Raw genomic sequence first — 57,671 nt, forward strand, 5'->3', positions numbered from 1 at the left:
CAACCGGTGATTGAGGGCGGAGGGCGCGGCGGCGAGGGTGAGGGGCAATCCGGCGCGGGCGAGGGGCAATCCAACTCGGGCCAGCGGGGGCATGCGAGCCGGGGCGTGCGGAAGGGCGCGGGTGTGTCACGTGGTGGCGGAAGCCAACCGCTCGTTTTTGGTGACGAGGCGGAGATGAACCCGGAGCGGCTTGCTTTCGAGCCGTTGCCTCCCGGGCAGGGGGGCGACGAGGGCGAGGAACTCTGGGGGCTCCGGGCCGCGGACCCTCGGCGGCGCGCGGGCTCGGCCGGGCCTGGCGGCGCGCAGGGCACCCAGGCGCGGGGGGAGGCGACGGCGGGGCCCGGTGCGGCGCCGCTGCTTCCCCGCAACCGGGACATGGTGAGGCGGTACTTTGGTGGCGAGTCGTCTGGAAGGGGGCAATGACGTGGCAGCGGAGCTTCTCAGTCCCGCCGAGGCACAGGGAGCGGCGGAGGTGGCGGCCCGGCTCAAGGACGGGCTGAACACCGTCATGCTGGACCAGGAATCCGTCGTCGAGCAGGTGGTGGTGGCGGTGCTCGCGCGCGGGCACGTCCTGTTGGAGGGCCTGCCTGGCCTGGGCAAGACGGAGCTGTGCAAGGCGCTGGCGCGGCTGCTGTCGCTGCCCTTCCGCCGCATCCAATTCACTCCCGACCTGCTGCCCGGCGACATCACGGGTACCTACGTGCTGGAAGGCGATGGCCGCCGCGACTTCGTCTTCCGCGAGGGCCCGCTCTTCGCCAGCCTGGTGCTGGCGGACGAAATCAACCGCTCCAGCCCGAAGACGCAGTCCGCGCTGCTGGAGGCCATGCAGGAGCGCAGCGTCACCGTGCTGGGGCAGACGCGTCCGTTGCCGGACCCCTTCTTCGTGCTCGCCACGCAGAACCCCATCGAGCTGGAGGGCACCTATCCGTTGCCCGAGGCGCAGCTCGACCGGTTCCTCTTCCGCATCCAAGTGCCCCCCGTGGGAGCGAAGACGCTGCGCGCGCTGCTCACCACGCGCGTGCGTGGCGCGCCGCCGGAGCTGTCGCCGGTGCTGGACGCGGAGGGCCTGGGCCGCCTCTTCGCCGCCGCGGACCGCGTGCACCTGCCGGGCCCCGTGGCGGACTTCATCGGCCGGTTGGTGGAAGCCTCAGACCCACGCCAACCGTCGGCGCCCGACGCCGTGCGCCGCTTCGTCCGTTATGGCGCCAGTCCTCGCGCGGCGCTCGCGCTCGCCGCCGCCGGGCGCGCGCTGGCGTTGCTGCGAGGCAGGCCCAACGTGGGCTTCGATGACGTGGTGGCCGCCGCGCCTTCCGCCCTCAATCACCGGTTGGTGCTCGCCTACGAGGCCTCGCTGGAGAAGGTCAGCGCGGCGGACGTGGTGCGCGCGCTGCTCCAGGCCGTCCCCGAGGTGCCGCGTGCGTAGCGCGGTACTGACCGCGAGTGTCCTGCTCTGCGCCCTGGGCGGCTCACGGGCCTTCGCCACATCGCTCGCGGACGAGGCCGCGCCCACGGGCTACGGGTATCGCGATGCTTCTGGAACCATTGAGACGCGGATCCACGGCGACCTGCGCGTCTCCATCCGGACCAGCGCGCTGAAGCCGGAGCGCGGCTACACCCCCATCGATGTCGTGCTCCAGAACACGGGGCTCGTGCCCCTCCAGGTCCGTCTGACCTTCCAGGGACATTCGAACTCGGGGCCGCGAACCTCCGAGCGCTCCGTGGAGGTGCCGCCGCAACGGCGGCTCGTCACCTGGCTGCCGGTGCCAGCGACAGTTCAGGCGGGGAGCATCCAGGTGGAGTCGCCCGGCCTGTCTCCGCTGACGCTCCCTGCCCACACCCCCGTCTATGTGGAGCGTTCCACGGGAGGGACGGTGTTGGTGCTGGGGACGCTCAAGGACTTCGACGACACGTCGGGGGTGCCTCGGGTGGAGGCGACCGGCAGCCCGCTGTTCTCCGTGCGCACCGTTGACCCGCGCGATGCGCCCAGGGAGCTGTCTTCCTACGTGGGCTACTCCGTGGTGATGGTGCCGGGAGACCTGGCTTCCGTGCCCGCGGACGTCTGGGCCGTGCTGGAGTCCTACGTCCTCTCGGGAGGACGGCTCGTCCTGCCGCAGGTGTCGAGCAGCCTGACGGAGCATCTGCCGCTGTTCACCGCGGAAGGCTCCAGGGATGCCGTGCCGTATGGCTTCGGGCGGGTGCGGCTGTGTGGCGCCGTGCTCGAATGCGGACAGGCCTTGAACGCGATGCTGGGGGAGTTCATCCCAGGGCCCGTGAATCCCGCGGGGGCCGCGCCTCGGTGGGAGCGAAGCAACCTGCTCGCCGGGGGCATCACGCCGCTGCTGGACCATGCCAACACGCCCGTGGGGCGGTTCCTGCTGCTCATCTTCGCCTTCGTGCTGGCGGTGGGGCCGGGCGGGTTGCTGCTGGCGCGGCGCCGAGGGCCGGTGGCGGTGCTCGTGGCGGTGCCCCTGGTGTCGGTCCTCACCTGTGTGGCGCTCGTGACCTGGTCGGTGCTCGTGGATGGTTTCGCCGTGCACTCCGCGCGCTACAGCCTCACGTGGCTGGACGCGGAGCGCTCGCGCGCGGTGACGCTCGGCGTCTCCGCCTGGTACGCCAACGTGTCTTCGGGGCCGGTGCGCTTCCCGGCGACGAGCGCGCTGCTGGCACCGGACAACGCCGACGAGATGCTGGCGGACCTGGACTGGACGAATGGCCTGACGGTGACGAATGGCTTCCTGCCGCCACGGACCTACCGTGAGTGGGGCGAGGTGGCCGTGCTGCCTTCTCGCGCGCGGCTCGTCGTCCGGCGGGACGGGGGCACCGTCCGCGTCCAGAACGCGCTGGGGGCGCGGCTGGTGCAGGGCTACGTCCGAGTGGGGAGCCAGAGCTACGCGTTGCCCGCGCTGGAGGATGGCGCGGAAGGGACGCTGGGCGAACCGCTGCCCGCGGGCGCGACGCCGGTGAACCAGTTGGTGTCCAGCGTGGGGGAACCGTCGCTCGCCGAGGGGCGACTGTCAGGAGGCGAGGTGAACTTCCGCGCTCCGCTTCCGGAGGGTGGCTTCATCGCGCGCCTGGAGGGCTTGGGGCCGGCGCCCTCGTCCGCCGTTGACGTGGAGCTGGAGGCCGGCATCCACCTGGTGCGAGGCCAGTCGGAAGGGGGGCGGCCATGAGCCTGCTGGAGGTGAAGGGACTGCGGCGCGACTACGGGGCGCTGCGCGCGGTGGATGACGTGTCGTTCTCCCTGGAGGCCGGCAGCATCCTGGGCTTCATCGGGCCCAACGGCGCGGGCAAGAGCACCACGCTGCGCATCCTGGCCACGCTGGATGTGCCCACGTCGGGTGAGGTGCTTCTGGACGGACACTCGTTGGTGGATGCGCCGGACCGGGCGCGTCCGCTCATCGGCTACATGCCAGACCGGTACGGCACCTATGACGACGTCACCGTCTTCGAGTTCCTGGACTTCTTCGCGCGCGCCTACGGACTGAAGGGCGCGGCGCGCCGGCAGCGGGTGGAGTCGGTGATGGCGTTCACCGGACTCACGCCCCTGGCGGACCGGCTCACCACCGCGTTGTCCAAGGGCATGCGGCAGCGCGTGGCGCTGGGGCGCACGCTGCTGCACGACCCGTCGCTGCTGCTGCTGGACGAGCCCGCGGACGGGTTGGACCCGCGCGCCCGTATCGAGCTGCGCGAGCTGCTGCGCGCCCTGGCGGACCAGGGCAAGGCGGTCATCATCTCCAGCCACATCCTCACGGAGCTGGCGGAGATCTGCGACACCTGCGCCATCATCGAGCAGGGGCGTCTACTGGCCACCGGGAAGGTGGCGGACCTGCTCCAGCAGCAGGAGGTGGGCGCGGCGGCGACGCCCGAGCTGACGGTGCGGCTGGCCGTGGGCGACGTGGGCAACGCCGTCTGGGAGCGCGCGGAGCGGGTGCTCCTCGAGCAGCCGCGCGTGAAGCGTGTGGCGCGGGAGGGCGAGGCGCTGCGCGTGCGCCTGGAGCTGGATGCGGGCGCGGGCCCCGCGCAGGTGGACGCGGCGGCGGCGGTGCTGCTGGCGGCGCTGGTGGCCGCGGGGCTCCCCGTGTGCGCCTTCAGCGCGCGGGAGCGGAACCTCGAGGATGCCTTCATGACGGTGACGAAGGGGAGGGTGGCGTGAGCGCGCCCATGGATACGGCGATGAGCCCTCCGGCCCCGGAGCCGATGGCTTCGGGTGGTGGCCAGGTCGCGGGCGCGGAGCCCTGGTCGCAGCGGTGGGGGGACCGGCTCAACCCGCTGGTGGTGAAGGAGCTCCGCCAGGGACTGCGCACGCGCGTCTTCTGGGTGTGCTTCGGGTTGATGCTGCTGGCGTGCCTGGCGGTGGCGCTGGTGGCCTACGTGGACACGCGCGAGGGCGCCTACTCGCGGCGCGGCCAGGGTTACTTCTTCTCCTTCTTCGTCTGCCTGGGCGTCGCGCACTTCTTCGTCATCCCGTACAGCGCCTACCGCTCGTTGGCGCGTGAGCGCGAGGACGAGACGTGGGTGTTGCTGGTGCTCACCGGCCTGGGGCCGCGCCGCATCCTCCGGGGCAAGGTGGCGTCGTTCCTCGTGCAGGCGGCCCTGTATGCCTCCGCGGCGGGGCCCTTCCTCCTCTTCAGCTACTTCCTCAATGGCATCACGCTGCCCACGATTCTGGTGGTGCTGGCGCTGGGCGGCGCGTGGCTCGTCTTCCTCACGGTGGCCAGCGTGTGCGCGGCGACGCTGGCCGACGGCCGCATGGGGCGTGCCTTCGTCCACTTCGGCTTGCTGGGCGCACTGGGCCTGGCGCTGGTGCAGGGCCTGGGCGCGGCCTACGCGATATCGGAGATGGGAGACCGGTTCCTGAATGATGTGGAGTTCCTCTATCTGGTGGGCATTGCGCTGATGCTGATGCTCATGGACGGCTGGCTGCTCTTCGAGGCCGCCGCATCCCGGCTGTCCCTGCCCACGGAGGACTACACGCGGGGGCCGCGTCGCGCGGTGGGAGTGCAGGTGCTGGTGGGCATGCTCGCCGGCTTTGCCATCTGGTGGCTGACGGGGCGTAAGCACAGTGTTCCGGAGATGTTCGCGCTCCTGGGCGGCGTCCACCTGCTGGGCGTGGGCATGTTCGTGGTCGCGGACGTGGATGGTCAGGCGCGTCCGCTGCGCGCGACCACCCGGCCCTGGTCCGTGCTGCGGCCCGGCGCGCTGCGGGGCTTTCGCTGGATGGTGTTCCTGCTGGGGGCCTGGAGCGCGCTGTTCTGGGGCTTGCAGGTGGGGTCCTCGGACCTGCCGCTGAAGGGCCTCTCCCTGCGGATGGCCACCCTGGCGTTGCCGGCATATGGCGTGCTCTTCCTGTCGCTGGCGGTGTGGCTGGGGCGGAAGGTGCGCCCGGACCGGCTGGCCACGCCCGTGGCGGTGCGCTTGATGTTCGTGGCTTCCGTGGCGCTGGCCTCGGCGCTGCCTCCGTTGGTGGCGGTGTTGATGGGATTCGATGGGGATGACCCCATCCTCAACCTCTTCAACCCCGTGGTGGGCATCGCGAACTTCGCCACGTATGACTACGGGGCGTCCGGGCCGAAGATGTCCTGGGACTTGCTGGGCGCGGTCGTGGGCCTGGCGCTGGTGGCCGCCTTCGGGACGGACCGGATGCTCGTGGCGCGTGAGCGGCGGGCCCACACGTCGTGAGCGAGCGGATGGACGCAGCCTCCGTCGCGCGGCTTGTTCCGGGGCTGGCCCTGGCGCTGCCCAGGGGGCCCCACCGGGGGCTCGTGGGGGAGGTCCGTGCCACGTCCGCGGGCAGCGCGCTGGAGCTGCATGACTTCCGTGCGTACCAGCCCGGGGATGACCTGCGGCAGGTGGACTGGAACGCGGTGGCGCGCACGGGAGAGCTCGTGCTGCGCATCCGCCAGGACGAGGTGTCGCCGCGCGTGGAGGTGGTGCTGGATGGTTCGCGCTCCATGGCGCTGTCCCCGCGCAAGGCCGCGTGCGCGCGGGAGGTGGCGCTGCTGACGGCGGAGGTGGCGGCGCGGCAGGGACTGTCGCCCACGTTGCTGGTGGCCGGTGCTCGGCCGGAGCGTGCTCAGGGACAGGCGTGCCGTGCGGCCTTGGAAGCGGCGGACTTCGACGCGCGGGACGGGCTGCCGGAGTCGCTGGGGCGCCTGCCGCCGCTGCGGCCGTGCGGGCTGCGCGTGGTGGTGAGTGACTTCCTCTTCGAAGCGGACTTGCCGGCGCTGTGCGCGCGGTTGGCGCGTGGCGCGTCGGGCCTCTTCCTGGCGCAGGTGCTGGACGCGGAGGACCTGGACCCCGCGGGTGGAGATGGTGCCCGGCTGGTGGATTCGGAGAGCGGCGCGGCGCTGGAAGAATTGCTGACGGACGAGGTGCTGGCCGCGTACACGCGCCGCTTCGCGGAGCACCAGCGCGGCTTGAGGGGCGCGGCCTTGCGTGCTCGCGGAGCGCTGCTCACCGCTCGGGCTCAGGACGGGCTGGGCGCGTTGGTCGCGGGGCCGCTGCGGCCTCTGTTCCTCGCGGCGGGTGCGTCGTGAGGGAGCGCGGGGTGGCGGGCATGGAGCGCGTCGCGGGAGGTGACGCGTGAGCTTCGGCTTCCCGTGGGGGCTGCTGGCGCTGGGCGCGCTCGTGCCGCTGGTGGCGGCGTACTTCCTGCGGCGCCGGCAGAAGCCGGTGGTGGTGAGCGCGCTCTTCCTGTGGCGCAGGCCCAGTCCCCGCGCCGAGGCGGGGCCTCGCTGGGAGCGCTTCACGCGGGAGGCGTCGCTGCTGCTGGAGGTGCTGGCGGTGGTGGCCGCCGCGCTCTTCCTGGCGGACGTGCGGTGGGGAGATTCGGCGCGGGTCCGGCACCTGGTGCTGGTGGTGGACGGGAGCCTGTCCATGTCCGCGCGTGGGCCGAACGGTGTGACGGTGTTGGAGCAGGTGCGGCGCGAGGCGGCGGCGCGCGTGGAGTCGGAGGAGGCGACGCAGGTGACGCTGCTGGCCAGTGGCGGCACGCCGCGCATGCTCGCGGGGCCAGAGGCGGAGCCTTCTCGGGCGTTGGCCGCGCTGGAGTCCTTCCAGGCGCAGGGCGCGGACCATGACCCGATGCCCACACTCATCTGGGCGCAGGAATTGGCGGGGGCGGGACGGCGCGTGGCCTTCTTCACGGACGTTCCTCCGGTGAACGCGGCCCTGGTGCCCGCGTCCGTGCGGTGGACGGCGCTGGGGACCGCGCGAGGTAACGTGGCGCTGGTCTCCGCGCAGCGGCGTGATGAGGGGCCCACGGCCACGGTGACGCTGAGGGTGGCGCGTTTCGGGGAGGCGCCGGAGGAGGTGGACGTTCGGGTCCGCGCGTTGCCAGGGGCCGGTGCGAAGGCCGGCACGGAGCGGGTGGAACGCGTGCAGCTTCCGGAGGAGGGCACCGCGACGGTCCGGCTGACGTTCCAGGAAGCGGGCGATGTGGAGGTATCGCTTCCAGATGACGCGTTGCCCGAGGACGGCCAGGTGCGGCTGCCGCCCACGCCCATGCGGCCCATCGCGGTGGAGTTGGCTCAGGGATTGGGCGCTCCCGAGCAGACCGCACTGGAGCGGTTCCTCGCGGTATCGCCGGAGGTGGCGCGCGGAGCGGAGGGCTCGGCGACGGACGTGGTGTTGGTGCTGGGCCCGCCGGGGACGGATGCGCGGGTGACGGTGGGGGCGGGCGGCGCGCCGCGCACGTTCGTGGGGCCGTTCTTCTCCGAGAAGGGGCATCCGCTGCTGGATGACGTGCAGCTGGCGGGCGTGCGGTGGACGGCAGGGGACAATCCGCCTGGAAAGCCACTGGTGAGCGCCGGGGACGCGGTGCTGGTGTCCGAGGAGGCGGACGGCCGGGTTCACGTCAACGTGGACCTGTCGCGTTCGAACGTGCAGCGCGTGTCCGCGTGGCCGGTGCTGCTGAGCAATCTAGTGCGAGAGGCCCGCCGCACGCGGGAGGGTTTTCCTCGGCGGCAGCTGATGCTGGGCGAGCCGCTGCCGGTGGTGACCCTCGCAGGGGCGCGTTACTCGCTCGTGGGGCCGGGGGGCCGCCGGCCGGTGTTTGGCGCGGGCGAGGTGACGCTGTCGCCTCCCACCGGGCCGGGGGCCTATTCGCTGGAGCGTGACGGCGACGTGGTGGACACGGCGCAGGTGTTGGCACTGGACGCCCGGGAGTCGGACCTGCGTGAGCGCGGACGCGCGGAGGTGCCGGCACGTGAGGCCGGCGACGACGACGCGGGAGGCAGCGCGCCGGGCCGGGCTCGATGGCCTCTGGTTCTTCTACTCGCCGCGCTGGTGGCGGACTTCTACCTCACGCGGCGAGAGACGCCGGGCGCTTCAGGAGCGAGTGCGCCAAGTACCGGGGGCGCGTCATGAGCGCGTCGGAATCGCAAAGCACGGGCCGATGTGCCAGCAGGACGGCAGGTGCCGTGAATATCCGGGCGTTCAGTCGCTCCCACTTCAAGGCCTCATGGCTGCTCATCGGTGGTGCCTGGATTGCCGCATGCTCCAGTCCGAACCCGAACGTGAGGGCCCGTCGGTTGCCCTCTGGCGGCATCGCGGTGAAGGGGCCCCTGGCAGGGCCTTTCGAGACCGAGCAGGAGCTTGCGCAGAACGCATGTTCCATCATGACCCGTCAGCCCGGTGCATCCGCGGGGATGTACGGTACGGAGTACTGCGCTCTCGGGTACTACTCAGGCGAGGGAAAGGGATACTTCCTGAGCTACCTGTCCGAGTTGAGGTCACGCTTGGACAGTGGAAGGAAGAGCTGCCTGATTCCGTCGGCGCTCGACGATGAAGCGCATGGTGATGCGGTGGTCTTCTGGGCGCCGCACACGCATCCGCACAATCGCGAGTTCTCGCGAGTCGACCTCAAGACGCATCTGCGCTGGCTGCCGACGCGCGTGGCGGAGAAAGGCACGGGTAGGACCTTTCCCAAGTCCATCCTGCTCCTCTACCGGGAGAAGACAGGCGAGTGCCGGGTGTATCGGTATGAGCTTCCGTCAAAAGGTGTCTTCGCGCTCCGCGACGGAGCGTGGGTACCGATTGGCCGAGTCTACGATGACGAAGGAAACGTCGAGATGCTCGACGGGATGGGGTGGCTGCCATGAGGTGCTGTCACGATGGGGGAGCCTCCCTGCGACGGGCGTTGACCTGGGTCCCACTTCTGGGCCTCTGCGGATGTTCCGCGCTGGGCATCTACCGATTCGACAAGCCGGAGAGAGCTCCTGCGAATGAGTCGGTGACGATTCCGAGCCAGATTGAGGGTGGCGTGGCGCTGACCGGACCCATGATGGCGGCCCTCAAGGTCGCCATGGATGATTTTCGTCCACCCTGGGTTACGGCGGAGAAGCAGGAGCACCTGGAGGAGAAGTGCCTCGCGGATTGGCGATACATCGACGCTCGTGTGGTCCAGGCGAATGACGACCTGTTCTATGTGACGTTCTCCCCCAACTTGAGCGCGTGTGGCCCTGGCCTTGTTCTTCTCGACGGTGGCGTCGTCTACGCTATCGACGGGAAGGGCCGCATCCTCGCGGAAGGAGAGTGACGGTCGCATGACCTTCTCCCTCCCGCAGGCGTGGGTGCTGCTGCTGCCGCTGGGCCTCTTCCTCTGGAAGTACGGCCGCCGGCCGGGCCCGCCCATGTGGCTGCGCGCCGCGCTGCTGGTGCTCGTCGTCGGCGCGCTCTCGGGCCCCGAGCTGCGATGGGCCGATGCCGGCAGTGACGTCGTCGTGGTGGTGGACCGCTCCGCGTCCATGCCTCGCGACGTGGACCGCACGGCCCAGGAACTCATCACCCTCCTGGAGTCGCAGCGCCGTCCCGGGGACCGCGTGGGGGTCATCACCTTCGGCCGGGAAGCGCGCGTCGAGCAGCCCCTCTCCACCGTCGGAGGCTTTGGCGGTTTCACGCGCCCCGTGGACGCGGAGGCTTCCGACCTGTCCGCCGCGTTGGATGCCGCGAGCGCCCTCATCCCCGACGAGCGCACCGGCCGCGTGCTGGTGCTGTCCGATGGCCGCGCCACGGGCGTGGATGCGCGCGGCGCCGCGCGGCGACTGGCGGCCCGGGGCCTCGCCGTGGACTGGCGCCACATCGCTCGCCCCGAACCGCCGCTTGATGTGGCCGTCGTCTCCGTGGACGTCCCGGCCGCCGTCTCCGAGCGCGAGCCCTTTCAGTTCTCCGCCGTGGTGCATGCCTCCGCCGCCGTCACTGGCACCGTCCGGCTGGAGCGCAATGGCCGCGTGCTCCTCCAGGGGCCCTTCGACTTCCAGCCGGGCCCCAACGTGCTGCCGCTGCGCGACCTGGTCGAGGAGCCCGGCCTGGTCCGTTACCGGCTCTCCGTGGCCGCTCCCGGTGACGGCGTCGTGGAGAACGACCAGGGCGTCGCCGTGCTACGCGTGGAGGGTCCGCCCCGGGTGTTGCTGCTCACGAACCAGTCCCGGGGCACGCTCGCGCAGTCGCTCGCCGCTTCGGGGTTGCAACTCGACGTGCGCACGCCGTTCCGCCTCACATTGGATGACCTGGATGGCGTGGGCACCGTGGTGCTGGAGAACGTGGACGCCAATGCGCTCGGCGAGCCGGGGCTCAACGCGCTGGCGGCCTACGTCGAGCAGGCCGGAGGCGGGCTGGTGATGACCGGCGGACGCAACAGCTTCGGCGAGGGCGGCTTCCGTCGCTCGCCCGTGGAGCCGCTGCTCCCGGTGTCCCTGGAGATGCGCGAGGAGCAGCGCCGCGCGTCCCTGGCGCTGAGCGTGTTGATGGATGCCTCCTGCTCCATGGGGATGACCGTCCCGGATGGGCGGACGAAGATGGAGCTGGCCGCCGAGGGCGTCGTGGCCGCGCTGACGCTGCTCAACCCCAAGGACGAGGTCTCCGTGCACATGGTGGACACGGCGGCCCATGAAATCTTCCCGCTCAGCCCGGTGGAGGCCGGGTTGCCCCTGGATGCCGTCGCGCGCGGATTCAGCGGTGGGGGGGGCATCTACGTGGGCGAGGCGCTCCGCGCCGGCCGCACGGAAATCCTCCGCAGCGAGAAGCCCACGCGCCACGTCCTCCTGTTCTCCGACGCAGCGGACTCCGAGGAGCCCGATGACTACCAGCGCACGCTGGCCCACTTGCGCGAGCAGGAAGTGACGGTGTCCGTCATCGGGCTGGGCGTGCCCTCGGACCCGGACGCGGACCTGCTCCGGGAAGTGGCCCACCGGGGCGGTGGGCGCGTCTACTTCGCCGAGGATGCGATGAGCCTGCCGCGCATCTTCAGCCAGGAGACGCTCACGGTGGCGCGCGCCACCTTCGTGGATGAGCCCGCGTCGCTGGAAGGCGCGCCGGACTTGCCGCTGCTCGGCCGGCTGTCCGCGGAGGGGCTGCCCCAGGTGGGCGGTTACAACCTCACCTACCTCAAGCCCCGCGCCAACGTGGCGTTGCGCACCCTGGACACGAATGGCGCGCCCATCCTGGCGATGTGGCCGCGAGGCGCGGGACGCACGGTGGCCTTCACCGCGGAGGTGGACGGGCCGTACACCGGCGAGCTGCGAACGTGGTCCTCCCTGCGCGCGGCCCTGGAGGGGATGGTGCGCTGGACGCTGGCGGGCGCGGCGCCCGTCGGGGACGCGGTGGTGCGGACCGAGCGGAGGGGGCACCTGCTGCGCGTGACGCTGGACCTGCCTCCCGGCGAGGCGCTGCCCGGTGCGGCACCGACGATGGTGCTCCTGCCCGGCGACGGACGCGCCGCGCCGGTGGAGCGTCCGATGCGGTGGGAGGATGAAGACCGGCTCGTCGCCGAGTACCCGCTGGAGGGCAGTGGAACGTGGCACCCGGTAGTACGGCTGGGCGCGAAGGTGCTCCGCGCGCCGCCCGTCACGCTCCCCTACGCGCCGGAGTTCGAGCCCGGCTCCACGAAGGCGGGACTGGAGCTGCTGCGCGCCATCGCGGCGGTAGGAGGCGGCGTGGAGCGCTTGTCCATGACGGGCCTCTTCATGGAGGCCCCGGAGTCGCTGGGCCGCGTGGCCCTGGCGCCGTGGTTGGTGGCCCTGGCGCTGGCCCTGCTGCTGGCGGAGGTGGCCGTGCGCCGCTTCCTCTCCGCGCCACGGCTGCGTGCGCCGCGGACCCGCGAGCGTTCCGTGTCCATCCCCGCGGCACCCACGGCGCCGTCGTCCACTCCGGCAACACGGACAACCCCGACGTCGGCTCCGCCGGCCCGCGAGGGCGACGCGGTGCCGGCGCCAGCGAAGCCGGCCGAGGGCAGCGTGGACTCCGCGCTGGATGCCGCGCGAGCCCGGGCCCGCCGACGGCTGGACCGTTGAGACGAAGGCGTTGGTAGAGGTGCGGGCCGCCCCGGACAGGAAGGGGCTGGCGCGGAGGAGGGCGACTGTCCGCGGTGGGTACGAGTCGCCCCGAACGAGATGGGGGGATCGGAGATGTGGGGCGACCCGCGCCCTGCGAGACTCACAGGGCGAATGAGTGGATACACGAACAGTGTACGCTTTGCAACACGGGTCTAAAATTATCCGTGAGCGGAATGTGGTGCGGTAGCGCACGTCCTGGTCGGCCCGGGGTGTTGGGCACCAGGCAGCCGACGCGCGTGGCTCCCACCATTCAACATCCGTAACCGTTCGCCGGCTCATGCTGCGTGCGCGGGCTGAGGTGTCTCCGCGCGAGGAAGCAGCGAGGGTGGCGGCAGGCCCCGGCGGTGCGTGCGCAGCGTGCCCGTCAGGAAGTCCAGCACGCCCCGCTCTTGCAACTTGAGCGTGGTGACCGCGGTGAAAATGCGCTCGACGAAGCGGCTGCCCTCGGGGCCTTGCGTCCTGAATGACGTCTTGCGGTACATGACGGCGTGGCGGATGCTCTGCTCGCCGAAGCTATTCGTCGGCTCGATGCCAAGCACGTCGACAAATGTCCAGAGGCACTCCTCCAGTTGGAGGAACTCTCGTGCCATGCTCGCCGTCTTCTTCTCCGCGCGCACCTCGGCCTGACGCAGCAGTCGGCCCACTGTGCGTCGCACCTTCTCCATACGCTGCTCGAAATCCTCTTGAGCCATAGTGCCGTCGCGCACCGGGTGCCACCACTTGAAGAAGCGGTGGCGCTCGCGCATCAACGTATCCGCTGCACGAGCCCCGTCTTCGGTAGGCCCTGGCGAACGTTCAAGCTGATGGGGTGAACGGGACGCTTTCAGCGCGGCGACGACTGCTCTTCGGACGAGGCCAGAGCCGGCTCCGGGACGGTGAGTTCGCCCACCTCGGCGTCGAGTTCGGCGGGGAGGTGGCGAGCGCGCGTGGCGGCCCAGTACTTGGGAGCGAGTTTGAGGTAGCGCTCGCGGGGGCAGTGGGCCAGCACGCGCAGGACGTCGCGCAGGTAGGCCTTGGGCTCGAGTGCGTGCAGCCTCGCGGTGGCGATGAGGGTGAAGAGGTGGCCGGCGCGCTCGGCATGGTCATCGCTACCGACGAAGAGCCAGGCCTGCGTCCGACGGCAGGTCCCCGTTCATTCTGCCCATGTCGGCGAGTCCGCCGTGGTGCAGTACCCCTGGCACCCGAGTTTCGGCACTGCGCTGCAGATCGTCTATCGCGAGCAGCGCCGAGGCGAGCAGGTGGCCGTGTGCCGCATGGCAGATGGCACATGCGCCGTCGTTCCCGCGTGGATGCTCGACGCGGGCTCATGCGCGGGCATGAGGCTCGGAGAAGCGCACGTGAGTGTTTCAGCGCTCCTCGAGCTGCGCTCCCTGCTCATCGCGCTTGAGGAGAAGCTGCCCTCCACGCCTCCCACTGAGGCGCAGGAGGAGCACCATGAGGAAGTCGCGGTCGCCGTCACCCCAGCTGTCCCTGAGCCTCGCCCCGCCCCAACTCGCCGGCCTCGACGGCGGCGCGCGCCACGAGGCGGTGCGCGCGCTGGCAAGGCTGCTCCTGGAAGCAAGCAGAATGCCTCCTCCGGGCGTGGGAAGGGAGGCCAGCGATGAGCCGCGCTGAGCTCCCGAGGAGCGTGCTCGAGCGCCGCGCCATCATCTACGTGCGCCAGTCCACGGGCACCCAGGTGCAGGAGAACCTCGAGAGCCAACGGCGGCAGTACGCGCTGGCGGACCTGGCGCGCTCCTACGGCTTCACGGATGTCACCACCATTGATGATGACCTCGGCCGCTCGGCGAGCGGCGCCGTCGCACGGCCCGGCTTCGAGTCGCTCGTCGCGCAGCTATGCCAGGGCAGCATCGGCGCTGTCTTCTGCCTGGAGGCCTCGCGCCTGGCGCGCAACGGGCGCGACTGGCACCACCTGCTGGAGCTGTGCGGCATGGTGCAGGCGCGCGTCGTGGACGAGGAAGGCGTGTACGACCCGAGCCACCCCAATGACCGCCTGCTGCTCGGCCTCAAGGGAACCATGAGCGAATTCGAGCTCACGGTCATCCGCCGCCGCATGGTGGACGCGGCGCTCGCGAAGGCACGGCGTGGCGAGCTGCGCTTGCCCGTTCCGGTGGGCTATGTGTGGCGGCAGGAGACTGGGTTGGAGATGGACCCGGACCGCCGAGTGCAGGAGGCGGTGCGCGCCGTCTTCCGCCTCTTTCAGCGGCTGGGGAGCGCTCGCCAGGTATTGCTCGCCATGCACCGCGACGACATCTCCTTTCCTCGTCCTGCGGACGGCAAGCGGTCCACCCCGTTGCGGTGGGCAGCTCCCGCCTACCGCAACATCATTTCCGTACTGGAGAATCCCTTCTACGCGGGCGCGTACGCGTACGGGAAGTCGCACCACCGCACGCAGCTTGTGGAGGGCCGGCTGCGAAAGACATACGGGCATGGAAGGCCGATGCAGGAGTGGACGGTCCTGCTCAAGGAGCACCATGCGGGCTACGTCACCTGGGAGGAGTATGAGCGCATCCAGGAGAAGCTGCGGCGCAACGCCTATCGCAAGCCCGCCGGCGAGGCGAAGGCCGGCCGCGGCGGACGCGCGCTCCTCTCAGGGCTGCTGCGCTGCCGAAGGTGCGGCCGCATGCTGAGCGTTACGTACTCAGGCCGCGGTGTCGGGGTGGTGCGCTACAGCTGCCGCATGGGCAACAGCATGCACGGGGTCGCTCCCTGCATTACCTTCGGCGCGCTGCGGCCGGACGCTGCCATAGCGCACACCCTGCTCGCCGTCGTACAACCTCTCGCCGTGGAGGCGGCCCTCATGGCGGAGCAACTGGCGGTGGACGGCGAGGACGAGCGCAAGCGCGCGCTCGAGCTGGCGCGCCAGCAGGCTGCCTACGAAGTGCACCTCGCGCAGCGTCGCTACGAGGCGGTGGACCCGGACAACCGTCTGGTGGCGGGCGAGCTGGAGTCCCGGTGGAACGCCGCGCTGTCACGCTTGCACGAGTGCGAAGCGCGGCTTGCGGCCGCGCAGGGCACCGCGCGCACCTCTCCGAGCAAGGAGGAACTGGCCGGCCTGGCGGAGAACCTTGAGGCGGCGTGGAGCGCCCCCACGACGACGATGCGCACCCGGCAGCAGCTCGTCCGCATGCTGGTGCGCGAAGTGGTGGTGGACGTGGACGAAGCGACGCGCGAGGTGGTGCTCGTTATCCACTGGCGCGGCGGATGCCACTCCGAGGTGCGCGTGCGCAAGCCCCAGACGGGCGAGCACACCAAGCGCGCGGCCCCCGAGGCGGACGCCATCATCCGCGACATGGCCACCAGGTGGGACGACGAGCACATCGCCGCGACGCTCAACCGGATGGGCCTGCTCACCGGGCAGGGCCTCACATGGACCCGACGCCGTGTCGAGTCGTACCGGAAGACCGCAGGCATCCGCGCCTACGAGTCCGCGCACAAGGATGGGCGCTGCCTGACGATGTACGAGGCGGCAAAGGCGGAGGGCGTCTCGCACTACGCGATTCGCACCCTCATCCAGCAGGGCATCCTGCCTGCGCGGCAGGTGGTGAAGGATGCGCCTTGGCAGATACTTGCGGTCGACCTGGCGAGCCCCGCGGTGCAGAAGGCCCTCGCTGCGCGTCGTAAGGGCCCGTGTCGAAACCAGCGTGATGACCGCACCCTTGTAATTCCCGGCATTTGAAGAGGTAACGCACAATGATCGCTTCGTCGCAATCCGCCTCAACTCCCTCTCGGAGCGGTTGTTCTCGAGCAGCATCCGTCCGTCTTCGAGGAAGCAGCGCGGCGCCTCGCGCTGGCGCACGGAGTAGCCGAGCGCCCGGCGCAAGAGGCCGCGCTGCTCTCGCACCTTCTCGTACTCCGCCTCGGCCCAGGTGAAGAATGCGTCCACGTGCGCGCGGAGGTGGGCATGCCGCAGCCGGTGAATCTCCTCCGGGGCCTTGTCCCTCTATGTCGCTTCCAGTTGGAAGAGGCGGCTGATGCGCGCAAGTCCCTCTCTGGCGACGACGTCCCTGGCCGTCGCCGCCTTGCTCAGCGACAATTACTCCTCACCACCAGCGACAACTACTTCTCCCCATCTTGAGTGAAGGCGTCGGTACATGCCGCCGGACGAGGAGGAGTTCCGGTGGCGGTGACGAACGCCCAGGTGAGGAAGCTGATGGAGGAGTTGACGAAGCACGTCACCTCCTGACAGACCTCGGCCTCGCCGCCGGCGGACGCCGCCCTCGGCGGGCTCGCGTCTTCCACATCTCCGCATTCGCTATGCGCACCACTTTGCGCGCTCCGGCTCATCCCCTCCAGACGGGGCTCGTGCAGCGGATACGAACTCTTCGCGGAGGGGTTCTCGGTCTGGATGAGGGATGTGGCGGCACGGCGCGCGCTGCCTTCGGGCGGAGGGCAGCAGGTGGCCGAGGACGGCAAGAGTCTACGGGGGGCACGTACGGGGGGAGCGCCGAGCGTGCCGATGCACCTTGTTCACACCTATCTGGTCAGGGGACGCGACAGCCTCCTGGTGGGGCTGGCGCTCGCGCCAGGTGGTGCCTCAAGGGAGGCGCCGGTAGCCGCGGGTCTGCTGAGCCTGCTGGAGTTGACCGACACCGTGGTAACAGGCGACGCGAACCTCCTGACGGCGCGCTGGCCGACGGCATCGTGAAGGCCGGGGGAGGCTATGTCCTGGCCCTCGCGGGCAACCGGGGCCCTCGCACGCCGCGGTGTGCGAGAGGCTGTGCGTCGTGGGCAGCAAAGACGTGCTGGAAGAGGCGCGGCAGAGTCCTTGTGCGATTCGCGCACGGACAGTGGGGAGGAAGCAGGCCATGGCCGAAAAGAGCAACGACGTGGTTGGGCATTTGGCGTGAAGCACTTCCCTGGTGTGCAGCACTACCTGCCGCACGCCAGGAGTGTGCTGGCGCTGGCTCAAGAGCGTTCTGTCGTTACGCCGAACGGCACCGAGACAAGCCGCGAGCTGCATTTCTTCGTCAGCACCCGCAGCCCACCGATGCCGAAGCCATGGCGACCTTCGTGCGTGCGCACTGGGAGGTGGAAAACGGGCTACATCAGCGTGTGGAAGTCGGGCTGCATGAGGACGCCACGCGCATCAACAATGGCCCGGGTGCTCCGAACCTCGCCGTGGTACGCCGTGCTGCCCTTGCCGTCCTGAAGGCTGACACCTCGTTCAAGGCCAGCCTGCCCAGGCGCGTGCGGCAGGCTGGTCACGACGATACCTACCGCACCCACCTCCTCACCCTCGTCATTTCCTAAGCCTATCGTGCGGGCACCCTGGGGCGGGGGGGACAGCATACTGGATTGGAGAGACACCCGATGGGGCGTCATCCGCTGCCTCGCGCGCAGGCGGGGCTACCAGCTCCGAACGGAGCGCCAGCGGGCTGGTGGTAGTAATGCCAGACAGGCAGCGACAGTTGTTCCAGAAAGACGGGTGGACTGGTAAATCTTCAGGTCATCAATGAGCCTCGTCATTACCCAGGGTGTCTGCCTCTCCTACGGGAAGAAAGTCCTCTTCGACAACGAAAGCTTCTCCATCGGCCCCAGGGACCGCATAGGTCTAGTTGGAGCCAACGGCACTGGCAAGAGTACGCTGATGCAAATGCTGGCGGGAGTGCGTCAGCCAGACTCCGGGACATTCACCTACCGGCGGAGGGCGCGGGTGGGCTATCTGCCTCAGGAACTGGCTGGCCTTCCCGAGGGCACGGTGGTTGACGCGGTGCTGAGCACCGTGCCTGGCCGGGACTCGCTGGAGGCGCGCCTGGGGGAGACGGAGGACGCGCTCGGGGACGCCAGGAGCGAGGAAGAGCAACTGGCGCTGGCCCAGGCGCTGGCAGACCTCCATGCTGAGCTGAACCAATTCGAGGAGCACTACGGGCGACACCGCGCCGAGCGCATCCTCAAGGGGCTGGGCTTCCAGGACGCGGACCTGGATAGACCCACGGGGGCGCTGAGTGGCGGCTGGCGAATGCGCGCGGCACTGGCAGGGCTGCTGCTCCAGGACCCGGATTTGCTGTTGATGGACGAGCCGACCAACCACCTGGACGTGTCAACGCTGGCATGGTTCGACGGTTTCCTCAAGCGCTCGACCAAGGCGCTCGTGCTCATCTCCCACGACCGGGACTTCCTCAACCGACAGGTGGACAGGATTCTGGCCCTGGAAGTGGAGGGACTGCGCTCGTATGTGGGCAACTACGACGCGTACAAGCGGCAGCGGGCCGAGGAGGCCGAGCAGCTCATGGCGGAAGCCCAGCGTGTGGAGGCGCGCAAGGCGGAGTTGCAGTCGTTCATTGACCGCTTCAGGGTGACCAAGGCCAGCCAGGCCCGGAGCCGGGCGAAGATGCTGGAGCGGCTCGAGGAGGTGCGGGTACTGGAGGAGCGGGCCCGTATGCGTTTTCGCTTCCCGGAAGTGGCTCGCTCCGGAAAGGAAGTGATGCTGCTGGAGCGCGTCCAGAAGCGCTATGGCGCGACGGTGGTGTACTCAGGGCTGGATGCTCGGGTGGAGCGCGGTCAGCGCATCGCCGTGGTGGGCGACAACGGTGCGGGCAAGACGACCTTGTTGAAGCTCATGGCCGGGGAGCTGGCGCCGGACGCGGGTGTGGTGAAGCCAGGGCTCAACGTGGTGATGGGCTACTACGCACAGCACCACACGGAGAAGTTGAACAAGCGCAACACCATCCTTGAGGAGGTGCGTCCCCTGGCGGCGGACAAGCCGGAGAGCATGGTGCGGAGGGTGCTCGGCTCGTTCCTGTTCTCGGGGGACGACGTCGACAAGCCCATCAGCGTACTGAGTGGTGGAGAGCGGGCGCGAGTGGCGCTGGCCAAGCTGCTGCTGGTGCCCTCCAACCTCCTGCTGATGGACGAGCCCACCAACCACCTGGACCTGGACTCGACGGAGATGTTGATAGAAGCACTGAAGGGGTATGGAGGGACGCTGGTGTTCGTTTCACACAACCGCGGCTTCGTGAATAGGCTGGCGTCACACGTCTGGGACGTGGTGGGGGGCAAGGTGGAGAGGCATCCGGGGGGCCTAGATGATTACCTCTACCACCAGGAGCAGCGCCGGCTCGCGCGGGAGGTCGGTGAGAGTTCCCGCGGCAGTCGCTCGAAGCGAGAGAATCCCAGACGGGCCTGATGCGTGCGGAGGGCACATGCCCGAGGGCCAGGGCTGGAGGCGGGGCGCCTCCAGCTCCGGGCTCCTGCTCAGGCGCCCGGAGGCGAATCCGGCCGGGATGACTTCTCCACCCTTTGAAGGAATGGATTGAGCACGTTGGCGAAGCGTCTGGGCTGCTCCAGGTGCGCCATGTGGGATGCGTTGTCTATCACCACCAGCTCGGCGTTCGCCATGGCCTCGCTGTAGCGCCTGCACAGGCGGGGCGTGGTGAAGTCATGCTGGCCGCAGATGAGCAAGCTGGGCACGGTCAGCGACGGGAGTCGATCGAGGCGCTCGTAGTCCCGCAGACTGCCGGTGATACGGAACTCAGTCTTGCCCCACAGGCTGTCCCTGACACTGGCGTTGGTGTGGCTGGAGACCTCCATCAGCGCGTCGGGCCATGGGCTCATCCGGCACATGTACTGCTCGGAGAAATGCAGGGTTGCCTCGAGATAGTCGATGGAGGCGACGGTGCCGCCGTTCAGCGCCATCATCAGATGGCTGGAGACGTCAGCCGGCAGCCTCTCCAGCAACTGCTGCATCTCCAGCTGATGTTGCCTGGCGCTCAGGACGGGGGAGAGCATGGTCAGGCTCAGCAAGGTCCGCGGGTTCGCCAGCGCATAGTCGCAGGCGAGCATGGTGCCGGCCGAATGCGCCAGCAGATGGAAGGCATCGAGCCGCAGCCGCCGGACCAGGGCTTCCAACTCCGCGACGAAGCGCTCAAGTCGCCAGAGGGATGCATCCTTGGGCTGGTCCGAACGGCCGCAGCCCAGTTGATCATAGACGATGACGGGATGTTCCGGGACCAGGGCCGCCAGCGACCTCAGGTAACCATGCGGCGTTCCGGGTCCACCGTGGACGACCAGGAGGGGCGGGCGCACGGCGGACGCGTTGAGCACCTCGTACCAGATCTCTCCCCCTTCCACCGGGCAGCGGCCTGTGGCCGCGCCCTGGAAGTCGTGCGTGCCCGGGACATTCACGGTAGTGGGAGTGCTGCGCGGGAGCTCGGTGCTCATCAGGTGGACTCCTTTGACGGGGTGACGAGGGGGGAGTGCTGGCGGAGCGCTTCGGCGATATGGGCCACGTTCGGCATGGTGTTCATGCTGAGGTGGTTGCCTGGAATGGAGATCTCCTGACACGGCCCCGTAACGAGCTTTCGCCAGTGGCTGTACTGGCCGGACGGGAATTCGGCGATGGGCTCTTGATGCGAGAAGAACAGGAGCGGTCCCCCGTAGGGAGCCGGCACATAGCGTTGCATGAGCTCGCCATGGCACAACCAGGTTCGGATGAAGCGCGGCAGGAACTCGGCGGACAGCAAGTCCTCGAAGGCCGTGCCACGTGCGCGGCTCGCCAGATACCGAACCTTCTCCTCCAGGCTCGGTAGGGCGCTCAGCGCCTCGTGGGAGAAGCTCAGCCCACGCAGGCCGTATCTGGCCAGGTAATCGAGAATCTCCAGCTCGTTCATGCTCGTGGGGAGGTTGCCGTGAGCGGGGCTGTCAATCAGCGCCAGCCCCGGAGCGAAGCCGTGGCGTCGCTCGACGATGCCGGCCATGTGATAGGCGACGATTCCGCCGAACGAGGAGCCGCCCAGACGGTAGGGTGGGTGGACGCCCTGGCTCTCCAGCAGGGCGACATAGGCCTCGGCCATGGCCTCGATGCTGTCGAACCTGGCGCCCCCGTCGAGCATGGGTGAGCGGATTGCGAGGACGGGCTGCCCCGGGGGCAGGCACTGCGCCAGCTCCCGGTAGAAATACACGTCACCGCCGATGGGATGCACCAGAACGAGTGGTTCGGCCTGAGGGTTGCCCTTCTTGAGCACCACGAGGGAGCTGTCGGAGAACGTGTGGCCGGCCAGGTGCTGTTGCAGGTGCGTCGAGATGGCCCGGAGCGTGTGTTGCTCCAGGCTCATGAACTCCAGCTTCAGGCCGAGTCTTCGTTCGATGGCGGCGACCAGCCGGACCGCCGCCAGCGAATCCCCGCCCTGCTCAAAGAAGTCGTCATCCAGCCGCGCATCGGGAACCCCGAGCAGTCTCCGCCAGATGTCCGCGACGGCCTCGGTCAGTTCGTCGCCCGCGAAGGATGTTGGCTCCTGTCGCGGCGGGCTCGCGGCTGGCGGGGCGTTCTTCTCCGCCCCAATCCAGTGCGACTGACGGGTGAATGGGTATGCCGGTAGGCGTACCCGGTCCTTGGCGCTCAGGCCATGGTAGGCATCACTGTCGATGGCATGGCCCAAGCCCCAGAGCCCGCCCAGCGCCGTCGCGAGGTCGGCGCAGGCGCGCTCGGGCTGCTCGGCCCTGGGTTGCGTGGGGAGCACCTGGGAATCGCCGCGTGCGGGGTGGCGCTGCGCCAGTCGAGTCAGGATGTGGCTCGGCCCGACCTCGATGCAGGTGGCCTGGCGCAGCCGCGTATCCTGGAGCAGGGTGGTCAGCCCATCGTGGAAGCGCACGGTCTGGCGAAGGTGCTGGGCCCAGTAGCGTGGCGTCACGACCTCGGCCGGGTCGGCCCAGGCTCCGGTCGTGTTGGAGAGGAACGGGAGCCGCGGCGGCTGGAGCCGCAGCCGTGCGACGCGGGCCTCGAATTGCGCGAGCACCGGGTCGAGCAGCCGCGAGTGGAAGGCATGGGACACCTTCAACGGCTTGCTTGCGATTCCCTCCTTCGCCAGCGCCGCGGCGAGGTCACCGATGGTCTCGGCGCCGCCAGAGAGGATGCAGTGGTTGTCCTCGTTGATGGCCGCGATGTCGACGCCGTAGCGCTCAGCTCGCTCTCGCAGCGCGTGAGCCGCCTGGGAGACCGCGAGCATCCTGCTCTCGGGAAGGGACGCCAGCAATCGGCCGCGCTCGAGGACCAGCAGGAGCGCGTCCTCCAGGGAGAACACACCCGCCAGGCATGCGGCCGTGTATTCGCCGAGGCTGTGGCCAATCATCGCCGCGGGCCTGATACCAAGGTCGATGAACCAGCGCGCCAGGGCGTACTCGAGGATGAACAGCGCGGGCTGGGTGACCTGCGTGTGATGGACTCGCTCGTTCCAGCCGAGGATGTCCTCCTCGCCCATGTCGCTGGAGAGGTGAGGCTGGAGGATGGCCAGGCACCGCTCGACGTTCCCACGGAAGCGCGGCTCGTGCTCGTAGAGCGAGCGGCCCATGCCGGCGTACTGGGCCCCCTGGCCGGGGAACATGAAGACCACCGGGCCCACGCCCTGTTTGGCCAGGAGGCCCGGTTGGGGCGTGTGGAGGGCCTGGAGCAGGGCTTCCCTATCCGCCCCGACCACCACGCGGTGGTGGGGGAACCTGTGGCGGGCGACCTGCAACGTGTAGGCTACCCTGTTCAGGTCGAGCTGGGGATGGGCCTCCAGGTGTGTCGCCAGCTGGGCGGCTTGTCGCTCCAGCGCTTCGGCGCTGTGGGCCGACAACACCAGCAGGTGCTGGGCACGGGGCCGCGTGGGCGTGGGGGCGGTCGTGCTCGGCGGAGCCTGCTCCAAGACGACGTGCGCGTTGGTTCCGCCGATGCCGAAGGAGCTCACGCCGGCGCGCAGCGGCCCCTCGGCCGTCCATGGCCGGGTCTGGGTGTTGACGTAGAAGGGGCCGTGCTCGAAGTCCATGCGCGGATTGGGCTCCTGGAAGTGCAGCGTGGGCACCAGCGTCCGATGTTCGAGACAGAGGACGGTCTTGATCAGCCCGGCGATGCCGGCAGCCACGTCGAGATGGCCGATGTTGGTCTTCACGGAGCCCAACGCGCAGTAGGGCGCCGGGCCAGGTGTGTCGCCAAAGGCCGCCTTCAGTCCCTCGAACTCAATCGGGTCGCCCAGGACGGTGCCGGTGCCGTGGGCCTCGATGTAGCTGATGCTCCGAGGGGAGATTCCCGCCTTGCGGTGGGCCGCGCGAATCACGTCGGCCTGTCGCTTCTGGCTCGGCGCGGTGTAGCCAATCTTGTCCCGGCCGTCGTTGTTGATAGCGGTGGCCTTGATGACCGCGCGGATTGCGTCTCCGTCCGCGAGCGCCCGCTCCAGTGGCTTCAGCACGACGATGCCGACGCCCTGGCCCTCCAGGGTGCCCTGGGCCGCGCTGTCGAACGCCCGGCACCTGCCATCCGGAGAGAAGACGAGGCCCTCCTGGTGGAGGTAGCCCCGCTTCTCCAACTGGCCAATGGACACGCCGCCAGCCAGCGCGACGTCGCAATCACCCGACTGCAAGGCCAGACAGGCCTGATGGACCGCCACCAGCGAGGAGGAGCACGCGGTCTGCACGGTCACCGCCGGGCCGGTCAGGTTCAGCTTGTAGGCGACCTTGGTGCAGAGGAAGTTCGCCTGGGTGTTGACCATCACCTGGTACTGAGCGGACAGGTCGCCAGCGTCCAGGGTCGGCTGGACGTAGTCGCGGTCGTAGTTGTTCTGACCGGCGCCCGCGTAGACGCCGATGTCCCCCTGATAGGTGAAGGGGTCGCAGCCTGCGTCTTCCAGGGCATGCCACGCGCACTCCAGGAACAGGCGGTGCTGGGGGTCCATGAGCTCGGCCTCCTTGGGGGAGTAGCCGAAGAACGCGGCGTCGAAGCGCTTGAAGTCCCTCAAGCGGCTCTGGGCCCGGACGTAGCCGGGCTGTTCGAGGAGGCTTGCCGGCACGCCGGCCTCGAGCAGCTCCTCGCGACTGTAGTGCTGGGTCGCCTCGTGGCCGGACGCCAGGTTGTCCCAGAACTCCCGCAGGTCATCGGCCATGGGGAAGCGGCCCGCCATGCCGATGATGGCGATGTCCTGGTGCCCTGTCGCCGTGGTGACCCGCTCAGCGCGGGCCGTCGGGGCCTCCTCGCGGGGGGCGCCGCCCTGGAGGTGCTCGCTGAGCATGGCAATGGTCGGATACTTGAACAGCTCGACCATGCTGACGCGCTCTCGCAGGTGCCCGGGCAGCCGGATGTAGAGCTTGGTGAGCAGGATGGAGTTTCCCCCCAGCTCGAAGAACCGCTCGTGGACGCCGACCTGCTCCAGGCCGAGCACCTCCTTCCAGAGCCCCGCGAGCAGCGTCTCGACCTCGCCGCGCGGCGGCGTGATGGACTTGCTCCGGACCCCTCCTGGCAACGGGAGGGCCGTCACGTCCAGCTTTCCGTTGACCGTCAGTGGCAGCTGCCGCAGGTGCAACAGGGCGTTGGGCAGCATGTAGTCCGGCAGCAGCGTCGCCAGATGGGCGGCGAGCGCGCTCTCGTCCAGCGGCGCGTCGGACAGGTAGTAGCCGAGCAGCACCTGGTTCGCCGTGCTTGCCTCGGCGGAGGATGCCCCGAGGTGGGCGATCCGCGCGAGGCCTTGCTTCACCCCCGGGAAACGGACGATGGCGCTCTCGATTTCCCCCAGCTCGATGCGATGGCCACGGATCTTGACCTGATTGTCCACCCGTCCGAGGAACTCGAGCTCGCCATTCTCCCGCCAGCGCGCCAGGTCTCCGGTCTTGTACAGCCGGGCGTTGCGATTCGCGCGGCGCTCGTCCGCGGTCTGGAATGGGTTGGCGATGAACCGCTCGGCGGTCAGCTCGGGACGGTTGAAGTAGCCCCGCGCCACGGCCTCTCCGCCGAGGTGCAACTCTCCGACGGCGCCGACGGGCAGCAGCCGAGCCTGGGCGTCGAGGACGTAGGCCGTCTCATTCGCCAGCGGTCGGCCGATGGTGACCGGCGTGGTGTCATCTGGCGGCGTGTCGAGGTAGGCGCGGGAGGTGGACCAGATGGTCGTCTCGGTGGGGCCGTAGACATTCACCAGGGGCAGCCCGCGGCGTCGGACCTTGTTCAGCAGATGGCGCTCCAGCCTCTCACCGCCCACCAGGAGCCTGGTCGCGTCGTGGGAAATGAGCGCGTCCAGCTTCATCTCCAGCAGGCTCGGGGTCATCTGGATGAAGTCGTACTCCGCGCAGCTCAGGCTGGTGAACGACGTGTCACCCAGGTGCAGGCGCCCGCCGCTGAGCAGGGGCAGGCCGTACTCCAGACCAAAGATGTCGAAGACATAGTTGGTCATGCTGTAGGTGCTCAGCGGGCCCGGGGTGGGAAAGTACTGTTCGCGCAGAGCGCGGAGGGTTCCCATGAAGGCCCGGTGCTCGATCATCACGCCCTTGGGCTGACCCGTGGTGCCGGAGGTATAGAGGATGTAGGCGAGCTGTGTCGGCGCGACGGGCCGCGACAGGTTGCCTTCCGCTTCTTCGCTCCAGGGCGGGGCGGCGCTGTCCAGGGCGAGGGTGGTCAGGTCCGGCTGGAGCCGGGCCAGGCGTTGCTGGTACTTCCCCTGGGTCAGCACCAACCGCGTCTTGCTGTCCGCGAGGATGCGCGCGACGCGATCATCGGGATAGGTGGGCTCCACCGGAATGTAGGCCGCGCCCATCTTGAGGATGGCCAGCAGGCCAACCATCGTGAGCTCACCACGGTCCACCAGCATGAGCACGGGTTCTTCCGCGCGGAGCGGGAGCTGGCGCAGGGCATGGCGCGCGACCTTGTTGGCCAGTGCGTTCAGCTGGCCATAGCTCAGGGGGCGGTCCCTGTGCTCGAGGGCAACGGCCGCGGGGGACGCCGCCACGACCCTCTCGAAGGCCTGGTGGATCGTCAGCTCCTGGCGCTGCTCGCTGTCCGTGGCGTTCTGCCCGCGGAGCACCCACTGCGCTTGTGCTTCTGAAAGGAAGGACAAGGAAGTGGGGCTGCGCTCGAGGTCGCCCTCCAACTGGATGAGGAGTTGCTCGACGCAGGAGAGCAGGCGCTCGATGGCGGCGGGCTCGAACAGCTCCTCGGCGAAGTCCAGGTGCCAGACCAGGCCGCCGTGCTGCTCGCCAATTGAAACCACGAGGGGATAGTCGCGCTTCTCGTAGCGGGCCTTGAACACGGCGTTGATCAGCCGGTCATCGGAGGTATTGGCGCTGTTCGGGTAGTTCTCGTAGATGAACAGGCTGTTGAACAGCCGCTCCCCGTTGCGCTGGAGGCTCGCCAGGTCGATGGTGCTGCGCTGGTTGATGTCGTTGACGTCGCCCTGGAGCCGAAGCAGCTCCTCCCGCAAGGTCGAAGCGGGAGGCGTGTGCCGGACCCGGAGTGGAAGGGTGTTGAGGTGCAGGCCGACCGAAAGCTCGATGTGGTCCACCGGGAGGTCGCGTCCGGCCACCACGGTGCCGACCACGGTCTGGGCGCTGCGTCCGAAGATGCTGAGTGCCTTGTGCCATGCATACTGCAACAGCACGTTCGGAGTGACGCCGGCTTCTCGCGCCGTGCTCCTCAACCGATCCATCCGCGCGGGGCTGAGTGACAGGCCGCGCTGGCCCTGTCGTTGAACCCGCTTGCACTGGGCGATGTCGGTAAGCACACGGCCCTCCCGCAGCAGACCTCCGAGGTCGCAGCCGCCGTCGAGGTCGCTCAGGTAGGCACGCCAGAATGCCTCGTGCTCGCGGTGGTGGCGCTGGAGGTAGCGTTGGCTCGCGGGGTAGCTGTCCACGGGCAGCTCGGGAGGTCTGCCCTTCACGAGGGCGCGATAGAACCCGTGCACGGTGTCCAGCAGGAGCGGGCTGCTCCAGCCATCGAGAATCGCGTGGTGCGTGTTGAAGAGGCAGGTGTAGGACGTCTCGCCGCGCTTGAGCAGGTAGACTCGGAAGAGGCTGCCGGCGCTCAGGTCATAGGGGGTGTTTCTGTCCGTTGCGAGCAATTGCTCAAAGGCCTCGTCCTGCAATGCCGGGCTCTGCCCGACGAGGTCCAGGTAGCGCCAGTTCAGTTGCCCTTTCCGGTCGACGACCTGGAGCATCTCCTCCTGCCAGTCGAAGCGAAGTCGCAAGCTGCTGTAGGCCCGTTGCGTCCAGCGCCAGGCGTCCTCGAGCAGCGCCGGGTCGATGGTGCAGGGGTACTCCCACACCGCCTGCACGCGGTAGGCCTCGTCGACGTGGGCCTGTTGCAGCGCGTGGTAGATGAAGCCCTGCTGCAGGCTGTTGGCGAGGAACACGTCCTCGATGTCGCGCTCCGCCTGAAGCCGCTCCAGCAAGGCTGGGGAGACGCGCAGGTCGAGGTCGCTGACGGTCAGGTAGCGGCGCGAGCACGACGCGGTCCGCTGGATGAGTTCCGCCAGGGACGCCTCGAACGCATGGGCAAGCCGCCGCGCTCGCTCCGGCTCGGTGCGACAGGTGAGGATGAAGCGCAGATGCCCGCCGGCGACCATCCCGGCGAGGTTGATGCTGTAGGGCAACAGGTTGTCGGGGTGCAGGGCGCCGCCGCCGGGCTCGTCGACAATCTGCCAGTCGCCATGCTCGCTGGACGCCTGGCCGACCTGTCCGAGGTAGTTGAAGCAGATGTGGGGCAGCTGCCCGAGGGAATAGCCGAACAGCGCGCCGTACCCCACGCCCTTGTTGGGAATGGCGCGCTGCTGGTCCTTGATGGACTTGAGGCTGTCGAGCAGGTCTTCCCCGGCGGACAGCCGCACCGGGAACATGCTGGTGAACCAGCCGAGCGTGCGGCTGACATCCAGATGCTCGGCGATGTTCTCGCGCCCATGACCTTCCATCAGGATGTGGTGCACCGGGTCGCCCGTGACGGCGCGCAGGGCATGGGCGAACGCGGTGAGCAGCAGGTCGCCGACCTGGGTGTTGTAGGCCCGCGGGCAGTTGCGCAGCAGTTGGCGGGTCTGGAGCTCGCTGAAGGCGATGTGCAGTTCCACCGGCGCACCGCTCGGCGGTCGCTGGGCGGGGGGCTGGTAGTCGGCGAGCACGCCGCGCCAATAGGCGCGCTCGTCGTCGTGTCGCTGGGCGTACTCGGCCATGGCGTGCCCCCACTGACGCACGCTGGTGCCCTTGGCCCCGAGGGCTTCGCCCCGGCAGAGCGTGGCCAGATCCTCGGCCAGGATGCGCCAACTGACGCCGTCGACGATGAGGTGATGCAGGGCGAAGAACACCCGGCTGCTGCCGTCCTGGTAGCCGTCGAGATACCCGAAGCAGTGGGTGGGGCCATGTTCCAGGTCGAAGCCGCCTTGCCACTCGGTCAGCCGGTCCTGCAATGCCTGCTCGAACGCGGCGCTGCCCTGGGGGAAGCCTAGCGTGCGGACATCCAGATGCCGGAGGGACGCGGTCCCTGCGTCCCCGGTGTGGATCTGCGTGGGCTCGCCCGCCGGCGTCATCCGGTAGCGCAGGCTGAAGGCGTCATGACGCGCGACCAGGGTGTTCAGGTGCCCCTGGAGTTCATCAAGAGAAAGGGCGGGGGTCCTCACCAGGAAGGACTGGTTCCAGTGGTGCGCGCGGGGAAACCGATGGGCGAAGAACCAGGATTGGATTGGCGACAGGGGGACCTCGCCGGTGAGGGGGCCCTCCTCACCGTGCGTGTTGGAGTCCTCCCGCGCCACCGCGTCGCGCAGGACCTGGTCATAGAAGCGCTCGATGGTCTTGTGGGCGAAGATGTCGCGGACGCTGAGTTTCACCCCGAAGTGCTGGCGCAGGCGGCCCACCATCTGGATGCTGACGATGCTGTCCATTCCCAGGCGGAGCAGGTCGTCGCGGATGCCCAGCTGCTCCTCCGGCATTCCCAGGACCTTGGCCCAGATTGCGCGCAGCGATGCCTCACGTTCATCTCGCGGCTCCGCGCGCTGGGCACCGCCACCGAGGCCGGGGACTGGCAGGGCATTGCGGTCCAGCTTGCCGTTGGCGGTGAGCGGCAACTCGCGCAGGTGCACCAGCGCGGCAGGCACCATGTACTCCGGCAGGCTGGTGGCCAGCCGCTCGAGTAGGGCCTGCTCGTCCAGCGCCTGCTCCGCTACGTAGTAGCCCACCAGATACTGCGCGCCGTGACCTCCCTGCCCCTGGTTCTTGACCAGCACGACGCTCTGCTTGATGGCCGGATGACGCAGAAGGGCGTTTTCAATCTCCCCAAGCTCGACACGGTGTCCGCGCAACTTGACCTGGAAGTCGTTGCGGCCCAGGAATTCGATATACCCTTGCGCGGACCAGCGCCCGAGGTCGCCGGTCTTGTACAGTCGTCCCAGCGTCGGGTGTTCGATGTAGCGAGCACGAGACAGCGTTTCGTCCCGCCAGTAGCCGAGCGCCACACCCATGCCACCGATGTGGATTTCACCCGTGACACCCACGGGGCAGTGGCACAGGGCCGGGCTGAGCACGTACATCTTCTGGTTGGGCATGGCCACGCCATAAGGGATGCTGGTCCATTCGGCGGGGACGGTCTCGACGGGGTACCAGATGGACCAGATGCTGCCCTCGGTGGCGCCGCCCATGCTCAGGACCTCGGCGTTGGGCGCGAGCGCACGGAGCTGATCGGGCAGCCGCGTGGGAATCCAGTCACCGCTGAGCATGAAGGCCCGCAGCGAGCTGGAGGTCTTGCCGCCGTGCTTCATGGCGTCGACCAGGAGGCCGGCCAACTGGGGCACGGTGTTCCACAGGGTGACTTGCTCACGCTCGATGGCCTCCAGCCACGCAGAGGGGTCCTTCGTGGCGCGTGGAGGCGTGAAGACGATCTGCCCGCCAGCGGCCAGCAGGCCGAAGAGGTCGTAGACGGAGAGGTCGAAGCTCAGCTCGGAGAGCGCCAGCACCTTGTCCGTTGGGCTCACCGCGAGGCGCTGATTCACGGCATGGATGGTGTTGAGCGCGCCGCGGTGGGAGATGGTGACGCCCTTGGGCTTGCCGGTGGAGCCGGAAGTGAAGATGACATAGGCCACGGCATCGGCGTCGACCTGGGGCAGTGGCTGCGCTGGCGCCTCCTCGTCGGCGCGTGCCAGCAGTTCGTCGATCACCAGCAGGCGGTATCTGCCACCCAGTTGTGTCCGCACTTCGGTGTCGTCGTACTGCGCCTGGGAGACCAGTAGCAGTGATGCTCCAGCCTGGCTCAGGACGTCGCCCACCCGGCCTGCGGGCCATTCGCTGTGCATCGGCAGGTAGCCGTAACCGGCCTTCATGATGGCGCAGCAGGCCACCACCTGGTGGTAGCCCTTTTCGAGCAGGACGCCGATCAACTGGGGCCTGCTGCCGTCGGCCTCCAGGGTATCGCCGCCAAGCTGGTACAGCACCCGGGCCAGTCGCTCGGTGTGCGAGAGCAGCGTGGCGTAGGTGTAGCGTTCGTTCCTGCCCAGGTCGACCACGGCGATGGCGGACTCGAGCCCGCGTTCCCGGCAGTTGCGCTCGTAGACGCTGAACAGGGTGTCGTCACTGCGATCGAGGGTCGCCTGATTGGCCGCGTGGATGATGTCGCGGTCGCGGGTGGGCAGGTAGCGTTCGAAGGGGAGCTCCTCGCGCCAGTCGTGCTCCGCCAGGTGTTCGATGAGCGCACAGTAGAGCCGGTTGAGGTGTTCGATGTAGCCGGCGTCGAACAGTTGCTCCACGTACAGCCACTTGCTCATGAAGCGGTCGCCGACCTCGATGGCCTGAAGGTCGATCCATGCTTGGGACGTCTGAGCGCACCAGTAGCGCTGCTCGATGAGCTCGCTGTCCTCCAGGAAGGAGGTCCGCTCGAACTGGCGTGTCTGGTTCCCGACCACGCCGGTGAAGATGATGGGGGAGACCGCTTTGTGGGAGTCCAGGCCGTGCAGCCGGCTCAGCTCGCGCTGCACCTCGAGGCCGGAGTAGAGCGCGTGGGAGATGTCCTCCCACAGGACATCGTGGGTTCGGCGCAGGAGCGACTGCGCGTCTGGCCCTGTCTGGTCGAAATGGAACAGGGTGGTCGAGGTGAAGTCCCCGAGGATGGCCTCGACGTCGTCGCACACCGCGTAGCGATTGAAGAGCGTCAGGGTGATGAGGAACTCCCGGGAGCCCGAGAAGTAGGAGATCAAGCTCCCGAACAGGCCGAGCAGCGCGGAGGAATAGGAGACGTTGTTGCGCTGTGCCTGGGCCTTGAACCGCGCCCATGTCCCTGGCTCGACGTACAAGGTGTGCTCGGCGAAGCGCGGCTGCGTGATGCTCTCGGGGGATTGCTTGAAGGCGAGCGAGGGCCGAAGCGGTAGGGTTGGCAGCCGGGCTTGCCAGTAGGCCTTGTCACTCTGATACCAGCGAGATTCTTTGAGCAGGCTGGCGTGGTCCTGGTAGTCCTTGAACGTCACCCGCGGCAGCCTGGGGCGGATGTCCACGCCTCGGTAGAGGTCGTTGAGCAGACCCAGCAGCATCAGCCGGCTCTGCACGTCGAGGATGAGCAGGTCGATGCTGATATGCAGGACACAGCGGTCCTCGAAGCGGCTCACTTCGAAGGTGAACAGGGGGAACCGCTCCGCATCGTAGACATGATGAGAGAGGCGCGCGCGGACGGGTTCGAGCAGGGCCGGCGTGTAGCGCTGTGCCTCGAAGCGATGGACCCTGACCACGTAGGGGGGGATGTCTTCCAGGGGCAAGTAGCGCTGCCGAAGGTGCTCGATGGAGTACACCGTTCGCAGCACGTCGCACTCGGCGATCAACCGGTTGAGCGCCGCCTCGAGTCTGTCGATGTCGAGCTGGGGATGGTGATACTCGTTGTAGATATGGTTGGCGACGTTGCCGATCTCATAGTGACCCAGTCGGCCAATGAGATAGGCCTTCTGGATTTCGGTCATGGCGAACCACTCGCCGCGCTCCGGCCTGGGCAGCAGCGGCAGCGCGGCCAGGTCCGCCTCGCCGGTCACCCCATGAAAGTCGCTGGGGGTGTACTCACCTCCCTGCTTTTCGAGGCAGTACGTCAGCAACGTGGAGAGCTGCCGATCGAGAGCCAGGAGGAACCTCTCGGTCAGTGGCATTTCCATGCGCGAGTCGAGCCGCAGGTGGAATCGACCGTTGACCACGAAGGCGAAGATGTTGAGGAGGACGCCGCTCTGGTTGACCGAGGGCATGGCGTCGCCGCCGTCTTCCGGGACGAGCCGCCATGCGTCCGGGGGGGCGCCGTCCCTGTCCAACTGCCCCAGGTAGTTGAAGCAGATGGGGGGGAGGGACTGCTCGCCGTAGCCCAGCAGGCTCCCGAAGCCCAGGCCCTTCTCGGGGATTGCGCGCAGCGCCTCCTTGACCTGCTTCAGCCCTTCGCCGAGGTCGCTCGCGACGCTGAGGCGTACGGGATACAGGGTGGTGAACCAGCCCAGGGTCCGGGTGATGTCCAGCGTCGCGTCGAACTCCTCGCGGCCATGCCCCTCCACCATCAGGTGATGGATGGGATTGCCGTCCATTTCCCGCAGGGCGTAGCCGATGGCTGTCAGCAACAGGTCGTTGACCTGGGTGTGGTAGGCGCGATGGGCGCTGCGCAGCAGGACGTCCGTTTGCGCCTCGTCGAGGCTGAGCTGGCGCTGATGGGGCGTACCGGGCGCGGGGGCGTAGAGCCAGGGATGCTGGGACGGATGGTGGTCGGCGAGCAGCTTTCGCCAGAACTCCCGCTCGGCCGCGTGGAGCTCCTGGTAGCGCGCCACGCTGGCCACCCATTGGCGGTAGCTGCTTCCTTTCGCGCCAAGCGGGCGCTGCTCGTACATGGCCTGGAGGTCGTCGATCAGGATGTGCCAGCTGACGCTGTCGACGATGAGGTGATGCAGGGCGAAGAACAGCCGGCAGCCCCCCTCGGCGTAGCCTTCCAGGAGGCCGAAGCAGTGCAGCGGGCCTTGGTGGAGGTCGAAGTGGCTCTGCCAGTCGGTCAGCCTTTGGTGCAGCTCCTCTTGGAAGGCGGCTGTGCCTTCGGCCGCCGCCAGGGTGCGGACGTCCAACCGGCGCAGGGGGGGAACGGGCGCGGAGGGGGCGTAGAACTGCCGCGGTTCACGCTGCCCGGGGATGGGCTCGTAGCGTAGACGGAAGGCGTCGTGGTGCAGCACCAGGGCTCGCAGCGCCTCCTCCAATCGCTCGGGAGCCAGGGGGGGCGTCTTCACCAGGAACGCCTGGTTCCAGTGGGCGGGCCGCGCGAAGTCCTGGGCGAAGAACCAGGACTGGATGGGGAGCAGTCCGAGCTCGCCCTCGAGCAAGCCTTGCTCGGTCACGGACTCCGAGGCGCGAGCCTGTTCGGCTTCCCGCGCCAGCAGGTGGTCGTAGAAGCGCTCCAACGTCTTGTGGGCGAAGACGTCCTTGACGGTGACCTTCAAGGCCAGCTGCTGGCGAAGGCGGCTGACCAGTTGGATGGCGATGATGCTGTCCATGCCCAGGCTGAACAGGTCGTCACGGATTCCCAGCCGGTACGCTTCCAGTCCCAGGCGTTCGGCCCAGAGCGCGCGGAGCTGCTCCTCCCGCGGGTCCCGAGGGGGGACGTACTGCTCGCGCTCCGGCCGCCGTGGGGCGGGTAGGGCGTTGCGGTCAAGCTTGCCGTTGAGGGTCAGCGGAACATGGGGGAGGAACACCAGCGCACTGGGCACCATGTGCTGGGGCAGCTTCTCGTTGAGGTGTCGCAGCAGCGCTGCTTCATCCAGCGGATGCGCGGAGACGTAGTAGCCGACCAGTACCTGGGCCGCGTCCGGATCGCCGGTGGGCGTACGGACCAGTGCCAGGCCCTGCTTGACCCCGGGAAACCGGGCCAGGGCGGCTTCTATCTCCCCCAGTTCCACGCGCTGCCCACGAATCTTGACCTGGAAGTCGTTGCGGCCGAGGTACTCGAGGTTGCCGTCCGGCAGCCAGCGGACCAGGTCGCCGGTGCGGTAGATCCGTGAGCGGGAGGCGTCGCGCTCGCTCGGAGCGGCGAAGGGGTTGGGGATGAAGCGCTGCGCGGTGAGCTCGGGACGATTCAGATACCCCCGTGCTAGTCCGACTCCGCCCAGGAACAGCTCACCGATGGCGTGGATGGGCAGGGGCCGAAGGGCCTCGTTGAGTACGTAGACCTGGGTGTTGTCGATGGGCTTTCCAATGGGGACTGAGTCGAGCGCGCGGTCCGTGCAATCGAAGTGCAGCACGTCGATGGAAGCCTCGGTGGGGCCATAGAGGTTATGGAGCCGCACCGCTGGCAGCAGCGCATGGGTGTCCCGCACCTGATTGAGGGGCAGGGCCTCGCCGCTGCAGAAGATGTAGCGCAGGCTCGACAGGCGCGACGGCGTCGCGCGGGCCCGCAGGCTGTCCAGGAAGACGCCGAACATCGACGGGACGAAGTGAACGACGCTGATCGACTCCCGTTCCATCAACCCGAGCAGGTAGTCGACGTCCTTGTGGCCCTCCGGCTCTGCGAAGACGACACAGGCGCCATACCAGTTGGCCCAGAGCAACTCCCAGACCGACACGTCGAAGACGTACGTGGTCTTCTGGAGGATCTTGTCGGTCTCCTGCAGTGGGTACTGCTTGTTCATCCACTGGAGGCGGTTGACCAGCCCCGTGTGCTCGGACATCACCCCCTTCGGCTTGCCAGTGGTTCCGGAGGTGTAGATGACGTAGGCGAGCGCCTCGCCGTCGATGACGGAAGCGGGGTTGTCGCGGGGGTGCTGTGCGAGCATGGCGCGGGTGCTGGCGCTGTCGATGGCGAAGACGTGTGCGCTCGGCTGGCGGTCGCGCCAGGAGGGCAGGTAACGCTCCTGGGTGAGCAGCACCGGAGCCCGCGTGTCCTCGAGGATGAAGTCCCGTCGCTCTGGGGGGAAGCTGGGGTCGATGGGGACGTAGGCGCAGCCGGCCTTGAGGATGCCCAGCACCGCCACCAACATGTCCTCGCTGCGGTCCAGGCAAAGGCAGACGAGGCTTTCTGGCGCCACTCCGCCTTCGGTCCGCAGCCAGTGTGCCAGTTGGTTCGCTCGCGCATTCAGGTCCCGGTACGTGAGGCGCGTGTCCTGATAGATCACCGCCAGATTGTCCGGAGTCCGCAGCACCTGCCGCTCGAAGAGCTGGGCCGCGGTCAGTCCACCCTCGAAGGGGGCCTCCGTCTCGTTCCAGTCCACCAGGATGCGCTGCCGCTCGCTCGGGCTGAGCAGGCTCAGGTGATGGACCGGCTGGTGGACGCTGTCGATCGTCAGGTTGGAGAGCAGCGTCTGGTAGCCGTCGAGCAGTGCCTGGATGAACGCTTCCTCGAAGCTGTCACGGGCATAGGTCACGGTGAACGAGACGTGCTCGCGGTGCTCCCGGGCCACCAGGGTGATTCCGAACTTCTCCGCCAGATCCGGGTGAGGCAGCACTTCATAGGAGATGCTCGCCGGGAAGCGATCGACCGGCTTGAAGTTGTGCAGGGTGAAGAGCACCTGCATCAGCTCGGATAGCTCCTCGCTGTTGCCCATCTGCTCCGCCAGCATGTTGACGTTGAGCTGGTGGTGCTGGTTCAAAAAGAGCAGTTCCTGCTGTACGCGCTCGGCGTTCCACAGGAAGCTCTCGCTGGCCTGGTATTCGGGGACCAGCGGCAATGTGTTGATGAAGGGACCGATGGCGTGACGGAACTCGTCGGGGCGGTTGGCCACCGTCAGGCCGATGGGGAAGCCGGGCTCGCTGTTCGAGAAGGTCGCCAGGGTTTGGTAGAGGGCGGTGAACAGGAGGGAATACAGCCCCAGGTTGTGTCCGCTGGCGACGCCCCTGAGCCGCTGGCAAGTGTCGGCGTCGAGGGTGAAGGTCAGGGTGCCGGCGTGATTCTCCTGGGACGCCAGCACCTTCTTTCGATTGAGCTGGAGCTTCTGCGCTTGCTCCAGCTTGCGAACCAGGACCCGTCGGGCCTCACGATAGGTGGGGCTGTCGCACTCCACCTGTTGGTAGGCGGCGTGGTCGAAATAGTCGAGCGCCCGGCTGGCATCATCCGGACTGACTCGCGTCGCGCCGTCGCCAGACGCCTCGTAGCAGGCCATCAACTGCTGGACCAGCAGCTCCGCGGAGTAGGCATCGGAGAGCAGGTGGTGGTGGCAGAGGCTGACGACGACGTCCGGGGTCCCCGTCACTTCCAGCACCTCGGGGCGGAGCAGCGGCGCGCCGGGCTCGAATCCCATCCGGGCTCGCGCTTCGCAAGCCTGGCTTAGGGCGACCGACTCCACCCGGACATGCTGGATGGGGTGCTGCTCCAACTCCCAGAACGTGAAGCTCAGGTCCTCCGCGACGCTCATGCGGAGGATGGGGTGTCGTTCGAGCAGTGACACCAGGGCCGCGTCGAGCCGCTCCAGGTCGGCGTGCTGGAGCCGGACGAACAGCGGAATGGTGTAGGTGTAGGGGAGCGCGTCTATCCGACTCTGGAGGTACATCCCCTTTTGGATGGAGTGCAGCGCGCGTGGTCTCTGCCCAGCCGGCAGCTTGAGGTACACGCTGTCGCGGGCGCGCTGCGCCGAGTCGATGCCGTTGAGCGCAAGCAGGTCAAGGAGTTCGCCCTTGTGCTGCCGGACCTGTTCCTTGAGCGCATCGGGAAAGCCCGTGTCCTTCGGGACACTGTAGCCTAGCTGGCCGCCGCCCTTGAGCCACAAGACGATGCCGTGTGCCTTCAGTTCGCCGAGCAGTTGCAGCAAGACCATTAGAGTTCCCCCTCTTCACGCGTCGCGGCTTCGGGCGCGGGGACGTAGGCCCGCGCCAAGGCGCTGATGGTGTTGTGCTGATAGATGTCTTTGAGCTTGATGTTCAGCCCCAGCTCGACGTTGAGCGCCCTGACCAGACGCATGGCGGACAGGGAGTTGCCGCCCAGGCTGAAGAAGCTCTGGTCGGTGCTGACGGAGTCTTCCGGGAGGTCCAGCGTCTTCTGCCAGATGCTCGCCAGGGTGGCTTCGACGGCGTTCTTCGGCGCCACGCGGGGCATGCTGAAGTCGATGGTGGGGAGCCGGTCGACGGCGAGCTTGCCGTTTGGCGTCAGCGGCAGGCTCTCCAACAAGTGGTAGAATTCCGGCAGCATGTAGTCGGGCAGCACGCTGGCCAACTCCCGGTTGAGCGCGCCGCGAAGCGCCTCGCGCTGGAGTGGGCTGTCCGGCTGCGCCTGCGCGCTCGGCTCGATGGGGCCCACGGCCATGCCGTAGATGCCGTGTTCGGTCAGCTTCACGCCGAGCATGCAACTGCCGAGCTCTCGTTCATGGAGCTCATCCGCGAGGCGCTGGGACAGGTACCCGGCCGACACGAGCATCTGGATGCTCTCGTCACCCTCGAACACGACGGCGTACTGGGCCTGACGAAGGATGGCGTGGGCGTCAGCGACCTTCCCGGGGATGGCACCGTGGCTCACGGGGAACCGGCCTGGGCCCGCCACCTCGGCGTAGCTGCGCCCGTCCTCGGCTTTCTGGAAGCAGCGCGGGACCAGTGGCGCTGGCTCGAAGCCACTACCTTCACCACCAAGGATGATCCGGCAGACGACGGTGTTGTCCGTGTCGAGCGGATGCTCCATGAGCACGACTTCGTGCGCGATCCGCTGCTCCCTCAGACGCTCGCTCAGGAAGCGAAGGATGTGCCCGAGCTCGAGCAATGCCAGGCGCCGGGACTGAGCGCCGTAGAGAGGCGTGATGGCCGGCCAGTGGATGCTCAGGGCGAGCTGATCGCGGTCATCGTCGTCGAACAACTCGGCGGAAGTCCCCTCGACGTTACACAGCTGATGTCGCACCGGGTGGAAGTAGTACGAACCCCGGGGGAGGCCGGCCGTGGCGCTGCCGAGCTTCAACCAGGAGCGGACCGGATAGGTGCTGCCAGCCGAAGGGTAGCGGTACTTGGGCAGGGCCCGGCCCTCCAGGCGCATCGCCGCCAGCGGCGTGAGCAATGCCGCGAGCGTGGTCCGGTCGAGCTCCCGGTGGACGAGCGAGAGCATGGGTTGCCTGGCGCCAAGTGTCTCCTGCACGGCCTCGACCAGCGAGGCAGACTCCATGGGGCGTGAGAGGAACTGACGGTAGCTCTTCCGAAGGCACCATGCGCCTTCGTCCGGCACGATGGGCAGGGGGTGCTGCGTGGTCGCGTCATCCAGGAGGCCGTGAGAGGCCAGCAGGAAGCTGTCCAGCTGGATGTGTTCCGCTGGGCGGTCGGGCTCGGGAGTGGGCACCAGGTATGCCACCACGTGCTCCCGACCCTTGCTCTTGTGGATGCGCACGACGGCGCTGTCCACGCCGGGGACCTGGCACAGCTTCGCTGAAATCTCTTCCAACTCGACGCGGTAGCCGTTCAGCTTCACCTGGAAGTCGTTGCGACCGAGGAACTCGATATGTCCCGCGCGGGACCAGCGACCTTGGTCCCCGGTTCTGTACAGCCGGCCAAGGTGGGGGTGTTGGATGAAGCGCGCTTCACTCAGGGCTGGGGCCCGCCAGTAGTTGAGCGCGACCCCCTCGCCACCGATGTAGATTTCACCGGTGACTCCGACTGGGCAGTGCTGCAACTGACCGTCCAGCACATACATGCCTTGGTTGGGCATTGCCGTGCCGTAGGGAATGCTGCTCCAGGACGGGTCGACCTGCGCGATTTCATACCAGATGGACCAGATGCTCCCCTCAGTGGCGCCTCCAAGGCTCATGACCAGGCTGTTGGGGCACTGGCCACGAATGCGGCCAGGGAGGCTGGTGGGAATCCAGTCACCGCTCAGCAGGAAGAGCCGGAGGGACGCGAGCCGTCCGGTGCTGCCAGAGGCTTCGTCGAGCAGCAGCCCCGCTAGTTGAGGCACGGTGTTCCAGAGCGTGATTCCGTGCTTCTCCACGAGCTCCAGCCAGTGGGCGGGGTTCTTGGTTTCGGCCTGGATGGGGAAGACGATGTTTCCGCCCGCCGCCAGCACGCCGAACAAGTCGTAGACGGAGAGGTCGAAGCTGAGCTCGGACAGGGCGAGCACGCTGTCACGGGAGGAGACCTTGAACCGGCTGTTGATGGCGTCAATGGTGTTGACCGCGCCCCGGTGGCTGATGGTCACGCCCTTGGGCTTACCTGTCGATCCGGAGGTGAAGATGACGTAGGCGACGTCGTCCGGGTGGACGTCTGGCAGTGTCTGCTCGGAAGAGGCGAGCGGTGCCTGAGCCTCGCTCGAGACGAGCGCATCGAGGTCCAGCAGCTGGTACCTACCGGCGAGGGCCTGGATTTCGTCGCGCTCGAGCTGTGCCCGCGAGGCAAGGATGACGGGCGTATTGGCCTGGACCATGACCTCGTCGATACGCCCTGCAGGCCACTCGCTGTTGAGCGGCAGGTAGGCCGCGCCCGACTTCATGATGGCCAGCGTGGCGACCACCTGGAGATAGCCCTTCTCTGAGAGCACGGCGATCAGCGCCGTGGGCGACCGGCGTCGCAGCGCCGCGAGCTGGAGCGCCAGGCAGTGGCTATCCCGATGGAGCTGGCCATGGCTGAAGGTGCGCCCCAGGGCGACGTCCGTCACGGCGGTCCTGGCTTCCCAGCCCTGTCTGGAGAACTCCTGCTCGTAGCGCCCGAAGAGGGTCTGACTGGCACGCGGCTGCCGCGCGCTGTTGGCTTCGTGGATCAACGCAAGGTCATGCGCGGGTGCCTCGATGGCCGGGAAGGCCGCTGTCTCCCAGTCCAGTCGCGCCAGCCCCTCGATGGCGGCGCAGTAGGCCGAATGCATGTCGGAGATGACCTGCTCGTCGAAGAGCTGCTCGACGTAGTCCCACTCGGCGACGAAACCGTCGTCGGTCTCGTAGGCCTTGTTGTCGAGCCAGACCTGGGCCGTCTGCGAGATGGCGTAGTCGATGCCGAGGTAGCTGTCTCCCAGCGGCAGCTCGAACATGCTCGCCTTGCCCTTCATGCCGAGCACGCTGGTGAGCACCGCTGGGGCAATCACCTTGTTGCCAGGGATTCCGCGCTGCATCTTCAGCAGACGCTGGAAGTCGATGCCATCGAACAGGTTGTGCTCGATGTCCTGCAACAGCGCGTCGTGAACACCGCGCAGCTTTTCGACGATGGTCTTTCGGGGCTCGAGGCGGTAGTCGAAGAGTTCAAGGACGGTGAAGTCGCCGATGATGCCATCGATGTCGGCGTGCAGCGGGAGCCGGTTGAACAGGGTCAGGTTGACGCACAGCCGCTCCTGTCCGCTCCAGCGGCTCAGGACCTGGCTGTAGAGCTCCAGAATCAAGGCCGTCGGGCTGATTCCGTGTCGCCTGCACCTGGCCAGCAGGCGCTCCCACACCGAGGTGGGGAGCGTCCGGCTCATCCGCTTGAAGTGGGGCTTGACGATGCTCGAAGGATGGACCGCGAGGGGGAGCTTCAGCTCGAGCTCGTAGGCATCTGCCTTGCCCTCCCAGTATCGGCGCGCCTTGGCGAACAGCTCGCCCTCCCGGATTCGTTCATAGGCCAAGACGTAGTCCCGGTACGTGACGCCGAGGCAGGGCAGCTGCTGGGTGGGGGACTGATACAGCTGGCTCCACTCCTCGAAGAGGATGCGGAAGCTGGCCATGTCGATGATGATGGCATCAAAGCTGATGTGCAGCCGATAGACGCCATCTAGCCGGCTCACGACGATGTCGAAGAGCGGGTACTGGTCGGGATCATAGACCTTGTGGGAATACCGGGCACGGAGCTCCTCCAGCTCCGCCACGCTCCGCAGTTCGTGGACGGCGATGGCGTAATGGCCGTGCTCGCGCAGGAAGTGTTGCTGCCCGTCGTTGAACTGGGTGCGCAGCGCTGGATGGCGCGCGATGAGTCGGTTGAGTGCCGCCTCGAGCCGTGCCGGGTCGAGGCGCCTGTAGCGGAACTCACTGTAGACGTGGGTCGAGATGTTGCTGAGTTCGAAGCTGTTGAAGCGGCCGAAGTAGTAGCCTTGTTGTACGTTGTTCAGCGGGAATGGGGTGTGCAGCGCCTCCTCGTCGATGCCGTGGATGAGATGGTCCTGGTAGGCGAAACGTCCCAGGCTCGCGCTCACCACGTCGGAGAGTCGCTCGATGGTCCTGGCATCGAAGATGTCGCGGATCGTGATGTTGGCCTTCAGCGCGCTGTTGATGCTGTTCATCAGGCGTATGGCCGAGATGCTATTGCCGCCCAGGCTGAAGAAGCTGTCGGTGATGCCGATGCGCTGCTCCGGCGCCTCGAGAACCTTCGCCCAGAGTCCGTGCAGGTGCCGGTGCAGCTCGGTCGCGGGGGGGACGTGGACGCCGGTCCTCGCGAGGGAGGGTGGGGGCAGTGCGGCGCGGTCGACCTTGCCGTTTTGATTCAGAGGCAGGCGCCGCAGGTGCATGAGGGCGGCCGGGACCATGTAGTCCGGCAGGCAGGCTTCCAGGTGAGCCCTGAGTCGGGCGTCTTCGATGGGTTCCGGCGCCACGTAGTAGCCCACCAGGAACTGGTTCTCACTGGAGCCATGGGCCCCATGCCGCATGACCACCACCAGGCTGTGCTCGACGGTGGGGTGCTGCTTGAGGGCACTTTCGATTTCGCCCAGCTCGATGCGGTGACCTCTCAGCTTGACCTGGAAGTCATTGCGGCCGAAGAACTCCAGGTTGCCGCAAGGCAGGTATCTGACCAGGTCGCCGGTTCGATAGAGCCGCCCACCGGGCGTACCCGGCAGCGGGTTGGGGACGAAACGGGTGGCGGTGAGCTCCGGGGCGTTGAGGTAGCTGCGGGCCAGCCCCTGGCCGCCGATGTACAACTCTCCCGGGACGCCCGGCGGCAGCGGTTGCTGCTCCGCGTCGAGGACGTAGCACTGGGTATTGGCCAGCGGTCTTCCAATCAAGACCCGGCTCTCGTGCTCGTCGAGGAGGAACGTGGTGGACCAAACTGTGGTCTCGGTGGGGCCGTAGACGTTCCAGCACTCGATGACCGATGCCACGAGCTGACCGGCCAGGGACGGTGGCAGGGCCTCGCCGCCACACAGTGCGCGGATGGCCAGCTTCCGGCCCTTTAGATGCGGGACAATCGTCTGCCACAGCGAGGGCGTGGCCTGGACGACACTGACTCCTACCTCTTCGATGAGGAACAGCAGCTTGCTCGGGTCGAGTAGATCCGCTTGTTCTGCGACAACGAGGCTGCCGCCACGCATCAGCGGCATGAGGAGTTCCAGGGTGGAGATGTCGAAGGCGACGGTGGTGACCGCGAGGATTCGATCTCCCGCGGTGAAGGACAGGCGGGCGCTGATATCGGTCGCGATGTTGACGAAGCTCTGGTGCTCCACCGCGACGCCCTTGGGCTTGCCGGTGGTGCCGGAGGTATAGATGACATACGCCAGAGCTCGGCTCGTCGAGTTCGCTCCCAGGTCCTCGGAGCCCATGGCCTGGAGCGCGTGTTGGACCTCCTCCGAGTCGAGAACGATAGGTGACTGGGCGGTTTGGCGGTGCAGCCCCGCTTCGAGCTTCTGGATGCACGCTGAATCCGTGAGGAGCAAGCTCACGCGGCTGTCGTCCAGGATGCTGAGCGTGCGGCTGACGGGGGAGGCGAGGTCGAGCGGCACATAGGCGCAGCCCAGCTTCAAGATGCCGAGGATGGCGACGAGCAGCTGCTCGCTTCGAGAGTGGTAGAGCGCGATGAGCGAGCCAGGGAGGACTGCGTGGGCCTCCTGGAGATATCTGGCCAGTTGATTGGCGCGTTGGTTCAACTCCCGATACGTCAGCTTGACGTCTCGATGAATGACCGCGACCTCGTCGGGCCTGAGCCGGGCCTGCTCCTCGAACAGCCCGTGGATGGTCTGGTCGGAGGGGAAGCTTCTCTCCGTCTGGTTCTCCTCGATGACATAGCGCTGGATGAGCGCGTCGGGGAGGGCGAGCAGCTGGCGGAAGCAGACGGCTCCCCGGACGAAATCGTCCAGTCTGGAGATGAAGAGCTCAATGTGCTCCCAGAGGTGCGCGAAGAAGGGATGGTCAACCGCGCTGACCTTCAGGTGCTGACTGGCGCTGTGGTAGCTCAGGGTGAGCGGCGCGGCCGAGTGGAGTCCTGGTGAGTCGTAACAAAGACAGAGTCCAGGGGGCGGGCCGTCAAATGCGGTGTCGTAATCGAAGAAAGTGTTGTCCTGGATGCCGTAGATGGGACGGTCAAGCAGATCGCGGAGGGAGGGGAAGTCGCTTCGCCCGCGGACCTCGATGGCCTTGCGCATCCTGGCGTGGCCGACCCTCGACTCATACTCATAGCAACCATCCTGGCGAGCGTTGAGCAACACCTGGAGGCCGAGCCCCAGCAACTCGAACTCAATCGAGGAGAGGTTTCGGTCCAGCGTACGCTCGAAGAGAGGGCGCTCGGGCGACGTGGCTGGCCCGAGTGCGTCCAACAGGGAGAAGCAGTCCTCTCGTTCTGCCCGCTGGCGGGCTTCCTCCGAGAGGTGCTGGAGTGCTCGACTCAGCTCGGCGAGCTCCGCCAGGTGATTGTTCCCGGGCGCGAGCGGCGAGAGTCCTTCAGGCTCGTCTCCCCGCGCCAGGAGGATGAGGCTGTCGATGCAGACGTTCTTCGCGGCCTCGATCAGGGTGCTCACGCTCGGGGTCGCGGTTCCGGGGAGCGATCGCTGGCAGAGCAGGGCATGTCCATTACCCCTGCCGAGCCATGCGCTGAATGAGCCGACATCCCCGTGCGTGAGCTGGAGCGACAGCGTGTCGAGGCCGAACGGGCTCCTGGGCGCTGTCGTGTTGAACTCCAGGTCGATTGGGTGGTGAGACACCTCCTCCGCGTCCACGAGCGTGAAGTTGAACGTGAACCGTTCACTCCACTCCTTGCTCAACTCCGCAGGGGGACGCAACACGTAGGCGCAATGGCCGGCGTCGATCAGGTAGTCGATGATTTCAAGCGCCAACGCGTGGAAGTCGGTATTCACCAATACATTGAGCACTCTCATGGATTCCTCGACGTGGGGACGGGCACGGCTGGGGCGTGCGTCAGCCGGACAGCAGCCCTGGCTGACGCGGAAAACGCCTCACTGGAGGTGCTGGGCGGAAGAAGCAGTTACTTGCGAGCAACAACGATGGGCAGCACGCCCTTGCGGCTGTAGTTGATCCGCTCGACGGTGAGGCCCGCCTCTTCCAACTGCGCCCGGGTGTCCTGCTCCGTGGCGAAGTTGAGATAGTTCGCCTGGATGATGTCCCCGAACAGGGCGCGCTCGATGAGCAGATCTTCGGGCGCCGTTTCATAGGCCTCCCACGCGCCAGAGGCGGGGTCTCCCGCAGGAGGGGGAGGCAGGAAGCTCATGAGCAGGTAGCCGCCCCTTTTCAAGGCGTCATGGAAGTTCCGGTAGAGCGACACCAGGCGCCGCGGATCGGGCTCGTACATGTTCAGCCCGTTGCTGCTGATCGCGTCAAACGTATCCTGGATGTCGAGGTGCCACGCATCTCGTTGCAGGAACTGGCAATGCGCTTCCAGCCGTCGCTCCTGGGCGTTGCGCCGTGCGAAGTCCAGGGACTGGGCATCAACGTCGATTCCCGTCAGCTGGAAGTGCTGGAGGCCGCGATAGTCGAGCTGTAACAGGTCATCCATCAACCCGCTGGGTATCGAAGCAAGGTGGACGCCTTCCCGGACGTGCTGTCCGAGCTCCTGCTTGAAGCGATGAAATCGCTCCCGGGCCTGTACGAGCAGGGACTTGCCGAGCAGCCAGGACTCGAGGGCCGTTTCTGGCGACTTCCCGAATCCATGCTGAAAGATGTACGAGGTCCAGTATCCATTCAGCCCCCGGTTGTGGAGGAGGAACCGGCCGAGTTCGAACTCCTTCAGTTGATGGAGCAGCTCGAGCGTGCGGTCGAGCGGCAACATCAGTCGTTCGGTCTTCTTCAGGCGCTCCTCGATTCTCTGGACGAGGGCGCTGGTAGTGACAGGGTCGTTGAACTGGGAGGTCTGATGCGAAAGGATCTGGGTCATCGAAGGGTCCCCCTGGTGCCGCGTTTGAGTCAAACCTGCCAACCGATGGCGTTGAAGCTGGTGCGAACGGATGCGTGATTCGCCACGCCCGAGTTCTTGAGCGCGGTCAGGACATTCTTGACGATGGGAAGGTCCGGTGTGATGTCGAATCCCTTGTAGAGGACCGCGACCTGCTCGGTGGCCTGGCTCGTCCCGGTGAGGTGCCCCAGCAGCTGTGCGTTGTAGGCCTTGTCGGATTCGATGTTGAGGTAGCGCTTGACGAAGAAGGCGATGTGCGTGCCGATGGCCGCCCTGTATTCCTCCGGCAGGTTCTCCCAGGTGTACTTCATCAGATCCAAGAAGAAGCCGTAGTGTCGCGACTCGTCGTTCATGTGATCATTGATGTAGTACTTGATCGACGGATGGATGTTGTCGCTGTTGAAGAACTCAACCAGCTCGCGCACCAGGGTGGTCTCGAAGATGCAAACGGCCAGGATCTCGAAGACGTCATGGTACTTCTCGTCGAGCAGGGCCTTGGTTTCGATGACCGAACGGTAGGAGTCGGAGAGCGGATAGTCGAGCTCCTTGAACTCAGGGTGCTGATTCCTGAGCTGGAGGATCATGTCCTTGGCGACGTAGACGTGATAATATTCGTCGATGATGACGGTATAGGCATTGAGCTTGAGATTGTCGGGGTAGTTGAGCGGCAACTTCCCGTCGATGAGCTTCTCGCATGCGGAGACGATGAACTTCACCTCCAGGTTGATGATGTCATTGAGGTACTTGAAGAAGGAGTGGCGCAGCAGGGTGTCCCTGCTGTCCTTCCCAAGATTGCTGGCTACCTCATTGAGCAGGAGTGGCTGCTTCTCCGTGGGGAAGAAGTGCCCCTCTTTCGCGAAGTCGATGGGCTTCCTGGGCCGGGTCCGAATGGAGCCCCTGGCTTCCCAGCGGTCGCGATATTCGAGGCTTCGACTGATGCTGGCCTGGCGAGGAGTCGTCTCCAGCGGTGCCGTGGTCTGCTCCACGGTACATGCGGGTTCCTTCATGGTGTGCTCCTGGGGGCGAGACGCGAGGTGACAGGGCTTGGCAATGCAATAGCTGCCTCCGCCGCGAGCGTTCGCCAGTGACGGCACCGTCCACGGCGTGAACGCTCAAGGCGGTTGGGGGCGTCAGTTGGCGGTGTTCGCGCTGTTGGCCACGCGAGCGGGCCTCAGGGCCAGGAGGGTGGCCACGACCACGCTGACGAGCATGACGGCGGCGACCGTGACGACCTTGCCATTGAAGAAGTAGCTGGCGGCGGCCGTGAGCAATGAGACGAGCAGGGACCTGACGCTCATGATGACCGAGGAGGCCGTGCCGCGGAGCTCTGGGAAGATTTCCATCGAGCGTCCGAAGATCACTGGGTAGCAGAGCGCGAAACCAACGCAGTACAGGCTGATGAGCGCCGTGAGGGCATAGGCGTTCTCGGCGACGAGGAGCAGCAGGGCGATGCTGCCTGCGGCGACACCCATGCCCACCTTCACGGTGTTGTCCGGCCCGCCCAGGTAGGGGATGAGCTTGCCGGCGAACATGCTGGGCACCGCGAAGGAGATGACGATGATCGAAAGATGAGGGACGAAGAACTTGATGGGGAGGGCGAAAGTCTGGAGATAGATGAAGCCGCTGGACGCGATGAACACCATGTAGGCGGCGAACAACAGACTGGGGACCAAGGCGGCGCTGATGAAGCTGCCATTGCGGGCGAGCCTGGCGTAGTCTCGCACAATCTTACCAGCATCCAGCTTCTCGAGCGTCGTCTTGGTCTCGGGGAGGAAGAAGAACATCATGACCAGGGCCAGCGCCGTGATGCCGGCCACGACGGCATAGTTGCCGCGCCAACCAAACGCCATGTTGACGTAGCCTCCAGCGGAGGGGGCCAGCGCCATGAACGTGGACATCATGGCATTGGTCAAGCCGAGGAGCTTGAAGGCCTCGTTGCCCTGATAGCAGTCCGCGATGATCGCGAAGACGAGCACGACCGAGGTGCTAGCGCCAATGCCTTGGATGAAGCGCGACAGCAGCAACCAGTCGATGGTGCGGGCATAGACACAGCCGACGGCGCCGATCAGCATGATGCTGTTTCCAATCAACATCAGCTTGCGGCGGCCGAAGCACTCCGAGAGGGGGCCATAGACCAGGGCGCCCACGCAGAATCCGAGAAAGTTGTAGGTAATGGTCCGTTGGATGAGTCCTTCTGGTACACCAAAGTCCCGGGCCATGTCAGGGAAGCTCGGCACGGACATGTCTATTTCGATGCAGGTGCTTATGATTGCCAAGATCAGGAGGCTTGGCAAATATCTCTTGTTCATGTTGGGGTTCTCGGAATCAAACGGGATAGTGGGTATAAAATTAGCCTTATCCTGGAATGCCTGAATATCGCTGATGGGCTTACATGCCCGAGAGGCTCCACGGGTGTCAAGGAGCTCAAGAGGCGTTGTGGAGAGCCCAGGCTTGCCGCGGAGCAGCATGGGTTGCTCATTGCGTCTGGATTGTCCGTGCGCGTCAGGCAGTTATTGGTGCGGATGTTGCTGATGGGATATTTGTGCCAGGAGTTTTCCAGTTTGGATTGAGTGCGCTCAATGCCTAGTCCTCTGACCAGGAGGAGATTGACGCGCGGCCCGCCGCGTGTTGCCCAGGTATGAGGGCGCACGCACGAAGTCAGGGACTGAAGCTGAAGCAGACAGACAGGGGAGCGCTGGAGGCGCTGACACTCCGTGGGCGCGAGTCCGTGCAGGTGTTGAAGTGCGCACGAGTGCTTCAGCTTCTTTCCGAAGGTTGGACGGTGGTGGGAACGGCTGAGGCCGTGGGCGTCACGCAGACCACGGTGCGTACGCTGCGACGACGCTATCGACGCTATCGAGATGAAGGATTGAATGCGGCACTCTATGAGAGACCGCACCCCGGTGCGGCACGACTTCTGACGGAGAGGCAGGCCAGCGAGGTGGTGGCCATGGTGTGCGCGCCGCCGCCGGAGGGCCGAGCCCGCTGGACGGTGCGCCTCATTGCCCAGGAGGCGGTGCGCAGGGGATTGGTTGCGAAGGTGGGGCGGGAGACTGTGCGCGAGTTGCTCCTGCGTCATGATTTGAAGCCTTGGCGGGAAAAGAATGTGGTGCGTGCCCGAGCTGAACGCCCCGTACATCGAGCGCATGGAGGACGTGCTGGAGTTGTACGCGCGGCCGCTGTGCCCGGATGAGCCCGCCGTCTGCTTCGATGAGAGGCCCGTGCAATTGCTGGAGTGGGTACGTCCTGCTTCTTCGGCCTGTCCTGGACATGAGGCACGCCAGGACTACGCCTACTTTCGCTGTGGCACCGCCAATCTCTTCTGCGCCGTGGAACCCATGGCAGGCTGGCGCTTCGTGAAAGCCACAGCCCACCGAAAGAGCGAGGCATTCGCCGAGGCGTTGCACGACATTGCCAGTCACTACCCGGACTCAAAGACCATTCACCGGGTGCTCGACAACCTCAGCACCCACTCCTGCCGTGCCCTGGAGGTACGATACGGGATGCGAGCAGGTCGTCGACTCTGGCGCCGCTTCACTGTGCATTTCACGCCTGTGCACGGCAGTTGGTTCAATCAGGCGGAGGTAGAAATTTCGCTACTCTCCCGTCAATGACTGGGCAAGCGGCGCATCCCCACCCTCGACAAGCTCGACCAGGAAACGGACGCTTGGGAGCGGTGGGCCAACCGCCAGCGGCTCCGAATCCGCTGGCGGTTCACCACCCCAAAGGCCCGGGCGAGATTCGGATACGACCCACCAAACTTCTCCCGGCCAAAGGACTAAACCGAGGTTCGTAATTCTCGATCAGGTCGGAGCGAAGGGGCGCGGAGCGGGCGGGAAGAGACAGCAGGGGCACCTCACGTTCGGCTCTATGTGAGCAGCAGACCTGAGAGCGAGAAGGCCCTGCCCCAGGGGCAGGGTAGGCAGTGGTTGAAGAGGAAGCAGCGTCAGGCGCTGCTTCGGTGGGGGCCAGGAGTGGCTGCCTGCTCACCTATCGAAGGTGTCTGGCAGTAGCGTCCGTGGGGCGCGGGGCGTCGTGTCGTGCCACCGCCAAGGTGCTGGAGTGCGCCACCTCAACCGTGGTGGTGGCGGTCAGGCGCTACCAGGAGGGTGGGCGTCAGGGACTCCGAGACAGACGGGAGAGAAACGGACGGGCCAAGGTGGACGAGCGGTTCCGCGAGCGGCTCGCCTGCGTGCTGGAAGGTACGCCCGAGGATTGGGGCTGGTGCCGTCCCTCCTGGACACGCGAGTTGCTGTGCCAGGAGTTGGCCCTCCGAGGCCAGGTGCGCGTGTCGGTGGCGACCATGGGGCGCACGCTCGTCTCGCTCGGCGCCCGGCTCAAGGCGGCCAAGCCAGTTGTCGAGTGTCCCTGGCCCAGTTGGAAGCGCCAGCGTCGGCTCCTCGAACTGAAGTGCCTTGAGGTGAATGGGATTCATCCTCCACTTCCTCCCGTCGTACTACCCAGGGCAATCGCATCGAGCGGGTGTGGCTCGACCTGCATGCCAATGTCCCCCGCAACCACCGCTGCCGCACCATGGACCAGCTCATGGTCCGGGTGCATGCCTACCTCTCCGCTCGCAATGCCCAGCGCTCCGCCAGTCCATCGCTGCGCCGAGTCGACCTCTGGCGCACATCCTGAGGCCGTTCGAGAATCACGATCCTTGGTTTCGAGCGTGGCGATGCGCAGGGGCCCTGGGGTGTGACGTGCGATTCATCTCGTGGGCCAGAGCTCGCGTGGGTTGCGCTTGATGCGCCGGACGCCGAGCCACTTCTCCACCGCCGCGAGCCCTGGCCGCGCGCTCAGGGCGCCAGGGTGGGAATGCACGGGGCCTGTCCGCCCGACTGCGCGTAGGCCCTCACCCGGCTGATGGGGTGGCCGTTGTCCATCTCCGGCGTCGTCTGCCGCCCCTCACCCGCGCCGAAGGAGAAGCCCACCGAGTGCGCGGCGGCCACTTCATCCGCGTGGGTGAAGAAGTAGTCCACGCGGTTGTCCCGCCAGCGCGTGTTCGTGTCGGGCAGGTCCATGTGGCCTACGGGCAGCTGCCACCACATGTTCGGTTTGTTCATCCGCTCGGAGAGCGCCTTTGCCCACGCGAAGGCCTGGTGGAAGTTCGGCCGGGTAGCGTTGGTAGCGTCCCACCACACGTCCTCGCCCTGCGATTGGTAGAAGCCCGCGTCGCGGTCGGAGGTCTCCACCACGACGAAGTCCGTTTCGCTCCCGCCCACCTGCAGGAGGAAGTCGGCCACCTTGTGCGCCTCGCCGGCCATGTCGAAGGACGCGTCGGTGTTGAGGTAAACGTCCATCCGCGTCGCCCCTGGGCTGGCGTGCTGGCCTACCTTCGCGTTGGGCGCGTACTTGCGAGCCATGGCAATCATGCAGCGCCCCAGGCCCGCGGCGTTGTTCTCCATCCCCGCGCAATCCGTGGCGTTGGCGCTGTCCACCTGCGCGGGAATGCGGCGCGCGTCGCCGTGGAAGAACTGCACGTAGCCCCACAGGTCCGGCTCGATGTGGAGGAGCGCCTGCGCGCCGCCCACCTGCTGCACCACGAAGCGCCAGTCCGCCAGATATCGCCGCATGAAGGACGGGTTGTTGAGCGCGCTCAGCTGCTGTTCGCCCTCGCCCAGTCCGCTGCCCAGCAGCTGCTGGTAGTCGGTGATGAGCGGAAGCTGCCCGCGCGCCCGGGCGCGGGACACGAAGCCCCGCACATCATCGCCGGGTGGCCGCGACACGTCCTGCCAGCAGCCCCACCACGCACAGCCTCCGCCCTGGCACGACGTTCCCGACGCGCTGCGCCGGACGTGCAGGACGTGCAGGCGTTGGGTGAGTCGAACAGTCCACCCGCGATGTAGAGGTAGTGGATGTCGAAGGGGGCGCTGGCCGCGGTGCCGTCCGGGGCGCCCGTGCCCGCGTCTCCACTCGCGGGCCCGGGACCAGGGCCGTCACCGTCCGAGTTGGCTCAGCCCGCCACCAGCAGCAATCCCAGCGTCAGGGAGAGAAATCGCCTCGGCCTCGATGGAGCGTGGAAGTGCCTCATTGCCGGTACGCTACTCCCGGCGCCCGCGCACTGTCTGTGCGGCCTGGGTGACGACTTTAATGGTGTGTCAATAATCTGCCATGCGTGTAATGTGGGAAATTCTTGAATAATGTTTCACGCGGCAGGAGCCTCGGACTCCCCCAGGCCGTGTCCGGTGGACGGTGAGCACTGCTCTCCGGGTTCGCGGCCCATCCCCCCGAGGACGCGATGAAGACGCGATTGTGGTTGCTCCTGGTGCCCGCGTTGGTGGCGGCCGGCTGTGGTCCCATCGACGAGGCAGATGAGCCCGTCATCGATGAGCTGACCGGCCAGGTGCTGCTGGAGGCCACCACGAAGTACGACATGCACCGGCTGCTGGAGGACACCGACATCACCGGTGGCCAGTGGATTACCACCGCACAGGTGCAGGCCTTCCTCCAGCAGAACAACTCGTTCCTGGCGAACTACCGGGACCCGGCCTTCAGCAACAAGACGGCCGCCGCGCTCATCGTCGAGCGCTCCAAGGCCTTTGGCATCAGCCCGCTGTACATGCTGGCCCGCATCCAGGTGGAGTCCAGCCTCATCCAGAGCGGCACCTCCAACAACCTGGCCAAGGCCACCGGCTGTGGCTGTCCGGACACCAGCGGCTGTGACGCGCAATACGTGGGCTTCGGCAAGCAGATTGACTGCTCCGCCAAGAAGCTGCGCGGCTACCTGACGGACCTGGACGCGGGCCGTGCCACCATCTCCGGCTGGCGCGTGGGCGTGACGAAGTCCACGTCGGACCCGTGCTCGGTGCGTCCCGCCAACAAGGCGACGGCGGCGCTCTACACGTACACGCCCTGGGTGGGCGCGTATGCCCTCCAGTGCGGCCGCACCAACGTGGGCGGCTCGTCGCTGGTGTCCGTCGTCTACCACCGCTACGAATCGGCCTATGCGTGGGGCTCCGCCTCCGGCTGCTACTCCGAGACGGCCGACACCACCGTGCCGGAGCTCGGCTGCGTGCAGAGCTCGTCGGACGCCATGTGGCGGCAGTGCCAGTCGGGCGCCTTCACCGCGGGCAGCACCACCAAGCCCACGAACTGCACTGCGTCCTATGGCTGGTGCTCCTCCGCCACGCTGGGCCGCTCCGTGCCGCCGCGCACCTGCGTGCAGTCCACGGGCGACCAGCAGTGGCACCAGTGCGGCGCCAACAGCACGTGGCTGAGCGCGCCGAGCGCGCCCATCTCCGGCGCGGGCCCCGCGGGCTCGTGCTTCGCGATGTACGGCCTCTAGTCGTCGAAGCGGCGGCTCCCGCCCGGAAGGACGGGAGCCCGCCGTGTCCCAGTGAGCCTCAGTACTGGTTGGTCCAGATGAGGTCCAACCCGCCCGAGCGCGCGTCGCCGTACTGGCCTTCCAGGCTCCAGCGCGTGCCCAACTGGTACTCGAAGCGCACCGCGTTGGCGTTCTCTCCCTGCTGGAGGTTGGCGCCCACGCGGCCGGTGTAGCCGACGTAGATTTTGTCCGTCACGTAGGTGCCGACTTCCAGCTTGGTGCCCGCGATGCCGGAGTCCCCCGCTTCGATGGAGACCACGTCCAGGGGCAGCTTCGCGGCCAGGGCCTTGCGGGCCTCATTGGCCACCAGCGAGCCCACCACGGACGCGGCCTGCGCGCTGGCGTTCATGGAGGCACCGGAGCTGCGCTCCAGCGTGCGTCGGCCCGTCGCCAGCAGCGTGTAGATTTCCGACTCCGGCAGCGGCGGGTCACTGGTGGGCTTGAGCGTGATTTCCCGCCCCTGGCCCCGGATGGTGACGAACACGGTGACCTTGGCGCTGTCGTTGCGGTGCTCGGCGGTGACGTTGATGTACGGCGCCATGGCCGGGCCGGTGAAGCGCACCTGGCTGTCGCGCTGGATGTCGAAGCGGCGGCCGAGCACGTCCACGCGCCCGCGCAGCACGCGCACCTCACCGAACAGGCGCGCCACGTCCGTGTATTCGACGCGAAAGTCATCCGACAGTCCCAGCTCCGCGTTGATGTCGGAGCCCTTCACCCAGAGGTTGCGGGGCGCATTCACATTCACCCAGAACACAATGGGTGGCGTGGCCGTTTCCTCCGCGTCTTCCTCCGCCACGCCCTCCGCCGGGGCCGCGCCTTCCACGGGTGTCCCGTCGGGATTCGCCGGGGGCTGCGCCTGGGCCGCTTCCTTGCGCTTCTTGCGGTCCAGCGGCTCTCCGTTGCGTACCAGCACCACGTCGCCGGGCCGCTCCAGCGCCTGCAGGTCCTTGCGCTTGGCTTCCGGCAGCTCGATGGTGGCCTCGGGGATGGTGACGTTGCGCAGGTTGACCAGTCGCTGGGACAGCGTGCCCTCCACCTTCGCGCGCAGGCTCACCAGCGCCATGAGCTGGTCGTCGACGATGATGGGGAAGTTGCGCATCACCAGCGGCGGGTCGGACGTCCCGGGGCTGGACAGCTCGTACTCATTCCGGGCGTTGAGCACCGCGGTCAGCGGCGAGTTGAGGTGCAGTGAGCCGTTGCCGGCCTTCGCCGACAGCGTCGTGAAGGCGATGGATTCGCGGCTGGCCTTCAGGGCGAGCTGGATGTCGCGGTACTCGCCCAGGCCCATCAGCCCCAGCTTGCCGTCCTTCCACTCCACGCTGCCGTTGATGCGGGGCGCGCCCAACGTGCCGGCGACGCTGGCGTCCGCCTGGAGCACGCCGCCGATGCTGCGCAGCATCTCCACCGTGCCGGACAGGAAGGCCGGGTTGAAGTTGCGCGCCTTGAGCGCGACCTCCACCGGCGCGTTGTCTGTCTGGAGGCCCCGGTTGAGCGCGGGCAGTGACACGTCCAGACCCAGGCCTCCGTTCACCAGCATGGTGCCGCCGCCCGGCTCGGTGAGCAGCAGGTCGAAGCGGGAGCGGGTGTCCCGGTACGTGTAGTTCAGGCGCACCTGGCCCAGCCCCGTGTTGCCCACGCCCAGGTCCTGCACGCCGGCGGTGAGCTCCATCTGCGGCGTGTCGAGCGTGCCCCGCGCGCCCAGCTCCATGGCCAGCACGCCCTGGATGCCCTGGGACCGGCCGCCCTGCGGTGGCGGCGCGCCCTCCGCCACGGGCGACGCCGGGGTGGCCAGGCCGGGAAGCTCCTGCAGCGGCACCGGGCCCACGCGGCCGGTGATGTCGAAGGGGATGTGGCCGTAGACCTCGCGGTCCTGGAGCGCGCCCAGCGGAGCCGCCAGCGTGGCCGTCAGCTGCGCCAGCGGTCCGTCCTGGCGCTGCGCGTTCAGCGTGAGCTTCACGTCCTTGTCGCCGCCCACGACGCTGAGCTGCCCGTTCATGGGCGGCAGCCCGTTCATCGTCACGGCGTTGGCCTGCACGCGCAGCGTCGCGTGGGGCACCAGGACCGAGCCCTCGAAGTCCAGGTGCGCCGTCACCGTGCCGTCCGGTTGCTGCACGCCGCTCATGCCCTTGAGCAGGGTGAGGGGCAGCTGCGTCACGCGGGCCTCCACGCCCAGCGTCGTCGCCAGGAGCTCATCGGGCGTGGGCGGCTTCGCCATCAGCCCGCCCACCGTGAAGGGCGTCCGCAGGGCCAGGTACGTCTGCGAGCCCAGGCCCTCCACGTCCAGGCGCGCATCCAGCGTCTGGTCCTCGCGGTCGGACGCGGCGCGCAGTTGGAAGGCCAGCGGCTGAGGTAGCGAGAAGCCCGGCGGCGGCGTCTGGTAGTGCACGTCCTGCCCGCGGAGGGTGAAGTCCAGCAGGGGCTCACGCGCGGGGCCTTCCACGGTCAGCGTGCCGGCCAGTCGGCCGCTGGCGCTCTCGGGCTGGCCCGCGAGCTTCATGGCGCCGGCGATGTCCAGGTCCTCCAGATTCAGGCGCACGGACATCGCATCGCGCCGGCGCTTGAGCACGCCCTGCACCGGCACGTCGAACTCGGCGGCGAGCCGCGCCACGGGCAGGCTGGCCGCCAGCGTCCCGGTGGCGCGGTCCTTCACGTAGCGCGCCTTCAGCTTTGCCTGGAGCCCCTCGTAGCCGCGCGCGCTGCCGTCTTCCAGCCGCAGGTCGGTCTCCGCGTCGGGGAGCGCCATCGTCCCGCTGACGGCGGCGTGGCCTGTCAGCCTGCCGCCCAGGCCCAGTGACTCCGGGACGAAGGACCTGGGCAGCCGCGACAAATCGAACGCGCCCAATTCCACGCGCGCGTTGACGCGCTGGCCGCGCATCGCGCCCTGTAGCGACAGCGTCTGCCCCTCCGACGCGAGCCGCAGCGGGGGCGTCACCTCGACGTTGCCTCCGCCGAAGCCCACGTGCGTGGGCGCCTGGAGCGTCCAGGTGGCCTCCGGCCAGAACAGCGCCAACTGCCGGATGGCCAGCCCCTGGCGATTGCCGTCCACCTGGCCACTGAGCGTGAGCCCCAGCTCCGCGTCTCCCGCCACGCGCACGCTGGCCTCCAGCGCACGCTCCTGTGTGGCCAGCGTGACGGCGACGTCGCGCAAGTCCCGTCCGCCCGCCTTCAGCCGGGACATCACCAGCGTGGCGTTGGACGTGAGGGGGTGGCTGACGTCCGGCATCTCCAGCTTCAAGGACACGTCATGCGCCGCCACGTCGCCGTACCGCAGCGCCGCGAAGCCACCGTCGACCTTCACGGCGGGCGTGCGCAGCGGGCCCTTCACGGAGAAGTCCAACGTGCCGTTGCCCGCCATGGGGGCCACCACGCCCGGCATCAGCTTGGACAGCATCTGCGAGAGCAGGGCGAGGTTGCCGGCGGTGAGGCCGCCTTGCAGGTTCACCGACTCCGCGGTGCCGTCTCCCTTGGCCTGCAGGGCCACGCCCGGCGCGAGCATCCGCAGCCGCATCAGCGAATACCGGCCCTCCTTCGCGCTGGCCTCCAGCTCCACCGGCCCCAGCGGCTGGCCCAGGTATTGGGATGGGGACACGGTGAGCTTCACCTCGCCTTCCATCGACTCCAGGCTCGTGCCTCCGCCCTTCGCGTCCAGGTCCGCGGCGATGCGCGTCTTGGGGCCCTGCGCCATCAGCTCCGACAGGTCCACGTCGCGCGCCTTCACGGACAGGCCGTCGGTGCGCATCCGCTCCAAATCCATGCCGCCCTTCACGGACACGGAGGCGCTGGCGGCCTTCGCGGTGACGTCCACCCGCGCCGCGTCGCCGTCCAGTCCGGCGGAGCCCTCCGCGGACACCGGCACCCGCAACGGCCAGGTGGGCACGAAGGCCCGCAGCAGGTCGGGCGGCGCGGACAGGCGCCGCAGCTCCAGTCCTGCTCGGAGCGGGCCCTCCGGCGCGCCCGGCGGCGTCTCTGGCGGGAGCTTCGCGCGGCCGCTGGCGTCCAGCACCAGCCCCGCGGCCTCCAGGTCGACATCGCCTTCGAAGGCGCCCTCTTCGCCGCGGGCCTTCAGCGCCAGCCGCACGGGCCCGGATACGGGACGGGCGAGGCTCGCGGTGGCGTCCAGGTTCGCGCCCACGCTCTGCGTCGCGGCGGCGTAGCGAGCCGAGCCCCGGGCATCCAGGTCCTCCAGCCGCACCTGCCGCTCACCGCCTTCGGGCAACGCCTGGCGGAAGTCGACATAGCCGTCCTCGAGCACGAGCTCGTGCAAGTCCAGCGTCAGCGAGCCGCGGCCCTTGGAGGGCTCCTCGGGGCTGGGCGTGCGGGGCTCCAACGCGCGCGTCAGATTCAGTCCGCGCTCGTCCTGGGCCAGATACAGGCGCGGACGCTCGAGGCGCGCGGAGGGGAGGTTCACGTGCTGGCGCACCAGCCCCGCCAGCCGCGCGCGCACGTCCACCCGGGCGATCTCCGCCACCAGCTCGCCTTCAGGGTCATACAGCTTCACGTCCTCGAGGATGACGCCGCTCAGGGACAGGTCCAGGCGCCCCAGCTCCAGCCGGCCGGAGAGCTGCTCATGGGCCAGCGCGAGTCCCTTCTGGACGAGCCAGGCCTCTCCGCGCGACGTCGTGACGAAGACGAGCACGCCCGCGACGACGAGCACGATGAGGCCCACGAGGCCCAGCAGGCCCCACAGCACGCGGCGGCCCCAGCGCGCGGGCCGGCGGGGTGGGGGAGGCGTGGCGCTCGGGGCGGATTCCGTCAAAACGCCTCTCCAATCGACAGGTGCAGCGCGCACAGCCCGTCCGGAGCGCCCGCGAACGCGCCGCTGGGCGTCGTCGGGCCCGTGGGCCTCCACCGGCTTCCGATGCCGAAGCAGCCTCCGGCTTCGGGATAGATGTATCCCGGGGTGGAAACGGGCAATCCCCCGCCAATGTTCAACCGCCGGGCGATGTCCAGCCGGACGGGCCCGACGACCGTCAGATACCGCAGGCCCATGCCCACGGCGTGGTAGTGCTGGGGGCCGAAGAGCTTGGGCCGGTTCGCGTGGGAGAAGTCCTCGATGCCCACCAGGCCCGTGTCATAGAAGGCCGCCACCATCAGGCTCTCCGTGAACTGGTAGCGCATCTCCACCGAGGTCTCGAAGAGGCTGTTGCCACCCACGGGCACGGTGTCCCATTCCTCGTCCTGGACGACATCCGGGTTGCCGTCGCCGTCCACGTCCGCCGTGCGCTGCAGGGCGGCCAGGGGGGACAGGCGCTGGCCGTTGAAGCCGCGCATGAACGTGCCACCGCCCGAGAAGAAGCGGGTGACGATGGAGCTCTGGCCGCCGCCCGCGGGGTTCAGCGTGCCCGCGC

General features: G+C 67.7%; 29 protein-coding genes and 2 pseudogenes (1 of these 31 running past the window's edge). 18 read left to right on the forward strand and 13 right to left on the reverse strand.

The window, feature by feature from the left end:
- From FMP39_RS22650 to FMP39_RS22695, 10 genes and pseudogenes are all read left to right on the forward strand, one after another.
- Positions 1-423 (forward strand): annotated as a pseudogene (locus FMP39_RS22650) (hypothetical protein); the annotation flags it as partial.
- Between the two features lies 1 nt (position 424).
- Positions 425-1,423, forward strand: coding sequence for a MoxR family ATPase (locus FMP39_RS22655; protein ID WP_174257146.1), 999 nt, complete (start codon positions 425-427; stop codon positions 1,421-1,423).
- Positions 1,416-3,170 (forward strand): hypothetical protein, encoded by a 1,755-nt coding sequence (locus tag FMP39_RS22660; RefSeq protein WP_141592351.1) that lies wholly within the window; start codon positions 1,416-1,418, stop codon positions 3,168-3,170. The genes FMP39_RS22655 and FMP39_RS22660 overlap by 8 nt, the downstream gene beginning before the upstream one ends.
- Entirely contained in the window at positions 3,167-4,153 is a 987-nt protein-coding gene (locus FMP39_RS22665) for an ABC transporter ATP-binding protein (RefSeq protein WP_141592352.1), read from the forward strand. The genes FMP39_RS22660 and FMP39_RS22665 overlap by 4 nt, the downstream gene beginning before the upstream one ends.
- Positions 4,150-5,679: an ABC transporter permease gene (locus tag FMP39_RS22670; RefSeq protein WP_141592353.1), complete on the forward strand. Its 1,530-nt coding sequence runs from the start codon at positions 4,150-4,152 to the stop codon at positions 5,677-5,679. Before FMP39_RS22665 ends, FMP39_RS22670 begins: the two co-directional genes overlap by 4 nt.
- 8 nt (positions 5,680-5,687) lie before the next feature.
- Entirely contained in the window at positions 5,688-6,536 is an 849-nt protein-coding gene (locus tag FMP39_RS22675; protein WP_194858523.1) for a DUF58 domain-containing protein, read from the forward strand.
- A gap of 46 nt (positions 6,537-6,582) precedes the next feature.
- Positions 6,583-8,367, forward strand: a complete 1,785-nt coding sequence (locus tag FMP39_RS22680; protein ID WP_141592355.1) for a BatA and WFA domain-containing protein — start codon at positions 6,583-6,585, stop codon at positions 8,365-8,367.
- A 53-nt stretch (positions 8,368-8,420) separates the two neighbouring features.
- Positions 8,421-9,101, forward strand: a complete 681-nt coding sequence (locus FMP39_RS22685; RefSeq protein ID WP_228558240.1) for a hypothetical protein — start codon at positions 8,421-8,423, stop codon at positions 9,099-9,101.
- A gap of 131 nt (positions 9,102-9,232) precedes the next feature.
- A complete protein-coding gene (locus FMP39_RS22690) occupies positions 9,233-9,538 on the forward strand; it encodes a hypothetical protein (protein WP_225909555.1) in 306 nt (101 codons plus the stop codon).
- Positions 9,539-9,545: 7 nt separating this feature from the next.
- Positions 9,546-12,290, forward strand: a complete 2,745-nt coding sequence (locus FMP39_RS22695) for a VWA domain-containing protein (RefSeq protein ID WP_141592357.1) — start codon at positions 9,546-9,548, stop codon at positions 12,288-12,290.
- A 317-nt stretch (positions 12,291-12,607) separates the two neighbouring features.
- Here the strand turns inward: FMP39_RS22695 and FMP39_RS22700 are convergent, their stop codons facing one another.
- Together FMP39_RS22700 and FMP39_RS22705 are read right to left on the reverse strand one after the other, a co-directional pair.
- Entirely contained in the window at positions 12,608-13,159 is a 552-nt protein-coding gene (locus FMP39_RS22700) for a transposase (RefSeq protein ID WP_368667076.1), read from the reverse strand.
- Positions 13,156-13,380 carry a transposase domain-containing protein gene (locus FMP39_RS22705; RefSeq protein WP_228558244.1) on the reverse strand — a complete coding sequence of 75 codons (225 nt, stop codon included), beginning with the start codon at positions 13,378-13,380 and terminating at the stop codon, positions 13,156-13,158. The genes FMP39_RS22700 and FMP39_RS22705 overlap by 4 nt, the downstream gene beginning before the upstream one ends.
- Positions 13,381-13,932: 552 nt before the next feature.
- On the opposite strand from FMP39_RS22705, the gene FMP39_RS22710 reads away from it, so the two are divergent.
- Positions 13,933-16,011, forward strand: coding sequence for a recombinase family protein (locus FMP39_RS22710; RefSeq protein WP_141592358.1), 2,079 nt, complete (start codon positions 13,933-13,935; stop codon positions 16,009-16,011).
- A 9-nt stretch (positions 16,012-16,020) separates the two neighbouring features.
- Here FMP39_RS22710 and FMP39_RS38120 read toward each other — a convergent pair.
- Positions 16,021-16,254 (reverse strand): annotated as a pseudogene (locus tag FMP39_RS38120) (transposase); the annotation flags it as partial.
- Positions 16,255-16,391: 137 nt separating this feature from the next.
- Entirely contained in the window at positions 16,392-16,574 is a 183-nt protein-coding gene (locus FMP39_RS22720; RefSeq protein WP_141592359.1) for a hypothetical protein, read from the reverse strand.
- A gap of 211 nt (positions 16,575-16,785) precedes the next feature.
- On the opposite strand from FMP39_RS22720, the gene FMP39_RS22725 reads away from it, so the two are divergent.
- The 3 genes from FMP39_RS22725 to FMP39_RS22735 all read left to right on the forward strand — a co-directional run bounded on the left by FMP39_RS22725 (position 16,786) and on the right by FMP39_RS22735 (position 19,461).
- Complete coding sequence (locus FMP39_RS22725) at positions 16,786-16,980, forward strand: hypothetical protein (RefSeq protein ID WP_141592360.1); 195 nt, start codon at positions 16,786-16,788, stop codon at positions 16,978-16,980.
- A 353-nt stretch (positions 16,981-17,333) separates the two neighbouring features.
- Entirely contained in the window at positions 17,334-17,585 is a 252-nt protein-coding gene (locus FMP39_RS22730; RefSeq protein ID WP_141592361.1) for a hypothetical protein, read from the forward strand.
- Between the two features lie 202 nt (positions 17,586-17,787).
- Positions 17,788-19,461, forward strand: a complete 1,674-nt coding sequence (locus FMP39_RS22735) for an ABC-F family ATP-binding cassette domain-containing protein (RefSeq protein ID WP_228558241.1) — start codon at positions 17,788-17,790, stop codon at positions 19,459-19,461.
- A 68-nt stretch (positions 19,462-19,529) separates the two neighbouring features.
- Here the strand turns inward: FMP39_RS22735 and FMP39_RS22740 are convergent, their stop codons facing one another.
- The 6 genes from FMP39_RS22740 to FMP39_RS22765 all read right to left on the reverse strand — a co-directional run bounded on the left by FMP39_RS22740 (position 19,530) and on the right by FMP39_RS22765 (position 47,464).
- Positions 19,530-20,495, reverse strand: coding sequence for a proline iminopeptidase-family hydrolase (locus FMP39_RS22740; protein ID WP_141592362.1), 966 nt, complete (start codon positions 20,493-20,495; stop codon positions 19,530-19,532).
- On the reverse strand, positions 20,495-36,778 hold the full coding sequence (locus tag FMP39_RS22745; RefSeq protein WP_141592363.1) for a non-ribosomal peptide synthetase/type I polyketide synthase: 16,284 nt from the start codon (positions 36,776-36,778) through the stop codon (positions 20,495-20,497). The genes FMP39_RS22740 and FMP39_RS22745 overlap by 1 nt, the downstream gene beginning before the upstream one ends.
- Positions 36,778-43,965, reverse strand: coding sequence for a non-ribosomal peptide synthetase (locus FMP39_RS22750; protein WP_141592364.1), 7,188 nt, complete (start codon positions 43,963-43,965; stop codon positions 36,778-36,780). The genes FMP39_RS22745 and FMP39_RS22750 overlap by 1 nt, the downstream gene beginning before the upstream one ends.
- A 107-nt stretch (positions 43,966-44,072) precedes the next feature.
- The gene (locus tag FMP39_RS22755; RefSeq protein ID WP_141592365.1) at positions 44,073-44,978 is read right to left on the reverse strand and encodes a class I SAM-dependent methyltransferase; all 906 of its coding nucleotides are present in this window, start codon (positions 44,976-44,978) and stop codon (positions 44,073-44,075) included.
- 29 nt (positions 44,979-45,007) lie between these two features.
- A complete protein-coding gene (locus FMP39_RS22760) occupies positions 45,008-46,003 on the reverse strand; it encodes a diiron oxygenase (RefSeq protein WP_141592366.1) in 996 nt (331 codons plus the stop codon).
- Positions 46,004-46,126: 123 nt separating this feature from the next.
- On the reverse strand, positions 46,127-47,464 hold the full coding sequence (locus FMP39_RS22765; RefSeq protein WP_368667075.1) for a multidrug effflux MFS transporter: 1,338 nt from the start codon (positions 47,462-47,464) through the stop codon (positions 46,127-46,129).
- A gap of 170 nt (positions 47,465-47,634) precedes the next feature.
- Between FMP39_RS22765 and FMP39_RS38710 the strand changes: the two genes are divergently transcribed.
- From FMP39_RS38710 to FMP39_RS22780, 3 genes are all read left to right on the forward strand, one after another.
- Positions 47,635-48,189 (forward strand): helix-turn-helix domain-containing protein, encoded by a 555-nt coding sequence (locus FMP39_RS38710; protein ID WP_141592368.1) that lies wholly within the window; start codon positions 47,635-47,637, stop codon positions 48,187-48,189.
- A complete protein-coding gene (locus tag FMP39_RS22775) occupies positions 48,110-48,610 on the forward strand; it encodes an IS630 family transposase (RefSeq protein ID WP_194858525.1) in 501 nt (166 codons plus the stop codon). Before FMP39_RS38710 ends, FMP39_RS22775 begins: the two co-directional genes overlap by 80 nt.
- A 440-nt stretch (positions 48,611-49,050) precedes the next feature.
- Entirely contained in the window at positions 49,051-49,698 is a 648-nt protein-coding gene (locus FMP39_RS22780; RefSeq protein WP_255508531.1) for a helix-turn-helix domain-containing protein, read from the forward strand.
- Positions 49,699-49,795: 97 nt separating this feature from the next.
- Here FMP39_RS22780 and FMP39_RS22785 read toward each other — a convergent pair whose 3' ends face one another.
- The gene (locus FMP39_RS22785) at positions 49,796-50,725 is read right to left on the reverse strand and encodes a hypothetical protein (protein ID WP_228558243.1); all 930 of its coding nucleotides are present in this window, start codon (positions 50,723-50,725) and stop codon (positions 49,796-49,798) included.
- Between the two features lie 512 nt (positions 50,726-51,237).
- On the opposite strand from FMP39_RS22785, the gene FMP39_RS22790 reads away from it, so the two are divergent.
- The gene (locus FMP39_RS22790; RefSeq protein WP_141592370.1) at positions 51,238-52,284 is read left to right on the forward strand and encodes a hypothetical protein; all 1,047 of its coding nucleotides are present in this window, start codon (positions 51,238-51,240) and stop codon (positions 52,282-52,284) included.
- Positions 52,285-52,342: 58 nt separating this feature from the next.
- Here FMP39_RS22790 and FMP39_RS22795 read toward each other — a convergent pair whose 3' ends face one another.
- Both FMP39_RS22795 and FMP39_RS22800 read right to left on the reverse strand, forming a co-directional pair.
- Positions 52,343-57,079: a translocation/assembly module TamB gene (locus FMP39_RS22795; RefSeq protein WP_141592371.1), complete on the reverse strand. Its 4,737-nt coding sequence runs from the start codon at positions 57,077-57,079 to the stop codon at positions 52,343-52,345.
- Positions 57,076-57,671 carry the 3' portion of a BamA/TamA family outer membrane protein gene (locus tag FMP39_RS22800; protein ID WP_141592372.1) on the reverse strand. 1,552 nt of this gene lie beyond the right edge of the window, so only the last 596 of its 2,148 coding nucleotides appear in the window; its start codon lies beyond the right edge, outside the window; the stop codon is at positions 57,076-57,078. Before FMP39_RS22800 ends, FMP39_RS22795 begins: the two co-directional genes overlap by 4 nt.

This window comes from Myxococcus sp. AB056 (genome assembly GCF_006547365.1).
In the GTDB taxonomy this organism is placed as follows: domain Bacteria; phylum Myxococcota; class Myxococcia; order Myxococcales; family Myxococcaceae; genus Myxococcus; species Myxococcus virescens.

What these genes read in the sequence shown, in the direction of transcription:
- FMP39_RS22665 (WP_141592352.1), top strand. Translation starts at nt 3,167, where the DNA reads ATGAGCCTGCTGGAGGTGAAGGGACTGCGGCGCGACTACGGGGCGCTG.
- FMP39_RS22675 (WP_194858523.1), top strand. Translation starts at nt 5,688, where the DNA reads ATGGACGCAGCCTCCGTCGCGCGGCTTGTTCCGGGGCTGGCCCTGGCG.
- FMP39_RS22695 (WP_141592357.1), top strand. Translation starts at nt 9,546, where the DNA reads ATGACCTTCTCCCTCCCGCAGGCGTGGGTGCTGCTGCTGCCGCTGGGC.
- FMP39_RS22710 (WP_141592358.1), top strand. Translation starts at nt 13,933, where the DNA reads ATGAGCCGCGCTGAGCTCCCGAGGAGCGTGCTCGAGCGCCGCGCCATC.
- FMP39_RS22730 (WP_141592361.1), top strand. Translation starts at nt 17,334, where the DNA reads ATGGCGACCTTCGTGCGTGCGCACTGGGAGGTGGAAAACGGGCTACAT.
- FMP39_RS22735 (WP_228558241.1), top strand. Translation starts at nt 17,788, where the DNA reads ATGAGCCTCGTCATTACCCAGGGTGTCTGCCTCTCCTACGGGAAGAAA.
- FMP39_RS22740 (WP_141592362.1), bottom strand. Translation starts at nt 20,495, where the DNA reads ATGAGCACCGAGCTCCCGCGCAGCACTCCCACTACCGTGAATGTCCCG.
- FMP39_RS22745 (WP_141592363.1), bottom strand. Translation starts at nt 36,778, where the DNA reads ATGGTCTTGCTGCAACTGCTCGGCGAACTGAAGGCACACGGCATCGTC.
- FMP39_RS22750 (WP_141592364.1), bottom strand. Translation starts at nt 43,965, where the DNA reads ATGAGAGTGCTCAATGTATTGGTGAATACCGACTTCCACGCGTTGGCG.
- FMP39_RS22755 (WP_141592365.1), bottom strand. Translation starts at nt 44,978, where the DNA reads ATGACCCAGATCCTTTCGCATCAGACCTCCCAGTTCAACGACCCTGTC.
- FMP39_RS22760 (WP_141592366.1), bottom strand. Translation starts at nt 46,003, where the DNA reads ATGAAGGAACCCGCATGTACCGTGGAGCAGACCACGGCACCGCTGGAG.
- FMP39_RS22765 (WP_368667075.1), bottom strand. Translation starts at nt 47,464, where the DNA reads ATGCTGCTCCGCGGCAAGCCTGGGCTCTCCACAACGCCTCTTGAGCTC.
- FMP39_RS38710 (WP_141592368.1), top strand. Translation starts at nt 47,635, where the DNA reads ATGAGGGCGCACGCACGAAGTCAGGGACTGAAGCTGAAGCAGACAGAC.
- FMP39_RS22790 (WP_141592370.1), top strand. Translation starts at nt 51,238, where the DNA reads ATGAAGACGCGATTGTGGTTGCTCCTGGTGCCCGCGTTGGTGGCGGCC.